Source organism: Buchananella sp. 103232 (genome assembly GCF_058725725.1).
Window position 1 is genome coordinate 1 of sequence record NZ_JBZXJM010000018.1, and the last position, 48,085, is coordinate 48,085.

Sequence of the window (48,085 nt, forward strand, 5' to 3'; positions counted from 1 at the left end):
TGTGACGCCTCGACGTACCCGCTTTGCCAGCCGATATTCACAAGCGCCCACGTAAGTCTACCGTGACAACGAGTCTCTTGGGACCCATAGACGTTTTTCGTGCGCCGCTTCATCCAGCGGGGAGGGCAGCACGGCCGTTGCCCGTGGCGTACGGGAGGGCGGCCAGCGTGCCACCCTGCGCTGCGGGCACGGCCTGCCCGGGCCCGCTCAGGGGCGCCTGGCCCCGCTGGCCCCGCTCGCCCTGCGCCGGCCCGCCCGGGCCGGGGACCATCGGGTCGGTGGAGTCCAGCAGCCCCTCCGGTCCGGCAGGTACCGGCGCGGTGAGGAGGGCGGCCAGCGGGGCAACGTCGTGCCCCCTGACCAGGTGTTCCAACACCTCCACGCAGGCGCCGGCGCTCGCATCGAGCGGCACGAAGGCATCGGCTAGGTCTGCGGCCCGGGCCTCATCCCCCGGCGCGCAGGCCAGCGCCACCTTCACGCCGGCCCGGTGCAGGGCGGTGACGGTGGCGCGGTCAACATTCTCCATCTCCAGACTGATCAGGGCGAGCTCGCCCAGGCCGGCCGACGAGCAGGCCAGCAGCTCCACCAGGTCGGCGCAGCGGCGCTCGACGTAGATGGGGCCGCTAGCTAGCTTGCGGACCAGTTCCTCCTCCAGCGCGCCCTCCAGGCACAGGAGCACCCCGAAGCTCTCAGTCACGGCGCCTACTCTCCCACCCCGGTCGGGACCAGGGTCAGGCCGCCGGGGGCGGAGATCGCGGCCAGCACGGTCTGCAGGCTTGCCTCGGGCACCACCAGTTCCACACTGTTTGCCGAGGGCAGGCGTCCCAGCCCGCCGCTGGCCTCCGGCAGGCGGGCGATCACTAGGCCGTCGGCCACCTTCTCCGGCTCCGTCTGCCGCTCGCGCAGGCTCGAGGTGCCCGTATCGGGCAGCTTCCACAGCTCCACCTGGCTACCCACCACTGCGGTCTGGGGCAGCTCGCCGCGCACCGGCACCATGACGCGGCGCAGCTGCAACTCCCCTGCGGCCGCGATCGCGTTGACGGAAAGGAGCTCACCGGCCTTGATGGAACGGCTGGCGATGGTGCCCTCCTCGAGGGTGCGCACGTAGCTGTCCTCGGCCTCGCCCAGGTTGACCGGGACGGACCTGACCATGTCCTGCGTGATCACCTTGCCCTGCTCCACGGTCTGGGTGAGCATCAGGAAGGAGGTCTTGCTGGTGGCCTTACCCACCACCACCGCCCCGAGCGCCACGGACGCGCACACCAGGAGGATCCCGATGATCAGGCGGGGGTCGGTCAGACGGGAGCGCCGCAAGCGGGCCGGGTTAGCTTTGTTCCGCACCCACACATATTGCCCTCTTTTGCGGGCAAAACGGGGCCAATCCACAGTGTCGTGTTTATCCACATTGCCTTGCGCGTGTGTGCACCAACTGGCACGAAATGACATGATTGGGGCATGACACGCAGGTTCTTCACGGTAGCTGACGTAGCCGAGCAGCTGGGGGTTTCCGTCTCCGCAGTACGCGCCATGCTCCACAGCGGGGAACTCCTTGGCATCCAGGTGGGTGGCAAGAACGTTTGGCGCATCGAGGACTCCGAGCTCGACGCCTACATCGAACGCGCCTACGCGGCAAACAAGGAGCGCATCGCCGCAGAGGGCTTCCGGGTGGGCTAGGCAAAACGCCCGCCCATGAGAAAGCGGCGCCTCGCGGCCGGGTTCGTCCCGGGGCGGGGCGCTACTTCTTGCCCACTCCTGCCGGGGCGGGGCGCTACTTCTTGCCCACGAACCACCGGCGCAGCTGCTCTATTCGCGCCTCGATCTGCTCGGTGGTCGCCTTGGCCACCTCCGGCCCGCCGCAGCGGCGGCGCAGGTCGGCGTGCACGTTGGCGTGCGGCTCCCCGGAGCGTTGCGCCCACGCGCTGACCAGGCGCTGCAGCTCCTTGCGGCGCTGGGCGCGCTGGCGGTGGTCGCTCACCCCGGCGTTGGAGTCGCGCAGCGCCGCGGCGGCGCGCTCGCGCTCCTGCTGGGCCAGCTGGGAGGCCTGGCGGTCGCGCAGCGCGGAGGTGAACTCGTCCATCTCCATGAAGCCAGGCAGCTCCAGGTAGGACTGCTCGGCCACCGATCCCACGGCCGCCTCGGTGCCGAACTCGCCGCCGGCAAAGAGCACGCGGTCAAAGGAGGCGTCGGCGTCCAGGGCCTCGAACTGGCCGAACAGGTCGTCGCTGGCGTTTTCCACCCGGTTGGCCTGGGCGATCAGCGCCTCCTCGGGGTGGAAGTCGCCCTCTTCCGCGCTCCCGGCGGGCTTGCCGAGCGCGTGGTCGCGTTCCACCTCCAGTTCGCCGGCCAGCTCCAGCAGCGGCGCCACGGAGGGCAGGAAGATGGAGGCGGTCTCGCCGCGCCGGCGGGCGCGCACGAACCGGCCCACGGCCTGCGCGAAGAACAGGGGGGTGGCGGTGTTGGTGGCGTACACGCCCACCGCCAGGCGCGGGATGTCCACGCCCTCGCTGACCATGCGCACTGCCACCAGCCAGCGGCTGCGGGAGGCGGAGTACTTGTCGATCTGCTCGGAGGCGCCGGAGTCGTCTGAGAGCACCACGGTGGGCGCCTCACCGCTGATCTGGCGCAGCAGGGCGGCGTAGGCGCGCGCGGCCTTCTGGTCGGTGGCGATCACCAGGGCGCCGGCGTCGGGCACGGAGCGGCGCACCTCGGTCAGGCGCTTGTCTGCGGCCTCCAGCACGGCGGTGATCCACTCGCCGCTGGGGTCCAGGGCGGTGCGCCAGGCCTGCTTGGTGAGGTCCTTGGTGAGGGGTTCGGCCCAGGCGGGCGGCGTATTCCTCCCCGGCGCGGGTACGCCAGGCCATCGTGCCGGAGTAGGCCAGGAAGAGCACTGGGCGCACCACGCCGTCGCGCAGCGCGTCGCCGTAGCCGTAGGAGTGGTCCGCCCGCGAGCGCAGCACGCCGTGCTCGTCCTCGACGTAGCGCACGAAGGGGATCTTGGACTCGTCCGAACGGAAGGGGGTGCCGGTCAGGGACAGGCGGCGGGTGGCCTTGCCGAAGGCCTCGCCGATGCCGTCTCCCCAGGAGCGGGCGTCGCCGCCGTGGTGGATCTCGTCCAGGATCACCATGGTGGGGGCGGAGGCGGTGCGGCGGCGGTGGACGGCGGGGTTGGAGGCCACCTGGGCGTAGGTGACGGCCACGCCGTGGTAGTGGCTGCCCTCTTCCTCTTGCGCGTTGGCGAAGGCGGGGTCCAGGCGGATGCCCACGCGGGCGGCGGCGTCGGCCCACTGCACCTTCAGGTGCTCGGTGGGGCAGACCACCACGACGCGCTTGACGGTGCCGCGCGCCAGCTGCTCCACGGCCACGCGCAGCGCGAAGGTGGTCTTGCCCGCGCCCGGGGTGGCCACGGCCAGGAAGTCCTGCGGGTCGGCGGCCAGGTATCTTCTCTAGGGCGGCGGCCTGCCAGGCGCGCAGGGAGCCGGCCGTTCCCCACGCGGCGCGCGCCGGGAAGGACGGGGAGAGTTGGGAGGCGGCGTGCACCGAGGCGCTGGCCGGGTTGGGGGCGCCGCTGCGGGAGGCGGGCGTGCGTGCCGGCGCCCCGCCTGGGGTGGCGCCCGCCGCGTTGCTGCTGGAGGTGGCCGACGTTGCCGCCGCGCCGCCCCGATCAGCGGACGGGTGCGTTTCCTCGCCCGGGGAGGTGGTGGGGCGCGGCCAGGCGGGTTGGGCTGTTGGCGGGGCGGTTGCGGGCAGCGCGGACCCCGGCCCGAACAAAGCGAGCTGGTCCTCGGCCCCGGCGGGGGCGGTGCTCACTAGCGCTTGCCGCCCCAGTTGAAGGGCCAGCGCGCTCCCCCACCGCCACCGGTGAGCTCCTGCATGATCTGCTTGCAGGTGGGGCAGACCGGGTAGTTCTTGGGGTCGCGACCGGGCACCCACACCTTGCCGCACAGGGCGACTACGGGGGCGCCGCTGATCGCGGAGGCGGCCACCTTGTCCTTGCGGACGTAGTGGGCAAAGCGGTCGCCGTCGCCGTCTGAGGACTCCGGCTGGGTGGCCGTCTCCTCGCGCTCGAGCACGCCTACAGAGGTCTCGCCCTCGGTCTCGGTTGCTAGCACAGGAGTTCGCATGCCCACCAGTCTATGCCGCGCTGGAAGCGGCGGCGCGGCGGGCGGGCGTGAGATTCTTCCCGCGCCGGGAACGGGTGTGCCCCCGCTGGGGAGATTCCCTAGCGGGGGCACAACACCGGCCTGCTTAGTCCCCGCGCGCTGGGGGACGGCGCTAAGCGGCCTGGATCAGACCAGCCCGGAGGCCTTGGCGACCTCGCGGTAGTAGTCGGCCAGCTCCAGCTTGGAGCCGGCGGCCTCGTCCACGATGACCAGGGCGTCGGGGTGGTGCTGCATGATCGTGGCCGGCCACTTGGCGCTCACGCCGCCCTCGACCAGCTGACGGATCGCCTCCGCCTTGCCGGCACCCTGGGCGACCAGCACGAGCTTCTTGGCGCTCATGATGGTGGCCAGGCCTTGGGTGAGGCAGTGGGTGGGCACCTTGTCCAGGTCGCCGTCGAAGAAGCGGGCGTTGTCCTGGCGGGTCTGGGCGGTCAGCACACCCAGGTGGGTGCGGGAGGCCAGGGAGCCGCCGGGCTCGTTGAAGGCGATGTGGCCGTCGGAGCCGATGCCCAGGATCTGCAGGTCCACGCCGCCGGCGGCCGCGATCTTGGCCTCGTAGTCTGCGCAGGCCGCCTCCAGGTCCTCGGCGTTGCCGTCCGGGCCGTGCACGGCCTCCGGGCGCAGGTCCACCTTGGAGGCGATCTCGTTGTGGATCACGTTGCGGTAGCGCTCCGGGTGGTCCGGGTCGATTCCCACGTACTCGTCCAGCATGAACGCGGTGGCCTGGGCGAAGGAGATCTGGCCGGCCTGGTAGCGCTTGATCAGCTCCGCGTAGGTGGACAGCGGGCTAGAGCCCGTGGCCAGGCCGATCACTGCGTTGGGCTTGGCCTCCAGCAGCTTCTGGTACTGGTCCGCAGCCAGCGCACCGATCGTTGCATCGTCGGGAACAATTACGACGTCCATGGCGTACTCCTCCTTGCGACCTCCGTGGTCGCCCCAGTCAACTTTAGGCCATTGCGGGCCCGATTCGGCCCGACCAGGGTCCCGCTCCTGTCCCCGGTCGGGCCTGCGCGGCGCCGCCTAGTGCTTGGGCCAGGAGCGCATCTTGGTCAGGAAGGCGACCTGGTTCTTGGCCAGGCCGGCGGCGCCGATGGCCGCGCCGGCCAGCGCCACCAGGATCCCGTAGACCACGGTCCCGGCGCCCAGCAGGCTCTGCCCCACCAGTGTGTCTGGGGTGAACAGGGAGGCGATCACGATGGGGATGGACAAGACGCCCATCAGGGCAAAGACCACCAGTTGCACCACCAGGGTCAGGCCGCCCGCGCCCATGCCGGCGTTGTTGAAGGGTGAGGCCCCGGGCGGCGGGACGGGGTAGATGAAGTGGCCGGCCACGCCGTATGCCATGCCCATCATGGCCAGCGAGATCCCGACGTTTCCGCCCACGAATGCGGCTCCGTCCACCCCGAGGCCCAGCCGCCACGCCCCCAGCAGGGAGATGACCAGGACCAGCGGCAGGTAGCCGATGACGGAGGCCAGGAAGCGGCCCCGGATCTCCGCGCGCGGGCTGACTCCCGCAGAGATGTGGCTCCAGTAGGCGGTGGAGTCGTAGGCGATGTCTGCATGCACGGACTGCAGCACGAACGCGATGAAGAAGGTCAGGAAGGTGGGCAACGAGCTGAAGGCGAGGCCCACTCCCCCGCCGTCCCCAAAGGACTTCGATCCGCTCTCGATGATCACGGGGGCGGCCGCGATCATGAGGGCGCTGAATCCGACCATCAGGACCGGCAGGGAGAGCCAGCGCGGGTCGCGGTACTTGTAGCGCAGGGAGCGTTCGGCGATGACGGCGGTGACGGGGTCGATGCCGGGCAGCTTGGCCAGCGCGTCGGCTAGCGCCCAGCTCCGCTTGGCCGTGCTGGACGACGCTCCACCCACCGCAGCGTTCTGACCGGCCTGCGGCGTGGCGGGCGCCTGGTCCACCGGGGTGTCCAGGTGGCGCTGGACTGCGGCGAGGTCCGCCTGTGCGCGCCCGAGCGGGGCACCGAGCATGGCGGAGGGCAGCAGGCGCAGCCAGGCCCACCACAGCAGCGCGGTGGTGACCGCAGCGATGGCCACCTGGGCCACGGCCGCGCCTATGGCGCCCGTGGCCAGGGAGCCGGGAGCGGCCAAGCCGGCCCCGAAGGGGGTCCAGGCCAGGACTGTGGCGACCTTGATCAGCAGCCCGCCAGAGATGTTCTCCATCAGCCCGGGCAGCACGAAGCCGATGCCCATGAGCGGGACCAGCAGGACCATTAGCACCATCGTGTTGCGGTCGCGTCCCTTGCGGGAGCGCCCGGCCCCGGCGAAGAAGGTCGTGCTGACGCGGGCCAGCAGCCAGCTGGTCAGCGTCGCCAGTGGCCAAATGACTGCCGCCAGGGCGATCGCCTCCGGCTGAGCGGCCCGGGCCCAGGTCAGGATGGGCAGGCCCAGGATCAGAGCGGTGATCAGGCCGGGGATGCCCATGCCGCCGGCCAGCAGGAGCCCCAGGGCGAACCTGGGGGTGGCGGAGGTGTAGGGGGCAAAGTTTCGCGGGTCAAGCGTGTTGTCCACGCCCGAAGCCAGCAGCGGGACGGTGGCCCAGCCAAACACGATCGCCCCGCCCACCAACGTCAGCGCGGTGTGGGCAACGTGGACGGACTCATCGCCGACGAAGAACGCCGCCATGAACATTAATACGAGCCAGAACAGCCCGTACAGCCCGCCCAGGATCGCCAGGACCATGCGCATGGTGCTCTGGGAGAGCATGCCTGCCAGCAGGCGGAACCTCAGTTTGACGAGGGTCGCAACCACGTCAGCTCCTCCTGCTTGCCGTTTCCGCCCACCAAGGAGGCGAAGCGGTCATCTAGGGACATGCCGGCGGCAACGTCGGCCGTGGTACCGGCGGCCATGATCTGGCCGCGGTGGACGATTGCCACGTGGGTGCACAGCGCCTCCACGGTGGCCATGACGTGGCTGGAGAGCACGACGGTGCCGCCCTGGGCGGTGAAGTGCTGCAGCATGGTGCGAATGCCGGCGGCGGAGACGGGGTCTACCGCCTCGAAGGGCTCGTCGAGCACCAGCACGTCGGGCGAGTGCACCAGGGCGCAGGCCAGGGAGACCTTCTTGGTCATGCCGGCGCTGTAGTCGCCCACCTGCTTGCCGGCGGCCTCCTCCAGCCCGAGCACGCGCAGCAGCTGCTCGGTGCGCTCAGCGATGAGGTGAGGCGGCATGCCGCGCAGGCGCCCCACGTAGGTGATCAGGTCGCGACCGCTCAGGCGGTCGAACAGGCGCATGCCGTCGGGCAGCACGCCCAGCTTGCGCTTGGCCTCCTCGGGGCGGCCCCACACGTCCACGCCGTGCACGGTCACCACGCCACCGTCGGGCTGCAGCAGCCCGGTGGCCATGTTCAGGGTGGTGGTCTTGCCGGCGCCGTTGGGGCCAACCACGCCGTAGAAGGAGCCGGCGGGGATGTCCAGGCTCAGGCCCGCCACGGCGACGTTCTGCCCAAAGATCTTCACCAGGCCCCGCATGCTCAGCGCAGCCTGCGGGTCCACCGGGGGCAGCTGGCTCGGGGGCACCGCCTGGGCGGGGATGGCCACCGGGGGCGGCAGCTGCGGGGAACCCGGAGCGGCCTGCGGGGCGAACTGCGGGGCGAACTGAGCGCCACCTTGCGTCGCCATCGCCTGGGCGGGCGCTCCTTGCGGGGCGAACTGCGGGGCCGCCTGGCCAGGCGCGTTCTGAGCCGCCTGCGGGTAGCCCTGCGGCGCACCCGCAAAAGCGGGCGCTCCTTGCGGCGCGACTGGGGGCTGGTTGGAGGGCTGAGGGATACCAGAACTCATGCTCAAAACCATATGGTTAGCCGCGCTAGCCGCGCTTCCTTCCAGGGGCGGAAACGCCAGCGGCGGCCCGGTCCTCCCCGCGGACGAATAGAGCAGGTGGGCACCGGGTTGAACCCGGTGCCCACCTGCTCTTCCTGCTTCAGCGCTACCTCAGTGTCGCGCCCCTGCAGATGCTCCCCTTGCGGGGAGAGGTCACTTGGCGATGGCCTTCTTCAGGGTGGAGCCAGCGGAGACCTTCACGCCGAAGCCAGCGGGGATCTTGATCTCCTCGCCGGTGCGCGGGTTGCGGCCGGTGCGGGCGGCGCGGGCCACGCGCTCGATGGACAGCAGACCGGTGATCTTGACCGGCTCGCCCTTGGACAGGGACTCGATGACGACCTCCTGGAAGGCGGCGATGGCGGCGTCAGCCTGGGCCTTGGTCAGGTCGGTGCGCTCGGCGATGGCGGCAATCAGCTCAGTGCGGTTGACGGACATGTCAATCCTCTCGTCTGTGGTTCGGTAATTACCGCGAAGCGTCGCGGCCCGTTGTGGCTTGACACTACGCAATGAAGCGCGTGGAGACCACGATTTGAGGGGAATTTCCGGCATCTAAGCGGGAAAAGTAACACCCCCAAGCCCTCATTCTGACACCGCACACCTCAGACGTCAGAACGATGTGGGTATTGCGTCCCTGGCGCTCGGACTTTTCCGCACCCTGCCAGCGAAAAGACAGGGCACCCTTGCCTCACCGCTCGGGGCGGAAGATCTCCGTGGACGTGCCCAGCTCCGGGCCCACCCCGCCGGCGCGACGCCACGCCTCCCGGTCGTCGCGCGGCTGGTTCGGGTCCCGCCCGGTCACCACCTCGTCAGCCCCGAAGGGAGCAACGCCCTGCTGGTCGCCCACCTCGTCCAGGTCCGTGCGCAGCAGGTGCATGGCGGCGTCGGCGCGCACCAGCGCCTCGCACATCGCCTCCGCGCCCTCCTGCATGCCCTCGGTGGGGACAAAAACGCCGTCGTGCAGATGGGTGGGAGCGAAGGGAATCATCACCTGCTCGCGCACCACCATCATCTGCATGGCCACCAGCACCGGTGTGAGGGACTCGGCCGCCCGCACGCCCCCGGACATGGTGGCGCCGTAGGAGACCACACTGACCGGCTTGAACGCCCACTCCCGTGCCAGGTAGTCGATGGCGTTCTTCAGGATCGCCGGGTAGCCGCGGTTGTACTCCGGCATGACCACGATGAAGGCGTCCAGCGCGTCGATCCGCTTGGACCACTCCACGGTGTGCGGGTTGACGTAGCGGCGCAGGCGGGGCAGCTCCGGCTCGTCGAACAGCGGGAGGTTAACCTCCTTCAGGTTGATCCGCTCCACCTGGAAGGCGCCACAGCGCCTAGCCACCGCCTCGATCCAGTCAGCGATCGGGTCGCCGTGCCTGCGCGCCGACGCCGCCGCGTTAATGATCCCGAGCCTGATCATTGAGGGTCCTTTCCCTGGGAAGCGGCCTGCCGGGCCGGGCTGCACTGCCCGGCCTCTCTGTAGCGACCGACGATCTGCGCCTAGCCTACGCTGCCAACAGCCCGCCCCCAATGAGGCGTTAATTCTTGGCGGCCCAGTACTCGCGCTCCAGGATGCCCATCAGCACCTGGTCGTGGTAGGCGCCGGCGTGGAACACCGCCTCGCGACGCACGCCCTCGCGCACGAAGCCGCAGCGCTCGTAGGCGCGCAGCGCGGAATCGTTGTACGCCCACACAGTCAACTCGATCTTGTGCAGGCCCAGCTCCTCAAACCCGTAGGCCAGCATCAGGCGCGTGGCCGCCGAGCCGTAGCCCAGCCCCACGTGCTCCGGGCCAATGATGATCGCAAACGTGCCCGTGCGCGTCACCGGCCCGATCCCCCACATGGTCACGTGCCCCACCAGGGTGTCGCCCACCATCACCGAAAAGCCGACGCTCGAGGTAGTGGCATTCGAGCTCCACTGCCGAAACTGCTCCACGATCGCGGACAGCGGGCGCGGCTTGACCACGTCCTGCTGCAACACCGCCCAATCCGGGCGCTGCCACCACTGCGCCAAGGTCACGAAGTGCTCCTCCGTGCTGGGCACCAGTCGCACGTGGCCCGCCTGCATCAGGGCGCTCCCGTAGGCGCGAGCGGACTGGCCGTCGCGGATCTCGACACTCTCCATGTGGGTCTTCCCTTCTGGGCTTGCCGCCGGCGGTGGGCGGACGCTGATGGGCGGGCGGGCGGCGGTGGGCGGACGGTGATGGGCGGGCGGTGGCCGTGTGCCTCTAAAAGTAGCGGTAGGCGCGGTCATATGCGGCGAAGAACTCCCCCGCGCCCTTATACGGGTCCGGGTGCGCACCGCGCTCGAAGGCGTAAGAGTCCAGGCCCCGAGCCGGGATCCCGTGCACCGTGAAGCGCAGCGCCTTCCAGGCGCGCACGTACTCGCGCGTCCCCCGGGCCGAAGACAGGCGCTCCAGCAGCGCCGGATCAAAGCGCAGCTTGTGCCGGGCCGCCACCTCGAACCAGGCGGTGGCGGCCGCGAGCGCGTCGGCCCGATTCAGCATCGCGCGGACCGGAAGCCAGGCCATCGGGGCGACTCCTTCCTGCGGCAGGGGCTCGGACAGTGGGCGGATTGCGGGGCGGGCGCGCTGCTGGGGCGGCGGGCGGGGCGTCGTCCCTCGCAACAGGCGCCTAGCCGGGCGACCCACCGCTCGGGGCGGCGGGCTGGGCGTCGTCCCTCGCAACAGGCGCCTAGCCGGGCGACCCACCGCTCGGGGCGGCGGGCGGGGCTTCGTCCCTAATTGTGGCGGATCGGCAGGCGTAGCACGGTCCTGAGGCGATCGGGCCCCGCGCTCCTGGCGTCGCTCAGGTAAATCTCGTGGTGCAGGCGGGTGGGCGAGTAGTCAAGCGCGAAACCCTGCTCGAGCGCGAAGGCGCGCATGGCGGCGACCGTGGCGGGCTCGTCGTCGAAGGCGCCGGTGTGCATGCACTGGACACACAGGCCCTCGTCGTAGCGGAAGAACTCCACGGTGGAGAAGTCCCGGTCCTTCTTGCTCGCGGCCTCCCGGACCGCCCAGTCGAAGTCCGCGTCGGTGACAAAGTCCGGCAGGCGGATCGCCAGGATCCACTTGAGGGCGTCCTTGCGGGTCAGGTCCAGCTCCGCCACGCCGTCCTGCCACCAAAACCCCTCCAGCGGAGGGACCACGAAGTCGAAGAACCAATCAATCTGGCGCGGGCCCTGCCTCGACATCTTGATCGCGAAAACCACGTGGTAGAGCAGCTCGATCGCCAACTGAAAGCGTCCGCTCGGGTCCATCGGGGCGCCGTGCCCGCGCACCGCCGCGAAGTTCATGGGCGGCACGGTGACGACGCCGGGCGTGGTCTTGGGCGAATAGAGCTCCGGGAATTCCTGCTTGAAATCGAAGGCCACGGCTCCCCCCTCTCTCCTATGTGCGCAGCCTATCGGGTGTCGAGGGGGCGGGGGCGGGGAATCGACCGTTGGCCCGGGAGCGGGAGCGGGAGGGAGCGCTAACGGGAGCGGGAGGGCGTGCTAGCGGGGCCGGTGGGAGCGGCGCGCGGACCGGGTGGGGCGGGTGCTAGCGGACCTGGCGGGGCGGGTGCTAGTGGACCGGGCGGGGCAGTGCGCGGAATGGAGCGGCGCGAGGTGCGCTAACGCGCGCGCTTACTCATGCGCGCGGGCGCGCGGTCTTCTTGGGGGAGGGAAGATCGTCGTGCACCGCGGCCACCAGCCTGGCCACCACGGCTGAATCCTCGACGTCCACCAAGATCATCGGCTTTCCGCCCTCGTAGGGCAGCTCCATTCGCGCATCCGGCAGCAACTCCAGGGCGGTTTTCGTGGGCTTGAGCATAAAGCGGTCGTCGTAGATGCCACCGACCACCTTCCCGCGCAGGTAGATGACGTACTCCCCCATCATCCTGCGGTGAGCGACGCCGTCCAGACCCCTGAGTAGGTCCAGCACGTAGTCCAGGTATTCCTTGGTAGACGACACTTTGGGCCTCCCTGGGTCGGTCGCCTTGGAGGAGCGACACCGTTTAGGGACCATTGTGCGCTTCGAGCGGGGACTCCCGTGGGAAAACCGGGCGGGCCGGAGTGGCACCGAGCGTACAAGCGTACGGCCGGGGTACATCCGACCGATCGGGAGCGCGACACCAAGCGGTCGGATGTACCCCGTTGCAGCATTTGCGAGCTTGGGGGCGCGAGGATGGGCTCGGGATAGCGCCGCAAGCCCCGTTGGTGTTCAGCCGCCCCTACGGGGCGACTTTCAAGGAAAAGACAAGCACTCCCACATCGCGCATTTTGAGGGAGCGTGTTTTCCGCTTGATTCTGCGCAATTTCCGACCGCCGGACGCTGCTTCCCCCCGAACCTATCTCCGCGACTCCCTTGCCGCGCTGACGCCGCAGGACGACAAAAAGATGGATGACGAGCCAGACTCTCCGCTCCCCCGCCGTTCGCGCATGAAGAGTTCTTCGCGCCCCAACACCGGCACCGGCACCGGCACCGGCAGTCAGCCATAGCGTGATTGAAGCTCAGCTCGGAGATCGCGGAAATAGCGAGCTTGATAGGTCACCAGGAATCGTTTAGCAACCCACCTCGGAAATAGCCTGCGGCGAAGCTGCACGGTTTCTACGAAGGTGACATGACATCCGCCTTTTCCCTTTGATTCAAAGGTTCCACGCCATACACCAGTCAGAGTTGGCGAATCCATTTGAAACTCCCAGAGTAGAGGCTCTTCGAGGCGCGTGGTACAAAACCGTATGGGCTTCCCCTTCTTGGGGGTCTCAATAAATCGCTGTTTGTCAACAACCTTGCATGCTGATAGATCACTGCGCCATTGCCAACGCTTCAGGTTGGTAACCACCTGCCAAACCTGCTTCGGAGTATAGGGAAGCTCTTCTTCCCAAACGACGATTACTTCACCCATTTTCTCCGCCAAGGTTCGTCACCATTCTCGTACAAAAGATGATAGTTGTTATGGCAAAGGACGGCAGCAACCACAATGAGCACCTAGTCCACGTCGACCCCGAAGCCAATCGCGACCTTCAAAGTGCCCAGCCCCCGAGCAGGGGCCAGCACCTCCGGTTTGGTGCGGCGAATGATCGGGGCGAACTCAACAGACACGGACGCATTCTATTGGGGGTGCAGTAGGGCTGCGCTGGCCGGCAAGGCGCGCGGCGGGGAGGGACGCCAGGCGGGGCGTCGTCTCCCTTAATCGTGGCGGACCGGCAGGCGCAGCCTATTGTCGGGCGAAACTCGCCTCCCACAGGGCGTTAATAGGCATCGCCCACAAGCGCTCCCCGAAAGGCATGACCTCGCTACCCGTGTAGAGCACGATCCCGGCGATGAAGCGCTTGCCGGCAAGACTGCGCAACTGTTTGAGTCCCTTGAAGTGCTTTGCGCCAAGAGTGGCCTGTGCTTTGACTTCTACGCCGACGATCTCACGAGCGCGATTTTCTAGAACGATGTCAACCTCGTGGTCCCCGTTGCCGCTGTCGCGCCAGTGGTTCACCGTGAAGTCCACCTCTGACCAGCCCCGCTGCTTAAGCAGTTCCCCTACAACGAATGCCTCGACAAGCCCTCCGGTGAGTGAACTCGAAATGTCATGCTCAAGGCCGCGCAGGTCTACGCCCGCCAGATGGGCAGCAACACCCGGGTCGGCTACATAAACCTTCGGCTTTGCCACCGCCCGTTTGGAAAGGTTGTGCCCCCAGGCAGGAATCCGATGGATCAGGAACACGTCTTCCAACGCCTGAACGTACGACGGGACACTGCGAGCAGGCAGGTCCAGCGCCTGGCCATACCTCTGATTGACGAACTCCGAGGCGTTCTCGGCAGCAATCAAACTCATCAACGGTCGCAGCCTGTCATGGAAGCGAATCCCACTGACGTCGCCGACGTCCTTGGAAAGTACCCTCTCTAGGTAGGCGTCAATCCAACGTCGCCCAGCTCGCGGCTGCATGCCCTGCAACTCGGGATAGCAGCTCGACATTGCCAACTCTAGGTATTCGGCACGGGACAACTCCTCTGCGTGGAGCGAGGGCCCCAGAGCGGGCAATGCCCAAGCGAACGCAGCGAAGTCCTCCACTCGCCCTCTGAGCTCGCCCTGGCTCAGGCCATGCAACAGAATCGTCTGCGCTCGTCCAGCCAAGCTCTCCTGGCTTCCGCTGGCGGTGAGCAGATTCGCCGAGCCTGTGAGGATGAACCTCCCCGCGCTCCGCTTGCGGTCTACGGACAGCTTGATCGAAAGGAGCAGGTCCGGTGCCCGCTGGGCCTCATCGATAGCGAGCACACCCTCAGGGAACTGATCGACGAAACCTTCCGGATCAGAAATCGCAGATTCGCGAGCAACCATACTGTCCAGATTCACCAGTCTGTGTTGCTGGTGCTCGAGCAGCATCTGCATCAAGGTGCTCTTTCCAACCTGTCTCGCACCACTGATGACCACGACGGGAGCATGCTCGATCACTTCCTGCGCCACAGGAAGCAGATTCCGCTTGATCAAGCCATTTTCCACACCGCCATGTTAGTACGAGTTGCCGTTCTACGACAGTTGACTTGCCGTTCTACGAGGGTCGAGTTGCCGTTCTGCGTGGGTCCCGCTCATCTCTCGGGAACGGATGGACCACCAGTGGAGTGCACCGAGGCTCACCCCGCCCCGCCTGCCTCCTGCGCCAGCTATGGGACGAAGCCCTGATTGCCGACACTTCGAGCCAATGCAGAGAGCAGATTCCTTAGCTTCACCGGGTCGGGTAGGCGCCCGATCAAACGGGGCAGATCAGCTTCAACGATCTGATCCACGTACCCCTGGTTGACGACCTCAGCGGCCTCATCGGCTAGTTCCAGCGAACCCGGCCAGCCACCAACCGCAATCACGCTCGCAAGCTCCGGAACCGGCAAAGCCGCGCCCACGCCCGCAACTTCCTGGCCAGACATGAGAGACGCAAAAGAAACTGCCCCGAGGAGCGCTCCAGCTCAAAGACCGAAAGCGGGCGCATCCTCAAACGCACAAAACGCCCAGGCCCGGAATGGCGACGAGGATCGTCGTCCGGAGTGGAGCTTCCCGTCAGAATGAACTGACCCTTTCCCGGGGAACGATTGTCCACCTGGAACCGGACCTCGTTCCAAAGCTGGGGAGCAAGCTACCACTCGTCCAGCAACTTGCGGAGATTCGATCCAGTAACTTTCGCCAGTTTGATCCCTCAGCTTTCGGATAAGGGGTTGCGGAGGCCGGGATAAGACGCCCGCGTTGGACGGCGACGCGCAGGCCTGCAGGCACACGACGGCTCTGGCGCCCGCCCGCTCTGGCCAACCCGAATCCTGCACTGCACATCCGGCACCGTGCATCTCAGACTGGGCGACGGTACGGGCCGGCGGGCGACTCCTCGTTCTGCGAGAGTCGAGTTGCCGTTTCGCAAGCGGCGTGAAAAAGCGGTGGCCTAGGGTGCGACACCCGCGCGGAGCCCGCTATCGAGGCACGACGCCCTTGAGTGCCTGCCGTTCCTGATCATCCCTGGCGAAGTCGATCTATGAAGCCGCCGATATCCTCCACCAGGCCAGGGCGAGCTCCCGACAATGGAACTTCGGCGTTGATCGCCTCGGACAGTGCGGCGAGCACCACCTCGACAAGCACAGCCGCGTTGGGGATCCCCCACCGCTCACCCTCAGCTATCAGGTCAGAGCCCGTCACCGACTCATGCCGGTACACGCCGTTCACCGCCAACGCCAGTTCCCCATCGGTGGGCAGGTGAGCCTGAGGGACCATATCGTAGGCGGGAGCCAGCCGACAGGTGCCGTCCGGCGGATGAAGGACTGACACGTTCTTGGCATGCATATCAAGGTTCCCGACGGCAACCGCCACCACAAGCTGCCTGTATAGGGTCTCCACCATCTGGATGCCACCCGCACCGCGAAAGGCTCGAGCCAGACGCTCCAGGGAAACCACCCCACCCTCTCGCTGGTACTTCTGCACGCCGGAAGCCCCCAGCACCTGGTTGCCGTCCTCCTGGTGCACACGACCTTGAGGGGCCAGCGGGTCGCGGTCGTAACGTTCGATCACCACGGCCGGGATCCCCTCGAATTCCTCGACCCATGTGGCGTAACTAGTCAATCCAACGGCTCGCGCCAGCCTGGCTCCATATTCCTCGTCGTAGATGAGCGTCGGATAGCGGGCGTGGAAGGGCTTTAGAATATGGGTTGACGGCGCCCCGTCGACCACTCGACTCCACCCGCCATCATTCCTGCGAGCCAAGACGATCTTGTCCTGGACGCCGGCCAGCGACGTCTTTCCTCCGATGGGTTTGTTCCCTAGCGGCTCCTCCGATACTGCTGCCAGCATGCGAGCCACACCGCCTTGATCCACGGGCTCATACCGAGGACTCTTGGGCTCGCCGGGCACCTGCGGGTCCCAGATCTGTAAAGCTCCTGCCACGTCGCGCCCGAACTGGCGGAGCAGGCCAATAACGTCGTGCTCCTGCACACCGCTGATCTGCGCCAGTCGCGTTCGCATCCGCCCCTCGGGCAGCAACTCAGCGAAGAAGTTGCGACGGATGGATGCCCGCGAACGAGTCGACCGAACCTGCAGGGGAACGGACAGCGACATCACCGTCGAATCAAGCCCGAAGCGGGAGGCAGCGGCAGGATCAGGAACCAAGTCGAAGGTGCGCCAGTCTCCGCGCAGCACACCGATCCGCTGACCATAAAGCTCAACGACTAGGTCACCCACGATGGTCAACCTCGCCTTGAACAGCTCCCTCATCAGAGGGGACGTTGATGGTGGCAGTCAGTTCCATGCCGGTTGCCTGCATGGCCGCAAACAAACGGTCCATGATGATAGACGGCTTGCCAGCCTCCAGCTCCCAGACGTACTTCTGAGTAGTACCCAGCTGGTTTGCCAGCTCGCGCTGCGTCAGCCCAGCCACCAAACGAGCCTGCTGCAACATGCGCCCAAGCGACTCCGGCCCCGTGACCTTGCCCTGGTACTGCATCCAGCCCCCCATCTCGCTGTTGTTAACCACACGAGGCTTGACGTCGATATTGAAGTCATCGTAGGCGACTTCAATATCGACGTCAAAGGACTCGGTGCCCCCGCCACACGTATCGCCCCTCATCCATCAGCGCACAACAGGGTTAATGCTCAAAAAGTGTGTATGAAGTGGGGACTTTTCCTTACTGGCCGTAGGTAAAAGTCGGGGTGCACAAGCTCTGAGAGCATGTGCGGTGTCTGGTGTTAGCAATCGTCCTCGTTGTGGTGTATGCGATCGCAAGTGCGTGAAGAACGGTCGGTCCAAGACCGGCAAGATGCGTTAGCGCTGCCTGGGCTGTAACGCCTCGCTGAGCGTCAAGCGTGTGGACAAGACGGCCTTGATGGAATTCGGCCTCTTCCTGCAGTGGGTATGGGGCAAGCAAGACGCCCGCAGCCTGGCTGCCGCCAGGGGCTGGTCTCTAGCCACATTTCGCCGTCGTTTGGCATGGTGCTGGCAGGTTGAAGTACTACCTCCCAAGCCCACCGGGCAGGTCCATGACTGAGGGTGTCAGATTGTTTGTGTAAGTGGTCGATCTTCGAAAGGTTGATTGACTATGACTGTGACCGAGACTGACGAGCGGGGTCAGGGTCCTGGTAAGACCACTGGTAGTGGGATCCCTGATGGGCTGGTTGACCAGCTCATGGCAGCGGCTGGTGAGCGTGGTACTGAACTGACCGGGCCGGGCGGGTTCCTGCCCGAGTTGATCAAGGCAGTACTAGAGCGTGGCATGCAGGCCGAGCTTAGTGAGCACCTGGGCTATGACAAACACGACCCCATCGGGCGCGGTAGCGGCAACTCGCGTAACGGGACTTCGAAGAAGACCGTAAAGAACCGAGATCGGCCCCATCACGCTGGACAAGCCACGGGATCGGGCAGGCAGTTTCGTCTCCCGCCTGGTGCCTACCGGACAGCGCCGCCTGGGCGGACTGGATGACATGATCATCTCCCTGTACGCCGGGGGCATGACCATCCGCGAGCATCTATCACCACCTGGCTGAACCGTCCTGGGTTTGGTTCCGGTGGTCAGCCTGAAAGGATTGACCTATGCCGAAGCGTTTCTCCCCAGAGTTCAAGTCGCGTGCTGTTCGTCTTGTCAGCGACCGTCTGGCATCGGAGCAGACAGTCTCCCTCACCAGTGTTCTACGCGAGGTAGCCGTCAATCTCGGGGTGGGGTATGAGACGATGCGCCGCTGGTATCGCGATCCCAGCCTGAGACAGGATCTTGAACATGCCCCACTAGAAGCCGAGGTGGCCCGCCTGCGGCGAGAAAACGCTCAGCTCCGCCAGGTCAACGAGATCCTGAAGGCAGCCTCGGCTTTTTTCGCCAAAGAACTCGACCCCCGGTACCCGAAATGATCGCTTTCATCGACGCGGGCCGGGCCAGGTTCGGCGTTGAACGCATCTGCAAAGTTCTATCCGAACACCGCCAAGGCGGCTTCATCACTGCCCGAGGGTATCGCAAGGCCAAGAACCGTACGCCCTCTCGGCGCTGCTTGCGAGATGCCGCTTTGATCCCCGTCATCGAGCGCATCCACCGAGAGAACTACTCGGTGTACGGGGTGCGCAAGATGTGGCATGCCCTCAAACGCGAAGGCTACGACGTAGGGCGCGATCAAGTAGCCAGGCTGATGAGACTTGCCGGGCTCAGGGGCGTTGTACGTGGACGCAAGGCAGTAACAACCAGGAGCGCTCCTGGGACCGATACACGCCCAGATCTGGTTGAACGCCACTTCGCACGCAGTGCCCCTAACCAGTTGTGGGTGGCCGACATTACGTACGTTCGCACCCGCAGCGGGTTCGTTTACACCGCCTTCGTAACAGATGCCTTCAGCCGCAAGATCGCTGGCTGGGCAGTGAGTAACACACTCAACGCCCAGGCTCTACCCCTGCAAGCCCTGGAACAAGCTATCGCTACTGCCAAGGGCAGTGTCGAGGGATTGGTCCACCACAGCGATCACGGCAGCCAGTACGTCTGTGTCGCCTACCATGAACGCCTGGTCGAAGCAGGAATTGATGCCTCTACCACCACGGAAGGAGAATGCTTGCGACAACGCACTGGCCGAAACTGTCAACGGCTTGTACAAGAGCGAGTTGATCTACTCCCAGCACTGGGCCGGACTGACCGAAGTCGAATGGGCGACCCTATGCTGGGTGAACTGGTGGAACAACACCCGCCTGCACAGCGAACTGGGCTATGCCACACCCCAAGAAACCGAAGACCGCTACTACCAACACCACACCCACCAAATGAGCACCGCCTAGGAACCAAACCCAGGACGGTTCACTCAACGCGCAGGGCGTGCGCACCACTCGCGGGTACCGCTTCACGCCGAAGAATCTGAACAAGATCCTGAAGAACCGCGCCTACATCGGCGAGTACTCCTATGGCGGCTATGTCATTGAGGACGGTATGCCTCGCCTCGTCGAGGACGACGTGTTTGAGGAAGTGCAACGCAGGTTCGCGATCAACAAGCGTCGCGGCGCGAAGACGAAGGCTGAGCTCGCGGCGCAAGGCGACGACGCTCCCGACTACTGGCTCACTGGCCACGCCTACTGCCTCACGTGCGGCGGGCCGATGGAAGGCGTCTCGGGCACCTCGAAGACCGGGCGGAAGTACCGCTACTACTACTGCCTCAATCAGAGGAAGAAGCAGTGCACGGCGAAGACGGTGCGCAAGGACGAGATCGAGGCACGCGTCGAGGAGATCGTGGAATCTTTCCTCGCCGAGCCCGATATGCTCGCCTCACTCGCTGTGGACCTCGCCGACCACTACAAGCAGACACACGGGCGCGGCGACGAGATCCTCAAGGCACTTGAAGCCCGTCGGACAGACGTGGAGGCCAAGCTCGCCAACTTCGTCAAGGCGATCTCCCAGGGCATCTTCAACTCGATAACCGCCGACGCCATGAACGCGCTAGAGGCCCAGAAGACCGATCGGGAGCGCGACACCAAGCGGTCGCATGTACCCCGTTGCAGCATTTGCGAGCTTGGGGGGCGGGGATGCTCTCGGGATAGCGCCGGAAGCCCCGCTGGTGTTCAGCCGCCCCTACGGGGCGACTTTCAACAAGCTGCAATTGCCTCGGGTGAGCGCAGCTTGTGTTTAGGCGCCCTGACGGTCGCCTTTCAACCAACTGCCTAGGCTCGGGATAGCGCGCCATGGTGTTTAGCCGCCCCTGCGGGGCGACTATCAACAAGCTGCAATTGCCTCGGGTGAGCACAGCTCACCCGAGAGTTTGTGTGCGCTCCCCCGCGCCGCCGCGTGCCAGCACGCGCGGCCGGAGAGCGCACACAAACGCCGAGTGGGGAGCATTTCTGCTCCCCACTCGGCGCAATTGCTTGTGGAGCTGCGGGGAATCGAACCCCGGTCCGACGGTGCGCGCCCAGGACTTCTCCGGGTGCAGTTCGCTAGCGAGTTTCTCAGCCCCGGTGTCTCACGCGAACAAGGACACCGACGGGCTCAGTTACCTAAAAGTCCCGCCCGCCCCAGTAACGAGGGTGGGCAGCAGTGGCTCCCTAGACGACGCCAGGATCCGGGACGGGAGCACGCCCGGACTGACGGACTTCGAGGCTCGCTCAGGCGGCGAGGGCGAAGTCGGTGCGAGTGTTATCGGCACCTATTGGTTTACACGGAGCGTTGAAGAGATGACCGTGCATCCTCTACCCGCTTCCCCTGGTACGACAACCGTCGTCGAAACCGATCAGCCCCTATGTAGTTTTTCCCGACCAAAGCCGGACAAACCATTCTACCGACCGGGCCGCCGCGCGTCCAGAGCACCAATTTGGCCGACGCCCCGCCAGCCGCCCGGCTGGAATGCCGTTCACGCGGCCCGCCTTCAGTTCCGGGGCCAGACAGAACGGCCCACCCATCTGCCCAGGCGACCCGCTCGCCGGCCCTCAGCGCTTGCGGAACTGGGCCATCGCGCGCCGGGCCTCGCGCTCGTCCTGCTTCTCCCGCAGGGCTTGGCGCTTGTCCCAGTCCTGCTTACCGCGGGCAAGGGCGATCTCAACCTTGGCGCGGCCGCCAATGAAGTAGAGCTCTAGTGGCACCACGGTGTACCCCTTGGCCTGCACGGCCTGGCCCAGCTTGCGGATCTCGTCCTTGTGCAGCAGTAGCTTGCGCTTGCGGCGCGGTGCGTGGTTGGTCCAGGTGCCCTGGGCGTACTCGGAGATGTGGGCGCCCTGCAGCCAGGCTTCGCCCCGGTCGATCTCCACCCAGCCGTCCACCAGTGAGGCCCTACCTTGCCGCAGGGCCTTGACTTCGGTCCCGGTCAAGCTCAGGCCCGCCTCGTAGCGGCCCTCGATGTGGTACTCGTGGCTGGCTTTCTTGTTACGCGCGATCACCTTTTTGGCCACGGCCTCGGCCTTCGCGCGCTCAGCGGCCGTCATCTTCTTGCTGTTCACGTCTCTTCTCCTAAATCGACCTCCCAGCATATCGGCCCGGGCGGCGCGATTCCACGGGGACGGTTCGCTTGCGGCGGCGCCCCGGCCCCCGGCGACCTAGCCCCAGCCCCGGCCCAACCCCCGGCCCTCACCCCAGGCGCCCCGGCCCGGGCGCCCGGTCTCCGGCCCGGCAGCCGCCGCGCAGGCTCAGTAGTAGCCCAGCGGGTCGGTGGTGGCGCCGTTCTTCCAGATCTCGAAGTGCAGGTGGCAGCCGCTGGAGCGGCCGGTGGTGCCGACGTAGCCGATCAGGTCGCCCCGGTTGACGTACTGCCCGCCGCCCACGGTGGAGGACTCCAGGTGCAGGTAGCCGGAGTTGTAGTTGTTGCCGCCGATATTGCCGTGGTGGATGTAGACCATGTTGCCGCCACCGGCGTCGTAGTAAACGTCGAAGGTGACTCCGGCCTCGATGGCGTACACGGGCTGGCCGCATGGAGAGCCCAGGTCCACGCCGTCGTGGAACTTCGGGTAGCCCAGGATGGGGTGGATGCGCCAGCCGTATCCGGAGGTGACCTCGGGGTTGCCGTCTACCGGGTAGCGGAACAGTCCGCTCCCACCGTAACCGCCGGTGCCCCCGGACCCTCCGGTGCCTGCGCCGCCGGAGGCGGGCGGGGCGGCGTTGTTCTGCGCCGCCGCAGCGGCTGCTGCAGCTGCGGCTTCTTCCGCGTCTAGCTGGGCGATGCGGGCGGCGCGCTGCTCGTAGGCTTGGTCGGCCTCGGCTAGCTGGGCCTCGATGGTGGATTTTTGCCCATTGAGCTGAGTGGTCAGGGCGGCCTGTTCGGCCTGTGCCGTTTCCACCTCCTGGAGCTTCTGGGCGGCCACGGCTTCCTTGTCCTCGGCGTCGGCCAGGGCGGCCGCCGCCTGCTGCTCCAGGTCGGCCACTTGGCCGCTGACCAGTTCCTGCCGGTTTTCGCGGCTCTCGTTCTGGGTGACTTCAGCGGACATCGCGTCCACGCTGCGCAACCGGGAGCGGGTGATCACGTCGGCCGCCACGGCCTTGTCGGCGAATTCCTGCGGGGTGGTGGCGGTCAGGGCGATCTCCAGCGGGCTGGTGCTGAGCTCGCCCCGGTAGGCACGCTTGGCCAGGTCGGCCAGCACCGCACGGTCCTGCTCAATCCGTTCCTCGCCCGCCGCGATCTCTTGGGTGATCGAGTCCTTTTCCGCCCGCGCCTGGGTGAGGCGGTCGGTGAGCTGGGCGTGGTCGCGCCGGGCGGCCTCCGCCGCGTCCTGCGCGTCCTCTAGTTCCTTGCGCAGCACCGGCAGCTGGGCGTTCAGGTCGCTGAGGCGCACGATCGCGTCGGCGATCTCCGCGTCGATGCCGCTCAGGGAGTTGCGCAGGGCGGCGCGGTCCTTGTCCGCTTGCTCCTGGGCGGCGGCCAGGTCGTCGCGCTCGTCGGACACGGCCGGCCAGGCGACGGTGAACAGGGCACCGAGGGCCAGGACCAGCACCGCGATCAGTGCCGCCCACCGCTTAGGTCCCCAGCTGCGCACGGCTTAGGCCTTCACTTCCCGGTTGAGGGAGATCATGGACACCCCGACGGCCAGCAGCAGCGCCCCGCCCAGCAGCCAGGGGGCCATCATGGCCACGTCGCGGGCGTCCACGAACCGCATGGTGGTGAAGGAGCCGCCCAGCCAGGAGTTGATGTAGAAGCGCACCGTCACCCAGAGGGTGCCTACCGATACGGCGGCGCCTACCAGCACGGAGAAGGCGACCTCCAGGAGGAAGGGCACCTGGATGAACCAGCGGGAGGCGCCCACCAGGCGCAGGATCTCCACGTCCTTTTGGCGGGAGATGGAGGAGAGCTTGATGGTGGTGGCGATCAGGATGGCGGCGGCCAGCCCCATCGCGGCGGCCAGGGCGATGGAGACGCCCTGGGCGCGGGAGAGCACGTTGAGGAGGGGGTCAACCACGGCCTTTTGGTCGCGCACCTGGAACACGCCGTCGCGCCCCACCAGCTCCTCTGCCACCACGCGGTATTCGCGCGGGTCGATCAGGGAGATGCGGAAGCTGACGGGCAGGGCCTCCTTGTCGCCGAACTGGGCCAGGTCGGTGCCCTTGAACATGCGCTGGAAGTTCGCGAAGGCCTCGTCCTTGTCCTCGAATTCCACGTTCGCCACGTAGGGCTTCATCGCGTCGGAGGCCAGGAAGGCGGCCACGGCGTCGATCTGTTCCTGGGTGGCCTCGCCGTGGGTGCAGGTGTCGGCCTGATCGCCCGGGGCGCACATGAACGCGGTGATCTCCACCTTGTCGAACCAGGAGTCGCGCATGTAGCCGGTCTGCAGGTTGAGCAGCAGGGCGGCGCCGGCGAAGAGCGAGGAGACCAGGGTGACCAGCATGAGGCCAACGGCCATGGCCTTGTTGGCCCACAGGCCCTGGAAGGTGTGGGCGATGATTACGCGCAGTCGCATATCGGTTCCTCCTAGTGCTTCGAGCCGAAGACGCCGCGGGCCTGGTCGCGCACAACCTTGCCCTGCTCCAACTCGATGACGCGCTTGCGGAACTGGTCCACCATCTTGCCGTCGTGGGTCGCCATCACCACCGTTGTGTTGGCGCGGTTGATTTTGTCTAGCAGGCGCATGATCCCAACGGAGGTGGCGTGGTCCAGGTTGCCAGTGGGCTCGTCTGCCAGGAGCACTGCCGGGCGGTTGATGATGGCACGCGCGATGGCAACGCGCTGCTGCTCACCACCGGAGAGCTCGTGGGGAAGGCGGTTTTGTTTGCCCTCCAGGCCCACGGTTTCCAGCACCTCGGGCACGCGCGTCAGCACCTCGTGGCGCGGCGCACCGACCACCTGTAGTGCGATAGCTACGTTGTCGAAGACGCTCTTCTTCTCCAGCAGCTTGAAGTCCTGGAACACGGTGCCCACGGTGCGGCGCAGATGGGGCAGCCGCCAAACGGACAAGCTGGCCACGTCCTTGCCCTGCACGTATACCTTGCCCGCGCTGGCCAGTTCGTCGCGCAGCACCAAACGCATGAAGGTGGACTTGCCGGAGCCGGAGGCACCGACCAGGAAGACGAAGTCCCCGCGCTCGATCTCGATGTTCACGCCGTTGAGCGCCGGGGCGGCCCCCGGTTTATAGACCTTGGTTACGTTCTCAAAACGGATCACGGGATCCCCTCCTGCCTGGCTGTGGCCACTCTAGGCAGGCTTGGGGGTCACCGCAGTTTCAACACGCGCAACGCGGCCCTTTGGCCGGGTGGGATCAATTACTCCTGCTCGGTTTCCTGGTTCTTGCGCCAGCGGATGCCGGCCTCGATGAAGCCGTCGATGTCGCCGTCGAACACGCCGGAGGTGTTTCCAACTTCGTGCTCGGTGCGCAGGTCCTTGACCATCTGGTAGGGGTGCAGCACGTAGGAGCGCATCTGGTCTCCCCAGGAGGCCTTGATCTCGCCGGCGAGTTCCTTCTTCTTGGCGTCCTCTTCTGCCTTGCGCAGCAGCAGCAGGCGGGACTGCAGCACTCGCAGCGCCGCCGCCCGGTTCTGGATCTGGGACTTTTCGTCCTGCATTGAGACGACGATGCCGGTGGGGATGTGCGTCATGCGAACCGCGGAGTCCGTCGTGTTAACGGACTGGCCGCCCGGCCCGGAGGACCGGAACACGTCTACCTTCAGCTCGGACTCGGGGATCTCGATGTGGTCGGTGGACTCGATCAGCGGGATCACCTCGACCGCCGCGAAGGAGGTCTGGCGGCGGCCCTGATTGTCGAAGGGGCTGATGCGCACCAGGCGGTGCGTGCCGCCCTCCACGGAAAGGGTGCCGTAGGCGTAGGGGGCGGTGACCTCGAAGGTGACGGACTTCAGGCCGGCCTCTTCGGCGTAGGAGGTGTCGAGCACCTTGACCGGGTAGTCGTGGCGCTCGCACCAGCGCAGGTACATGCGCAGCAGCATCTCGGCGAAGTCGGCGGCGTCCACGCCGCCGGCGCCGGCGCGGATGGTGACCACGGCGTTGCGCTCGTCGTACTCGCCGCTCAGGAGCGTGCGCACCTCCAGCTCCTCCAGGGCCTTGGAGACGACGCCGAGCATCGACTCGGCCTCGGCCAGGACGTCGGCGTCTCCCCCGGCTTCCTCTGCCAGCTCCACCATCGCCTCGACGTCGTCGATCTGGGCGGCCAGGTTGTTCAGGCGCTCCAGCTCGCTCTGGGCGTGGGAGAGCTTGGAGGTGACGGCCTGCGCCGCTGCGGCGTCGTCCCACAGGTCGGGGGCGGCCGCCTTCTCGGAGAGCTCGGCGATTTGGGCGCGCAGAGCGTCGGGGTCAACCACGGCACTGATGGAGGCGTGGGTGCGGCGCAGTTGCGCGATTTCAGCAGGAAAGTCGATAGCCACGGCCCTAACCTTACGGCAGGACGGCGCGGGGCGGGCAACGCCGCACCCCCAGCAGGACCACCGCGAGCGCCAGCCCGAAGGAGGCGGCCATTACCAGGGCCATGGCCCGGCTGTCTCCGCCCAGGAAGCCCACGGAGGCCGAGATCGGGGCGGCCACGAGCGCCTGCAGGGAGTGGATGAGGGCCGCGCCGCGCCCGGCGCGCTCGCCGTGGTTGGCCAGCGCGAGCGTGGTGGCGTTGGGGCCGATGAAGGCGAAGCCGGCCAGCACTAGCCAGATGCACGCCCCCAGCACCCACAGGTTGCGGTTGCCGCTGAGCACCACGGTGAGCAGCACGAGGCTGGAGGCGAAGGCGAAGGTGGTGCCGCCGCGCAGCAGGTTGAGGGAGTCCACGCGCCGCACCAGGTAGGCGTTGAACTGGGCGAAGAGGATCATGCCGGTGCCCATGGCGGCGAAGAAGATGGAGAACTGGGCCTTGTCCAGTCCGAGTTCCACCTGGACCACGAAGGTGGAGGCCACCACGTAGGCCAGCATGGCGCCGAAGGACAGGCCGGGCAGCAGCGCGAGCAGCCTGAATTGGGAGTCGCGCAGCAGGATGCGGTACCCGTCCCAGGTTTCCTTCACGTTGCGGGAGCGGTGCTCGGGCGCCAGGGTTTCGGGCAGCACGAAGCCGACCGCGACCAGCAGGAGCGCGCCGTAGGCTGCGATGAAGAAGAAGACCAGGCGCCAGCCCCCGGCGGCGGCGATGATGGCGCCGAGCGAGGGCGCCAGCAGCGGCACCACGCCGATTACCAGCATGAGGCGGCTCAGCACGGCTGCGGCGGCGGCGCCGGTGAAGCGGTCGCGCACGATGGCCATGGCGGAGACGTTGGCGGTGGCGTTGCCGAATCCCTGCAGGAAGCGCAGCGCCAGCAGCATCTCGATGGAGCCGGCGAATCCGGCGCCGATCGAGGCGAGCACGTGGAGGCTGATTCCCATCAGGGCGGCGCGTCGCCTGCCGAGCCGGTCGCTCAGCGCGCCGACCAGCAGAGTGCCCACTGCGGCCCCCATGAGGACGACGGAGATGGTGGAGCCGGCCAGCGCCTCGGTGGTGTGCAGGTCTGCGGCGACCTCGGGCAGGCTGGGCAGGTAGATGTCCGTTGTGATCGCGCCCAGTGCCGTCAGGACGCCCACGAAGGTGACGAACTTCCAGCCGGGTCGGGCGGTGGAGCTCGGCGAGTGGGACGGGGAGGGTGGGCTACTTGTCACCAAGCAATTGTGCCCCCGCGCCGGGTTGTGCGCGCGGCGGACGTGGCGTAGTACCCGCCACCCTCCGGGTTTTTCTGCTGGCCGACGTTCCTCCCGCCGCCCGGTTTAGCGACGCCCCCGCGCGCCTCACCGCCGCTGGCCGACGTCCCTCCCGCCGCCCGGACGTAGCGGCCCAGCGGTGGGCGGCCGCTGCCTGCGGCGGGCCGGCGGAACGTCGTCCATCCTCCTACTGCGCGTCCTCCGCGCGGCCGCCACTTAAGGAAGCGGCGCGGGCGATAAGTAGCTCCAGCAGCGCGGACTGGGCCGGGGTCAAACCTCCGGCGGTGGAGCGGTAGCGGGCGGCCAGGCGACGTACCCCCAGGCCGGGCAGGTGGGTGGCCAGCACGGAGGGCGGCAGCTGCGCGGGCAGGGCCAGGCCCGGCAGGAGGGCGCTGCCCAGGCCCGCGCTCACCATCGCCAGGGCGACGTCGTAATCGAAGAAACCGTGGGTGTGCGCCACGCTCATCTCCAGGGACGCCTGCAGGCGCTGCATGGCCCGCCCGGCCGCCGTGCCTGTGCCGGCCGCCAGCCAGCGATGGTCGGCCAGGTCGGCCAGGGAGGTGGGTTCGCCGACCACGCGCGGACTGACCACGTACCAGGGCTCGTCCATGAGCGGCACGTCCACCGCGCCGGAGGGGGTGGGCGGGGGCGCCAGCGAGTCGCGCTCCAGGATCAGCAGGTCCAGGGCACCGCGCCGCAGGTCCTTGCGCCCCTGGTCCTCCCACACCTCCCGGATCACCATCTTTACGCCAGGCAGGGCCGTGGGCAGTTGGGCGAGCAGCGGCAGTAGCAGGGCGCGGATCGCGGACTGGAAGGCACCGACCACCACCGTGCCGACCACCTGGCCCTCGTGGCGCAGCAGCTCCAGGTGGGCGGCCTCGAGTTCCGCCTCGATGCGCTCGGCGGCCCGGGCCAGGGTCTGCCCGGCGGGCGTGAGCACCGCCCCGCCGGGATTGCGGTCCAGCACGCGCTGGCCCACCTCGCTCTCCAGGCGGGCGATCTGCTGTGAGATTGCCGACGCGGTGATTCCCAGGAGGTCGGCGGCCAACACCACCCCGCCCGCGCGCTGCACGGCCAGGAGAACGGAAAGGCGCCTCGGATCAATAGCCATCCAGCAACTCTAAACCATCAATGTATAGTTGTTAACTTGCACTAACTGCCGGGGTGGGGGCAAGGTGCCGCCATGAGCCAAGCAGTCACCTCCGTGATCGCCGCCCTGGGCTGGGTGGGAGCAGCCGCCACCATGGGCGCCTACTTCCTGGTCGCCTCCAAGCGGATCGCGCCGGACTCGCTGCGCTACCACGCCCTCAACATCTCCGGGGCCTTCCTGCTGGCCGCCGCCTGCACCGTCACCGGCGCCTGGCCCTCCATGGTCGCCAACGCCGTCTTCATCGGCATCGGGCTCCACCTGGTGTTCACCACCAAGCGCGCCTACCTGCGCGCCAAGCTCGCCCGCGCCACCCGCAAGGTCACCGCCGCCGCGCTCCCCCAGGACTCCGGCGCCCGCGCCTAGCCCACAAACAACTCACTCCCACAAACAACTAACTCCCGGCAGCAAAAGGCCCGGGGGCCCGGTTCGCCTAGACGAACCGAGCCCCCGGGTTTAGCGCCTTGCGCCCCTAGCCGAGCAGGGCGCGCAGGGTGCGCTCCACCGCGACCGACACCGACGAGGTGCCGCCCACGATGGCCACGCGGCGCATGTCCTGCTTGCGCAGGTACTGCTCCATGGCCGGCGGTATCAGGCTCGAGCTGGTCAGCAGCAGCACGCCACCACGGTGAGCCGCCAGGGCCCCGGCGGGCAGGGCGTCGGCGAAGCTCGCACCGCTAGCAACCACGAACTCGCGGGTGTTCGGGGCGAACGTCTTGGCCACGGCCAGGGCGGTGGCGTAGCGGTCCGCGCCCGTCACGGCGGTCGCGCTGACACCGGTGGTCCAACCGGAGGAGTTCAGCGCGGTGACCGCAGCGCCACCCACACCGTAGATCTCCTTGTCCTGCATCCGCTGGAGGAACACGCGGGTCTCGCCCGGCATGTTCTTGCCGTTGGAGTAGACCACCACGGCACCGGCCTGCGGGGCCACCGCGCCGGCGGTCAGACCGTCGGCGAAGTTGGTGCCGTCCACCACCATGACGGAACGGGTGGCGGTCAGCTTGCCCACCTCGGTCGCCAGGCTGATCGCGGTGGCGAAGCGGCTGGTTCCACCCAGGCGCTGCACCGCGATGCCCTGGTTGCGCAGGGAGCGCTCCACCTGAGCGGAGACCGAGTTCTCGCCACCAACCAGGATCACCTTGGTGATGCTGGCCGCCTTCAGCGCCTGAACCGTCTTGGGCTCGAGCACCTTGCCGCCCGTGAGGACAACCGGGGCCTTCAGCGCACCAGCCAGCGGACCGGCGGCCACGGCGTCAGCGAAGTTGGTCGCGTTGGCCAGCAGCACGGTCTTGGAGGTGAAGCCGCCGCGCTGCCACACGTCCACGGAGGTGGCGACACGGTCAGCGCCGGAGTAGCGGTCCAGCTTCTTGGCTTCCTTCACGGTCAGGTTGACGTCCTTGGTGGTGCGAGCCCCCAGGGCGTCGGTGGCCACGACGGTGAAGCGCAGCTCACCGGCGCTCAGCTCCGGAGCGGTGCCGCTCACCTTGCCGTCCTTCAGGGACAGCCAGGAAGGCGCACCCTGCAGGGCGAAGGTGACGGCGTCGTTCTCAGCGTCGGTGGCGGAGACGGTAAAGGAGACGTCCTTGCCCTCAATGACCGTGGCCGAGGCCGGCGTCACGGTGAGGACCGGGGCGTCGTTGGCGTCCACGCTGATCTGCACCTGGGCGGTGGCGTGTGCGCCGCGAGTGTCGGTGGCCTTGACGGTGACAGTGTGGTTGCCGCCGCCCGCCGGGGCCGTGCCGACCAGCTTGGTGCCCTGCAGCTTCAGCCACGCCGGAGCGCCCTGCATGCTGAGGGTGACGGTGTCGCGGGCGTCGGCGTCTGCGGCCGTGATAGCCACCTCCACCTTGCCCTTCTCGCGAATCTCAACCTTGGCCGGGTTGACGCTGATCGTGGGCGGCGTGTTCGGCTCCAGGGTCACGCGCACCGTGAGGGTGGCGGTACCCGTGGCGCCGGCCTTGTCGGTGCCCTTGACGGTGACAACGAAGTTGCCGTTCGTGCCGGCGGGCACGTCACCCGAGATCTTGTTGCCGGTCAGCTTCAGCCATGCCGGGGCGTTCTCCAGCGTCAGCGTCACCTGGTCGCCCTGGTCGGGGTCGGCCGTGGTGACGGTGACGTCCGGCACCTTGTGCGCGTCCATGACGTTCACGGTGTTGGTGGAGAGCGTCACGGTCGGGGCGGTGTTGGGGGCCTGGGCCACCTTCACCGTCACCTGCTTCGTGGCGGTGGCGCCGTGGGCGTCCGTGGCGGTGATTGTCACCGCGTGGTCACCGACGGCGTCCGCCGGGGCGGTACCGGTCAGCTTGCCCTCGTTGATGCGCAGCCAGGCGGGAGCGCCCTCAGCCAGGGTCAGCGTCACGGTGTCGTTGTCCGCGTCGGTGACGGGCAGGGCCAGGTCAACGGCGCCGCCAACGGTGGCGTTCACCTCGGCAGCGATGTCGCCGAAGACCGGGGCCCGGTTGGGGCCAAAGAACTTCAGCTCGTTGATCAGGGTGAAGCCGCTGGAGTAGTGGGCGCCAGTGATCTGGACGCGCACGAACTTGGCGTTGACCGCGTTGGGCAGGGTCATCGTGACCACCGGGTTGTCGGAGGTCTTGACGTCCGGCAGCGTGAAGCAGCCGGCGCTGGTGAAGGCGGCCCCGTCCACGGAGGTCAGCAGCTCCACGTTCTTCGGCTGGCCGGCGTAACCCACGCGCGCCTCGTCGGTCTTGACGCGGTGCGTCAGCTCAACTGCGCCCAGGTTACGGGCCTGGCCGAGGTCGATCGTGACGTGGTGCGGGAAGCGCAGGCTGGAGGCCGGCAGCGTGTTGTGTGCACGCCACGGCGTGTGCCAGAAGGTGGCGGTGTTGCCGTCCACCACGTGGCGGGCGTAGCCGGCGCTCTCACCGCCGATGCCGTTGATGGACTGCGTGTCGAAGTCCACCACGCTGCCGGAGGTGTAGAGCTCGCCGCGACCGCCGTTGACGCCACCTGCCACGCAGGCGGTGCCGACGAAGGCGTAGGTCCACTCGCTGGTACCTTCGGCCAGGGTGAAGCCGTCCTTGGCGACCACGGTGACAACGACGTTGCCGTCGGCCACAGTGTTTTCGCCGGCCTCCACGTTCTGGCCGCCGATCTTGTACTGGACGCCCTCGACGGCCGGGATGATCACCTTGCCGCCCTCACCGGCCAGGTCCACGAACACGGGGGCCTGGGCGGTGGCGGGCACGGATGCGGTGGTGATGGTGACGGGCAGGTCAACGGTGGTGACCTTGCCCAGCGCGTCGGTGGCCTTCACGCGCACCGTGTGGGTGCCGAGCACTGCCGTACCGGTGATCTTCTTGGTAGCGGCCGAGTAGGTCAGCCAGGACGGCGCGTCCTGCAGCTCGACGGTGACGGCGTGGCCGTCCTCGTCACCGGTGGTGACGGTGACGGAGACCTGCGCACCCACGTTGGCGTTGACCGCGGTGGGCTCCAGCGTGACGGTCGGGGCGTGGTTCTCCTTGACCGTGATGGTCAGGGTCGCGGTGCCGGTGGCGCCGTCGTTGTCGGTGACCTGGACGGTCACGGTGACCGGGCCGGCGGCCTGGTCAGCCGGAACAGTACCGGTGACCTTGCCACCAGCGATGCTCAGCCAGTTGGGGGCACCGGTGAGAAGCACCGGGTCGCCCACCACGTTGCCGTCGCTGTCAGCCGAGGTGATGGTGGACTCAACCACCGCACCCTGGAACGCATCCACCGCAGCCGGAGCAAGCGTCACGGTCGGGGCGGCGTTGCCGACCACGGTCAGCGTGATCTGCTTGGTGCCCACCTTGCCGTACTGGTCGGTAGCCCGAATGGTCACCTCGTGCTGACCAGCATTAGCCGGAGCCGTACCAGAAATCTTGTTCGCCCCGTAGGTCAAACCAGCCGGCAGCCCCTCAACAACCACATCGAAGGTGTGGCCATCAGCATCGGTCACCTGAACCGGAACGTTAACCTCGGAACCAAAACGAACCGAAGCACTCGCAGCCTCAACAACCGGAGCCCGGTTTGCGTTGACCGTGATCGTCAGCGTCTTGACCGCCTCGCCGCCACGGCCATCAGAGGCCTTGACCTTGACCACAACCGGGGAAGACAAAGCCGCAGTAGGCGTACCAGTAACGGTCTTGTCGTTCAGGCTCAACCACGTCGGGTTGTCCTCCAGCGACAAGGTCACCTCATCACCATCAGTGTCACCAACCGTGGCCAACACAGACACCGGCTGCCCCTCAACCACAGTCACAGACTCCACAGCCAAAGACAGAGTCGGCGCAGCGTTGGCGCGGACCTCGACGTTGATCTGCTTCTCTGCGGCCAGGCCGAGCTCGTCGGTGGCGATGAGGGAGACCGGGATGGTGCCGGCGCTGCCGACGGGGGCGGTGCCGACCAGGTGGCCCTGCTCGTTGATGCTCAACCAGTCCGGCGCGCCCGTCTTGAGGGTGACCTTCACGGTGTGGTTGTCAACGTCCAGGACCGGGACCGTGACGTCCAGCGAGTCGCCCTCGCGGATCGGGTTCAGGCCGGTGAGCTGCCCGAAGGACGGGGCGTGGTTCTCCTTGACCGTGATGGTCAGGACGGCCGTACCAATGCCGCCGTCGTTGTCGGTGACCTGGACGGTCACCTCCACCTGACCTGCGGGCTCGCCAGCCGGGACGGTACCGGTGACCTTGTCACCATCGATGTTCAACCAGGTGGGCGCGCCCTCGACCAGCATGGGCTCGCCGTCGATCTGACCGTCGGTGTCGTTGGCGGCGATGGTCGCCTCCACCTTGGCGCCCTGGAATACCTCCAGGGTGCTCGGGGTGACAGTCACGGTCGGGTTCGCGTTGGCGGCGACGGTGAGGGTGATCAGCTTGGTGGTCACCTTGCCCAGCTCGTCACGCGCCGTGATGGTGAGCTGGTAGGCGCGCGCCTCGGCCGGCACAGGGCCGGTCACGGCGTTGTTTGCCCAGGTCAGGCCCTCAGCACCGGTCACGGTCACGTCGAACGTGTGGGAGTCCGCGTCGGTGACGGTCACCGGGATGTCGAGCTGTCCGCCCAGGCGGGCCGAGGCGTCCTGTGCCTCGATCACCGGGGCGTGGTTCTCCTTGACCGTGATGGTCAGCTCTGCGGTGCCGGTGGCGCCGTCGTTGTCGGTGACCTGGACGGTCACGGTGACCGGGCCGGCGGCCTGGTCGGCCGGAACAGTACCGGTGACCTTGCCACCAGCGATGCTCAGCCAGTTGGGGGCACCGGTGAGAAGCACCGGGTCGCCCACCACGTTGCCGTCGCTGTCAGCGGAGGTGATAGTGGACTCAACCACCGCACCCTGGAACGCATCCACTGCGGCCGGGGCAAGGGTCACGGTCGGGTTGACGTTGGCAACCACCGTGATGGTGAGCTCCTTGGTGGTCACCTTGCCCAGCTCGTCCTCGGCACGGATCGTGAACTGGACGGTGGGCTGACCGGCCGGGACGGTACCGGTGATGGCACGGTCGGCGTACTCGAAGCCGGAGGGTGCCCCCACCAGGGTGACGGTCACGTTGTGCTGGTCCTGGTCGGTAACGACGACCGGGATGTTCACGGCTGCGCCCTGGCGGGCGGAGAGGTCAGCGGCCTCGATCACCGGGGCGTGGTTCTCCTTGACCGTGATGGTCAGGGTGGCGGTGCCGGTAGCGCCGTCGTTGTCAACGGCCTTCACCGTGACCTGGATCGGGCCGGCCTGGGTCTCGGCCGGGACCGTACCAGTGATCTGCTCACCTGCGATGCTCAGCCAGTCGGGGGAACCGTCAGCCAGCTGCGCGCCAGCGGCAACAGTGCCATCGGTGTCGGCTGCAACAGCGCGAACCTGCACCGCGCCGCCCTGGAAGACCTCGACCTCGGCCGGGGTCAGCGTCACGGTCGGGGCGGCGTTGCCGACCACGGTCAGCGTGATCTGCTTGGTGCCCACCTTGCCGTACTGGTCGGTAGCCCGAATGGTCACCTCGTGCTGACCAGCATTAGCCGGAGCCGTACCAGAAATCTTGTTCGCCCCGTAGGTCAAACCAGCCGGCAGCCCCTCAACAACCACCTCGAAGGTGTGGCCATCAGCATCGGTCACCTGAACCGGAACGTTAACCTCGGAACCAAAACGAACCGAAGCACTCTCCGCCGCAACAACCGGAGCCCGGTTTGCGTTGACCGTGATCGTCAGCGTCTTGACCGCCTCGCCGCCACGGCCATCAGAGGCCTTGACCTTGACCACAACCGGGGAAGACAAAGCCGCAGTAGGCGTACCAGTAACGGTCTTGTCGTTCAGCCTCAACCACGTCGGGTTGTCCTCCAGCGACAAGGTCACCTCATCACCATCAGTGTCACCAACCGTGGCCAACACAGACACCGGCTGCCCCTCAACCACAGTCACAGACTCCACAGCCAAAGACAGAGTCGGCGCAGCGTTCGGGGTGACGGTCAGGGTGATCTGCTTGGAGGTCTCCTTGCCGTGCTGGTCGCGCGCGACCACGGTGAAGGGGTACTCGCGGGCCTCGAGCGGGGCCTTACCGGTGATGGCGCCGTTGGCGTACTGCAGGCCCTGCGGGGCGTCCTGCAGGGTCACGGTGACGGTGTGCTGCTCGGGGTCGCTGGTGACCACCGGGATGTTCACGTCGCCACCGGCACGCACGGAGGTGCCGTCCACCGTGAGCTCCGGGGCGCGGTTGGGGCCAAAGAACTTCAGCTCGTTGATGAGCGTGTAGGAGTCAGAGGCGTGGGCGCTGGAGACCTGCACGCGGACGTACTTGGCGTTCACCGCGTTGGCCAGGGTCATCGTGACCACCGGGTTATCGGAGGTCTTGACGTCCGGCAGCGTAAAGCAGCCGGCGCTGGAGAACACGGCACCGTCGGTGGAGGTAAGCAGCTCGACCTGCTTGGGCTGGCCGGCGTAACCGATCGTGGCGTTGGAGTCCTTCACCCGGTGGGTCAGCTCCACGGCACCCAGGTTGCGGGCCTGGCCCAGGTCCACGGTCACGAAGTGCGGGAACTGCCTGGCGGAGGCCGGCAGGCTGTTGTGCGCCTTCCAGGGGGTGTGCCAGTAGGTGGCAGGGTCGCCGTCCACCACGTTGCTGGCGTTTCCACGTTGCTCGCCGCCGATGCCGTTGATGGACTCGGTGTCGAATGCGACCACGGTGCCAGAGGTGTAGGCCTCGCCGCGGCCGCCGTTAATGCTACCGGCCACGCAGGCGGTGCTGACGAAGGTGTGGCTCCACTGGGCGGTGCCGGGCGAGAGCACGAAGCCCTGCTTGGCTTCCACGGTGACCACGGCCTCCCCGTCCTGGACGGTGTTCTCACCGGCCTGGACGTTGCTCCCGCCGATCTTGTACTGCAGGCCCTCGACGGCCGGGATGGTCACCTTGCCGCCCGCACCGGCCAGGTCGGCGAAGACGGGGGCCACCGGTGCCACCGGGGTCGGGGGCGGGGTGATGGTGACGGGCAGGTCAACGGTGGTGGAGGTGCCCAGGGCGTCGGTGGCCTTCACCCGCACGGTGTGGGTGCCGGCCTCTGCGGTACCGGTGATCTTCTTGGTGGTGTCCGAGTAAGTCAGCCAGGTGGGCGCGCCCTCCAGCTCGACGGTGACGGTGTGCCCGTCCTCGTCGGCGGTGGTGACGGTCACGGATACTTCCTCGCCTACTTGACCGGTCACGGAGGTGGGGGCGAGCGTCACGGTCGGGGCGCGGTTAGCGGTGACCGTGAGCGTGATCTGCTTGGTGGTCTCCTTGCCGTGCTGGTCGCGCGCCACGATGGTGAACGTGTAAGCGCGCGCTTCCACCGGTGCGCGACCGGTGATGGCACCGTCGGCGTACTGCAGACCCTCCGGGGCACCCTGCAGGGTCACCGTGACAGTGTGCTGTTCGGGGTCAGTGACGGTCACAGGGATGTTCACGTCACCGCCGGCGCCCACAGAGACGCCGTCGGCAACGATTGCAGGTGCCTGGTTCTCGCCAAAGAACTCCAGCTCGTTGATGGTGACGTAGTTGGTTCCGGTGGCGGGGGCGGTGCTTCCCACCCACGCCTCGGTGATGTGCAGACGCAGGTAACGGTCGGTGAGGTTCTGCGGCAGGTTCAGCATCACCTTGGCGGGGTGTGCCACGTTGCGCACGTCCGGCACCGAGTAGCAGGCGATGGAGTTGAAGTTCTGTCCGTCAGTGGAGGACAGCAGCTCCACGGTCTTCATCTGGCCGTTGTAGCCATCTCGGTTGGCGGGCTGGACTCCGCGGTGAACGTAGTTAATCGCGCGAACGGCCTCGTGTCCCTCGCCCAGGTCTATCTCCAGGGCGTGGGGCATGTTCATTTCGGCGCTCGTGACACCACCGTCTCTGCTCCACGGGGTGTGCCACAGGGTGTTGTAGTTACCGTCCAGGGCGTAGATGGCCTTGGAGTCGGTCTCGCCACCGCGACCACCGAAGGACTCGGTGTCCCAGTCCCGCACGGTCGCGCTCAGGTTGAGCTTGGCTCCGGTTCCCTGCTGGGTCTGGCCCACCGTGCAGGTAGTTGCATTGGTGAACTGAGGAGTCCAGCTGGCCGGTGCTCCAGCAGCCAGCTGACGGTTGGGCTTGGCCGCTGCGGTGACGACAGGGTTACCGGTGACAGTGTGCAGGCCGGGTGCCTTCACCTCGCTGCCGATGCTGTATACGACGCCGGGAGTGTTGGGAATGTGGACAGAATTGCTGCCGGCCAGGTTGCTGAACTTCGGAATACCCGGAGTCACGGTAGTGGTGACCTTGGCTCCGAAACGCATCTCCGCAACGTTCACGTGGTTCCTGTTTGAGTACGTGCTGTGCACCACCATTCCGAGGTACCGCGTGTTTGTTTGCGGAATCTCGATTGTGGCTACTTTCTGCTCCGTACGGCTTCCGTCGGGCAGCACCGCATCGGCAATTGCCTCGAACTGTTGCCCGTCGTCGGAAGAAAAGATCGTCACCTGCTTGGGGTGGCCAACCGTAGTTTGACGGGCCGTGACCTCGATGAAGTCGACCTGCTTTACTGCTCCCAGGTCCGCAGTGATCCAGTGCGGCAGGCGGCGGTCACGGTCGGTCAGGCCGCTATAGGGCGTGTGCCAGAAAGTCGCGACCCTCCCATCAAACATGTGAGCGGAATTACCACGGTCACTGCCTCCGGAGCCGGGGGTGACGTGGCTGGAGTAGTCGTGACGACTGATTCCGTCGAGGATCGTTCCGGTCTGCTCCTCGAGGCCACTCGGGGTGACCGTCGCGGCACTGGGGCAGTCCCCGGCGTCGTTGGTGAAGGACCAGTTGCGGGAGCCGTCGGAAATGTTCACCGTGACGCCCTCGGCCACGTCGTGCAGCCCGGCAGCGATCGCCTGGCTGTCCTTTGTGAAGCTGCCCTGCGCGGGAATCTTCAGCTGTGCCGGGCCTCGGCAGGTGTCATAGAAGGTGGGGGCTGGCCCACCTGTTCCATTGGCATACGCGGTAGCAGCGCCCGTCACTGCGGGGGCAAGCACTATGGCTGCCGTTGCTGTCACCGCCGTCAAGGTTCGGGATAACAGTGTCTTCATCGACTTCGTCTCCGTGCTTCGTCGCAGGAATGTAAGCCGGCGGGCCGGCGGGCCCAATCTAGTTGCTACTTTGCGCTCGATCCAGCGGCTGACCGAACCGAAATGGTCACTTTGGCGGGTAGGGCGGATAAATCGCCCCCAACCCAACGCAACCCAACTTCCGTTCGGAGAGTCACAACAACCGAATCGTTCACTACTTGGACATCTACAAGTTCCACTGCCCGTTCGCCCATATACCCGGCGGCGTTGACGGTCAGGTAGTTCTTGGCCGCAGCCTCCACCTTGGTGGGGTCCAGGCAGAGGCGCGGGCTGGCCCCACTGGGAATGGTGTGGCTATCTGGGCAGATTCCCACGGTGGCGGCATGCCCGGCGGTCAGGTCCGCCAGGGTGAGCAGACGCTTACGTTCCAGGTGCAGGTTGGTGAGCACCGTCGTCCCCAACACCAGCACCAGCACCAGGCCGGCCAGGGCGACCGACAGCAACCCAATCCGACCGTGCTCACCACTCGCGGCAGACCCCAGTCCGCCGTGCTCGCGACCCGCGTCGGGGCGGCACATCCAACGGCTCACGGCGCCACCAGCTCACCGAGCGTGACCTCGTAGGTGGCCTCGAATGGTACGTCGGCACGCGGCGGCAGGAAGGCGCCGATACCCGGCAGGTCCAACCGGTAGCGCACCTGCACCTGCACCCGCTCCCCCAGCTGTCCGCACCGCTCCAGGCACCGCAGAGCCAGTTCGGCGCGGCTCGGGTCCAATCCCTGGTCGGCAAAAGCGAGCTCGACGGCAAAGGGGGCGACCGCCTGGGCAGCGTCGGCCCCGCCCACCGCCAGGCGCGTGACCTCACGGGCGGCGGCCTCCGTAGCAAAGGCGGCGGCCTCCATGCGCGCCAGTGCGACGATCAACTGGGCCAGGAGGGCGACCACCACCATCGTCACCGCAATGAATTCGATGATCGCCTCGCCACGCTCGCCGCCCTCACGCAGGCGGGTACGGACGACGTCGACCCACCGGCCGCGGCGCCTCGCCTGGCCGCCCGGCCCCTTATCCGCCAAAAACACGCCGCGCGGCTGGCTAGTCACCGATCTCCTTCACCGCCCGGCCCACTACCACCAGCGACCCCGAGGGGCCCCACGGCCCCAGGATCGGCAGCGAGGTGGTCACGGTCATCGTCACCACGTCCCGCCCGGCATAGTTGCCAACGCCCGGGGTCACCCGACCGTTGATCCCGGACTGCTGCAGCAGGTCGGTCGTGCGGGCCACGCCGTCGGCCTCGGAGGCGCCAAAAAGCGCCGCCCGCCTGGCCCCCTCGCCGGCGGCGTCGGTGGCCAGGTTACGAACGTGCAGGGCAAAGCCGAGCTGCAGCAGCGCCAAAATCGCCGCCACCACCAGCCCGGACACGAGCGCGAAACCGGCCGGCGCGTTACCCGCCTCCCGGTCCGCCTCCTCGCGCCTGCGGCTACCCCCCACTCGGAGGCCGCGCAGGCTCACGTTGGTCACGGCCCGGCGGGACCGGTGACGGAGTCGACAGCGTTCTGGAACAGCGCCACCAGCTTCGGGCCGGCCGCAGCCCAGATCAGCACCACCAGGCCGGCGGTCATCAGCGTGATGAGAACCCAGCCTGGCACGTCCCCGCGCTCCTGCGACGCCCAGTTGGCGACGCGACCAACCAGGTTGCGCATGGCGATATGTGCTCGAGCTAGATGACGCATTGCGAATCCTTCCTAGAGCCCCAGGCTCATCACCGATAGGCCCGGGAACAGAACAAAAATTACCGTAACAGGCAAAATCAGGAAGACAACAGGGACCATCATCGCGATTTCCCTCTTTCCACCGGATTCCATTAAGGCTCGCCTTGATTCCTCGCGGGAGTCCTGCGCCTGGGCCCGTAAAACCTCCGCCAGCGGGGTGCCGCGTTCCATCGCCACCAGGGCCGTCTCGATGAACCTCGTTAGGGACGGCAGGTTGATGCGGTCAGAGAATTCGCGCATGGTCGTGGCCAGAGGCACGCCCGCGCGGGCCTGACTCACCACGTCACGCAACTCCTCCGCCAGGGGGCCGCTGCCCACCATCGCCACCCGGTTGAGGGCCCCCGGCAGCGACTCGCCCGCAGCCACGGCCAGGGCCACCAGCTCGGCGAAGTCGGGCAGCTCGGCGCCGATCTGCTCCAGGCGGGCCTTGGCCTCTCGGGTGAGCCAGGCGTCGCGGGCCAGCGCGCCACCAATACCGGCCAACACCACCGCAATCGCTGCGGCCACCCACGAAAACCCGGACCACAACACCGCGCCCAGGGCCACGAGCGTGCCCACCAGCAGGGCAACGGATGCCCAGATCACCTGCTCGATACGGAACTGGTCCACGCTGCGCTTGCCACCCAACTGGCGCAGGCGCGCGTTCACGGACTGGCGCGTGGAGCCCAGGTGCTCCATCAGGCTGGCGCTGCGATCCAGCACCGGCGAACCCAGCGCGCGCACCGCGCTCCCCCACGGCCCGGAGGCCACCACCGGTCGGGTGGGACCGCCCACGTACGGGGCCACGCGCTGCTCCAGGGTGGGGCGCCGCGACGACCAGAACAGGCCCAGCAGCCCCACCCCGACCGCGAACATCGCCCCCAGGCCGGCGCCCAGCCAGGACCACTGCCAGCTCAAACCCGCCAGGCTCATCGCAGCACCCGCTCTTCCTCCGGCAGGCGGCCCAGGCGGTTCATCAGGAAGTAGGCGAGCACGGTGGCAACAGCCCCGCCCAGCAGCACCATCGCGCCCTCCGAGGTGCGAAACGCCTCGGTGGCCTCGGGGCGGGAGGAGAGCAACAGCAGCACCGCCCAGGGGGCCACGGCGGCCACGCGGGCGCCGTTGACGGTCCAGGACTGGCGCGCCTGCAGCTCGCCACGCGTGCGCATGTCGTCTCGCAGCATCTGCGCCACCGCCCGCAACAGGTTGCCCAGGTCCGCGCCACCCACCGAGCGGGCCAGGCGCAGGGCCTCCACGATCCGGTCAGCCACCGGGTCTGCCACGGCCTCCTTGAGCACGTCCAGGGAGGCGTCGAACTTGCCGGTGGCGCGGTAGTGCGCCGAGTACTGGGCGAACGCGGGGCGCAGCACCGACGGGGCGCGCTCCGCCTGCTCCAGCAGCGTCTCCGGCAGGCCGTTTCCTGCGCGCACCGAGCTGAGCAGGTCGTCAACCACGTCCGGCCACAGGGAGCGCAGCTCCTCGCGCCGCTTGCGTGCCCGCCCGCTGATCACGATGCCGGGCAGCAGGCTGGCCAGCGCCCCAAAGGCCACGCCGATGGGCAGGGCGGCGGTGAGGATCCACCCGGCCAGCAGGCCGATCAGCCCGGCCAGCGCGCTCAGGGCCACCGCGTGCCCCAGCCGTACCTGCGGCAGCCCGGCCTGGATCATGACGTCTTGGACCTTGCGCCCCAACGCCGAGGTGCTGGTGCGCTTGGGCTGCTCCGGCTCCACCACCCACCAGAAGATGAGCAGCAGGCCAACTCCGCCCAGCAGGCCGATCACTACGCCCAAGCCTGCCCCCTGCGCTCGCGCCGGGAGACCACCGGGGATACCACGTTGATGGGGGCGGTGGCGTGTTCCCCGGACAGGTCGGGAGACTCGGCATCGGCCAGCAGGAAGGCCGGGTCTATGCCGGCGCGCTCGAACTTGTGCAGCGCCGGCGGGAAGCCGTTGCCGCGCACCAGCTCGCCGTCGCGGCGGATGAATAGTTCTGCCGTCTCCACCACGCCGTTCTCGGTGCGGCCCGACACCCCCACGATCTCCCGCACCTCGCGCTTGCCGCTGGCGTTGAGGTCAAGGTGAACCACGATGTCGATCGCGCTGGCCACGGTGGGAACCACGAAGGCGGCTGAGACGTTCTCTCCCGCCAGGAGCGGCAGCGTGCACATCTTGGTGATGGCCTCGCGGGCGCTGTTGGCGTGGATGGTGCAGGCGCCTGGTACGCCGGCGTTCAGGCCGATCAGCATGTCGAATGACTCCGCCTCGCGGACCTCTCCGATGATGATGCGGTCCGGGCGCATGCGCAGCGCCTCTTTCACCAGACGGCGCAGGTCCACCTCCCCGGCGCCCTCGTAGTTGGCCTGCCTAGATTGCAGGGCCACCACGTCGCGGTTGGCCAGGGCCAGCTCGAAGACTTCCTCTACCGTGATGACGCGCGCCGAGGGCGGGATGGCACCGGCCAGGGCCCGCACCATCGTGGTCTTGCCGGCCTGGGTGGCCCCGGAGACCAGGATGTTGAGCCCGGCCACCACGCAGGCGTCCAGGAAGCGCGCGGCGGCGGGCGTGAGCGAGCCCAGCGGCACCAGGTCTGCGGTGCGACGCGCCTTGACCACGTACTTGCGGATGTTGATGGACCAGTGCTTCTGCGTGATCGGCGGGATGACCACGTGGAGGCGCTCGCCCCCGGCCAGGGTGGCGTCCACGAAGGGGTTGGAGAGGTCCAGGCGCCGCCCAGAGACCCGCAGCATCCGCTCCACCAGATCCCGCACGTCGGTATCGGTGAGCACCACATTGGTGAGCTCTGACCTGCCTCCGCGCGCGATGAACACTTTGGAGGGGCTGTTGAGCCAGACTTCCTCCACCTCAGGGTCGTCCAGGAATCGCTGCAGGGGCCCGAGCCCGGCGGTCCTGTCGATGAGGTGGCGGGCCATCGCCTCCATGTCTGCCAGCGGCGGGCGCACGCCTCGGTCCACCTCCTGGGTGTATTGCTCCAGGATCTCGTCCACCAGGCGCTCCAGGGCGCGCGGCTCGTGTAGCGGGTCGATGCCGCGAGCGCGGATCTCCTCTCGCAGTCGCGTCTCCAGCACGGCAGTGGGCTCCACCTGGCCCCCTCTCGATGTGCACGGACTCACAGCCAAAGAACAAGATAGTGCGCGCCTTGGTGCTTGGGAAACGCGTGCGCACGTTTCTGTGGGAATCGCCGCCGCATTTCGGCCTGGCCGGCCCACTCACCGGTATTCGGGGCGCGTTTTCCTTGCCAAGATTGCCCTGTTTCGGCGCGTGTTCTGCGGCGCGGCTGCCGGGCCGTTTACGGTGGAGGGGTGGATGCCCTGAAGCTGATGTCTGTGGCGGCGCGCGCCGTGGCGGCCGTGCCCGGTTTGGTTGTGCACGCGCTCGTGGAGCCTCAGTACTCCGACGAGGACGTTTCGTTCACCGGTATCGAGACGGACCGGGGCGACCTGACTGTCTATACCTCCTGGACCTCGGTGGGGGCGACGGACCTGGCCCGGCGCTGCAGCGAGGTGGATCTGTTTTCCTCGCTGCCCTCCACGGCCTTGCCGTATGCAGTGCCGTCTTTGCTGGGCACTCACACCGGCTACGACACGCTGACCGCCGTGTTTTCGCAGACCCCGGGCGAGACCGTGGAGGAGTTCGAGGCGGGCACGGTGGAGTGGGCTCGCAAGCTGGGCCGGGCCGTGGCGGCGATTCACGCGCTGGACCCGGCGTGGGTGGCTTCGAATGTGCCTAGCTATTCCTCCCTGCAGATGCGCGAGCGCCGCCTGGCCGAGCTCGACGCTGCGGCGCAGACCGGCCGGATCCCGTCGGTGCTGCTGGAGCGGTGGGAGAAGGCCCTGGAGAACGTTGCCCTGTGGCAGTTCAGCCCGTCCGTGGTGCATGGCGCGCTCAGCCCCGCCGCGTTCAGGCAGGTCGATTCGCGCATCGTGGCCCTGGACGAGTTTGGTGGTCTGCACATCGGTGACCCGGCTGAGGACGTGCGCCCGTTTACCGCCGGGGTGGCCGATTCGGTGGAGGACGCCTTCTTGGTGGCCTACGCCTCCGGGCTGCCCACCGGCCTGCCGTCGAACCTGGCTGAGCGCGCGGGCCTGTTGAGCGAGTTGGAGCTGGCGCGCTGGCTGATGCAGGGCCTGCACTCCGGGGACGGCGACCTGATGGCAGAGGCTCAGGACATGCTGCAGGAGTTCGCCGACGAGGTCTCTCCCCCGCCTGCCGTAGCGCCTGCCCAGATGTCGTTCCTGGCTGACGAGGATTCTGCCGAGGGTGCTGCGCTGGATGGGGATTTTGTGGACGACGTTGCCGCCGGCCCCGCCGATGAGGAACCGACCTTTACCGGCATCATTTTCGGTAGGGACGACGCTGCCGCCCTGCCCGCCGAGGATTGGCAGGACGACGCCGACTGAGACGGGCAGGAGTGGGACGGCTCCGAGGAGTGGCCGGGCGGTTCCCGCCCGGACGGCGCGGCTTCCTGACACGGGGCGGTCTCGTATCACGTTGCCTGCCCCCGCCTCCTACCGGGCCGGTGTGTGCAGGCGACGTGAGGGGTGATGACAGGGGCAGTCTTGGCTCCTACCGAGAGAGGCTTTCCTTGATCTGGCTGGCCAGGTGCTCGGTGGTGGCGCCCGGGGCGAGGTCCTGGAGCCGGATGCACTGCTGGGCCGAGACGTACACGAAGATGGCCTCCACCTGCTGCGGGTCCAGGGAGTTGGTCGCCGCGTAGGCGTCGCGGTAGACGGCCAGCTGGTATGCCTTGCGCAACCTGTCCTGCGGGTCCTTGGGCACCCGCCCGGTCTTCCAGTCGACCACCAGGTAGCGCTCCCCGTCCGGGGTGGTGTGCTTGAACACGGCGTCGATGCGGCCGACCAGCTGGACTGGCCCCACGGGAAGCTGGATTTCTTCTTCCACGCAGACCACCTGGTTTTCCTGCACGATCGGCTGTGCCATCGCCCACTCCAGCCAGGCGTCGACTCGCTTCTGGGCGGCTTGGTCTAGCGCTGCGGGCGGTGGGGCGTCGTCCAGGTCCAACAGGTTTGCCTTTTTCAGTTCCTGCTCGATGCGCTGGTGGAAGGCGGTGCCAACGTTGGCCGCCGTGTGCGGTGGGCGCGGCAGGGGCCGGCGCAGTTGGCGCGCGAATGCCTGCGGGTCCTCCAAAAGGCTGGCCGTGGCGGTGGCGGCCAGGCGGGCGGGCAAGCGCACGGTGGTGCGCTCGCCCGCCCGGGCCTGCTCTAGGAGCACGGCCACGTCCTGGGCGCCTGGGCCCACGTGTGGATCGTCGGCCAGCTCCCGCAGCACCTGGGCCGGGCGGGTACCGCGCTGCGCTTGGCGCACCGCCTGGGCCAGCAACTGGTTGGCCTCCAGTTCAGTGTCTACGTACAGGTGATCCGGCCACAGCACCCGGCCGGCCAGGTCGTGAGGCAGTGCCTGGCCCAGCCAGAGCGGGTCGCCGGGCCCCAGCACCGGGGCGTCCGCCCCGCCCGCCCCGCTGTCCGGGGCCGGCGCGCCATCGGAGCCCGACCCGCCGCCAGAGTCCGCCCCGCTGTCCGGGGCCAGCGCGCCACCGGAGCCCTGCTCTGGGTTGGCGGGGACGGGCCGGCAGCGGGCAGCGAAACCGGCCGAGTCCTCCCACACAGCCACGCGGGCGATGCCCTGGCCCACCTCCGCACCGCTGCCCGAGTCGGTCGGTACGTCGGTGTTTTGCAGCGTCTCCCCTTGCGCCTGCCGCTCCAGTTCGGTGGGGAGGATCCCAGCCAGGAACGGCGAGGGTTCGTAGCCCTTACCCTCCCCGGCGGCCGCGTAGCTGGTCAGGATGAGCAGGTGGCGGGCCCGGGTGAAGGCCACGTAGGCGATGCGGCGCTCCTCGGCCCACGCCTGGGTGATCTCCTCCTCGGTGTACTGGGCAAAGAGCCCTGCAGCGATGTCAGCGTCCATGCCCTGGCTGAGGGACAGCTTGGGCAGGTAGTCGCTGTCCGGCCGCAGGGGGTAGGGCAGGCAGTCGACCTGGCTGGTCCAGCGTCCCATCTTGCACTTCGACTCGGCCTTGGGGAAGCGGTCGGCGGCCAGGCCGCAGACGGCCACCACGTCCCACTCGAGCCCCTTGGAGGCGTGCATGGTCAGGATCTGCACCACGCCGGGCTGGGCCGGGGGCGCCTCGATCCTAAGGCCGGAGTCCGCCTGGTCCACCTGCTCCAACCAGGTGAGGAATCCACCCAGGCTGGTGCGCGGGGAGGCCACCGAGTAGTCGTGGGCCGTGGCGATGAAGGTGCGTTGGATACCCCGGGCGCGCTCGCGGGCCTGCTGGGGTCGCGCCGCGATGTCCGTCTCCAGCCCCATCACGCCGAAGGCGGCGCGCACCAGCTCCGGCAAGGCCAGGTGGGTCAGTTCCCGCAGCCTGGCTAGGCGCTCGCCCAGGTCAGCGACCACGGCCCTGGCCTGGTCGCTGAGTCGGCCCAGAGCGGACTGCGCGCGGGCACCAGCCCCACCGGCCGCGTCAGCCGCGTCAGCCGCGCCGACCGCGCCGGTCGCGCCCGGGGCGCGCACGTACTCGATGGCCTCCGCCAGGCTGACGGGCAGCGGCTCACCGCCCTGGACCTCGGCCAGCGCCCGCCCGATCTGCTGCACGGCGTCCATGTCCTGGGCGCTGAGCCGGGCCGCGCTGAGCAGGCGCACCGCGGCCGGCCCGTGGAGCGGGTCCGCCACCAGCTGCAGGGCCGCCCGAACGTCGGCCACGTCCTGGGTGTTGATCAGCCCGTCCTCGCCCGCGATCTGGGCGGGGATGCCTAGCTTTTCCAGCTCGTCGCGGATGGGGCCCAGGGGCGCGCGGGCGCGGGAGAGCACCGCCATGGTGCGGTCCTTCTTCCAGTGCTTCGCGATGAGGCTCGCCACCAGCGCCGGCTCGTCGTCCTCGTGGCCGGCGCGGGCCACCAGCACCTCGCCTTGCTCCGCCGCAGGGCTGGGGGTGAGCTCTCTCAACCGCACGGCGGCAGCGGCGCTCGCCTTGACGCCCTGCTGACCAGAATCGTCACTCTGACCGGAGTTATTGGACTGGGCGGCGTCGTTGAGGGGTTGGGCCACCCGGTTGGCGGCGGCCAGGATGGACAGCCCGTTTCGCCAGGCGGTGGAGAGCGTGCGCACGCCGCGCGGGCGCCCGTCCTCCAAGGTGAGGTCGACGCCGAATTGGACCACGAACTGTTCCAGGGTGCCGGTGGAGGCCCCGCGCCAGCCGTAGATGGCCTGGTTCGGGTCTCCCACTGCGGTCACTCCCCTGCCGGCAAAGAGCTGGGCGAAGGTGCGCACCTGGGTGGCGGAGGTGTCCTGGAACTCGTCCAACAGCACCAGGTCGTACCGGGAGCTGATCTGGGCGCGGGCGTGCTCCAGCTCGGTCACGATGCGCAGCGCGGCGGCGGAGAGCTGGGAGAAGCTGACCAACCCGGCCTTGGCCTTGGCTTGCCTGAACTGCTCCACGAGGTCCAGCAGAGCATCGCGCCTGGCGATCAGCTGCCGCGCCTTCAAGATGTCCGCCACCTTGGTCTTCTTCTTTTCGCTGGAGACATCGAAGTCTTCCTCGAGGTCCTGGTAGCCCCGCGCACCTCCTCCAGGCTCAGACCGTTGCTGTCGATCTCGTTGGAGAGCGCCACCACCGCCAGCGCCCTGCTACTCAGCGCGTTGGCGTCTATGTCCTCCGGCCAGTTGTTGACGATCTCGAAGGCGAGTTCGATCTCGGTGGCGTTGGCCACCAGCGTCGAGTCACCCGGGATGCCCAGACTGAGGCCGAATTCCCGCACCACCCGCTGCGCGAAGGAGTCGTAGGTGGCCACGTCCACGCGGGCCATTTGTGGCTTGCCGGCGGGCGCGCCAGCCGCAGCGGCCCCAGCGGTCGGGGCCAGCGTGTCGAGCGGAGCAGCGGCACCGGGGTCCAGCTTCGGCGTCAGTCCCAGCATCTCCTTGGCTTCCGCCGAGAGCAGGCCGCTTTGGACCAGCTGGCCTAGCCGGTTGGTCATGCGCTCGCGCAGCTCCCCGGCGGCCTTCCTGGTGAAGGTCAGGCCCAGCACCCGCTCGGGGCGCACCAGCCCGTTGGCGAGCAGGTAGAGCACCCGGAAGGCCATGGTCTCCGTCTTGCCAGAGCCGGCGCCGGCCACCACCAGCAGGGGGCTGCCCATGGGGGCGGTGATGACGGCCTCCTGCTCCGGGGTGGGCGGGTGGGTGTCGATGGCTTGGGCGATCTGCGCCGGCGTGATAGTGCTCATCGCGTGCGCTTTCCCTTTCGTTGGGCCGGGCAGGAGGTCTGCACCGGGCAGGAGTTGCAATGCGTACCGGGCAGGGCGGCGAAGGACTGGCCGCGCTGCATCGCCTCCGCTTGGTCCAAGATGGCCTCCACCCAGGCGTGGCCCCCGCGCAGCTCGGCTTGTTCCTGGACCAGCGGCTCGCCCCGGGTGACCTTCTTCAGGTTGACCAGGCGGCCGGTCTGGGCGCCTGCCACGCCGCGCTCGCGCAGCTCGCCTCGCTCCAGCAGGTACTGGTAGATACCGAGCTGGGGGTGACCGGCCAGCTGAAGCGGCGCACGAAAAACGTCTATGGGTCCCAAGAGACTCGTTGTCACGGTAGGCCAGGTTCGCCAGATCGGGCTGGATAATCCGTAACCAGTAAATA

Annotated in this window: 39 protein-coding genes, 1 other RNA gene and 4 pseudogenes; 7 read left to right on the top strand and 37 right to left on the bottom strand. The window is 67.7% G+C overall.

The annotated features are described in order from the left end of the window. Positions 1-109: 109 nt before the first annotated feature. Positions 110-697 (bottom strand): hypothetical protein, encoded by a 588-nt coding sequence (locus AC4PWQ_RS02815; RefSeq protein WP_492089723.1) that lies wholly within the window; start codon positions 695-697, stop codon positions 110-112. 5 nt (positions 698-702) lie between these two features. Then, the gene (locus AC4PWQ_RS02820) at positions 703-1,341 is read right to left on the bottom strand and encodes a hypothetical protein (protein ID WP_371152554.1); all 639 of its coding nucleotides are present in this window, start codon (positions 1,339-1,341) and stop codon (positions 703-705) included. A gap of 114 nt (positions 1,342-1,455) precedes the next feature. Between AC4PWQ_RS02820 and AC4PWQ_RS02825 the strand changes: the two genes are divergently transcribed. Further along, on the top strand, positions 1,456-1,674 hold the full coding sequence (locus tag AC4PWQ_RS02825; RefSeq protein ID WP_371152555.1) for a helix-turn-helix domain-containing protein: 219 nt from the start codon (positions 1,456-1,458) through the stop codon (positions 1,672-1,674). Positions 1,675-1,768: 94 nt separating this feature from the next. Here AC4PWQ_RS02825 and AC4PWQ_RS02830 read toward each other — a convergent pair. From AC4PWQ_RS02830 to AC4PWQ_RS02905, 16 genes and pseudogenes are all read right to left on the bottom strand, one after another. Continuing rightward, a pseudogene (locus AC4PWQ_RS02830) lies at positions 1,769-3,537 on the bottom strand (DEAD/DEAH box helicase). Between the two features lie 269 nt (positions 3,538-3,806). Further along, positions 3,807-4,121, bottom strand: a complete 315-nt coding sequence (locus tag AC4PWQ_RS02835) for a DUF3039 domain-containing protein (RefSeq protein ID WP_371152556.1) — start codon at positions 4,119-4,121, stop codon at positions 3,807-3,809. Positions 4,122-4,286: 165 nt separating this feature from the next. Continuing rightward, complete coding sequence (gene nagB, locus AC4PWQ_RS02840) at positions 4,287-5,063, bottom strand: glucosamine-6-phosphate deaminase (protein WP_371152557.1); 777 nt, start codon at positions 5,061-5,063, stop codon at positions 4,287-4,289. Positions 5,064-5,180: 117 nt separating this feature from the next. Further along, complete coding sequence (locus AC4PWQ_RS02845; RefSeq protein WP_492089724.1) at positions 5,181-6,926, bottom strand: hypothetical protein; 1,746 nt, start codon at positions 6,924-6,926, stop codon at positions 5,181-5,183. Then, a complete protein-coding gene (locus tag AC4PWQ_RS02850) occupies positions 6,902-7,645 on the bottom strand; it encodes an ABC transporter ATP-binding protein (protein ID WP_371152981.1) in 744 nt (247 codons plus the stop codon). Before AC4PWQ_RS02850 ends, AC4PWQ_RS02845 begins: the two co-directional genes overlap by 25 nt. Positions 7,646-8,146: 501 nt before the next feature. After that, positions 8,147-8,428 carry an HU family DNA-binding protein gene (locus tag AC4PWQ_RS02855; RefSeq protein WP_371152559.1) on the bottom strand — a complete coding sequence of 94 codons (282 nt, stop codon included), beginning with the start codon at positions 8,426-8,428 and terminating at the stop codon, positions 8,147-8,149. A gap of 250 nt (positions 8,429-8,678) precedes the next feature. Further along, the gene (locus AC4PWQ_RS02860; protein WP_371152560.1) at positions 8,679-9,410 is read right to left on the bottom strand and encodes an NADPH-dependent FMN reductase; all 732 of its coding nucleotides are present in this window, start codon (positions 9,408-9,410) and stop codon (positions 8,679-8,681) included. 118 nt (positions 9,411-9,528) lie between these two features. Beyond that, a complete protein-coding gene (locus tag AC4PWQ_RS02865) occupies positions 9,529-10,116 on the bottom strand; it encodes a GNAT family N-acetyltransferase (RefSeq protein WP_492089725.1) in 588 nt (195 codons plus the stop codon). A 103-nt stretch (positions 10,117-10,219) separates the two neighbouring features. After that, complete coding sequence (locus AC4PWQ_RS02870) at positions 10,220-10,522, bottom strand: hypothetical protein (protein ID WP_371163753.1); 303 nt, start codon at positions 10,520-10,522, stop codon at positions 10,220-10,222. A 209-nt stretch (positions 10,523-10,731) separates the two neighbouring features. After that, positions 10,732-11,364, bottom strand: coding sequence for a GyrI-like domain-containing protein (locus AC4PWQ_RS02875; RefSeq protein WP_371152563.1), 633 nt, complete (start codon positions 11,362-11,364; stop codon positions 10,732-10,734). Between the two features lie 256 nt (positions 11,365-11,620). Further along, positions 11,621-11,944, bottom strand: a complete 324-nt coding sequence (locus AC4PWQ_RS02880) for a TfoX/Sxy family protein (RefSeq protein ID WP_371152564.1) — start codon at positions 11,942-11,944, stop codon at positions 11,621-11,623. A gap of 517 nt (positions 11,945-12,461) precedes the next feature. Next, complete coding sequence (locus AC4PWQ_RS02885; RefSeq protein WP_492089726.1) at positions 12,462-12,878, bottom strand: SRPBCC family protein; 417 nt, start codon at positions 12,876-12,878, stop codon at positions 12,462-12,464. A 312-nt stretch (positions 12,879-13,190) separates the two neighbouring features. Next, positions 13,191-14,468: an ATP-binding protein gene (locus AC4PWQ_RS02890; protein ID WP_492089727.1), complete on the bottom strand. Its 1,278-nt coding sequence runs from the start codon at positions 14,466-14,468 to the stop codon at positions 13,191-13,193. Positions 14,469-14,629: 161 nt separating this feature from the next. Beyond that, positions 14,630-14,887 carry a DUF8612 domain-containing protein gene (locus tag AC4PWQ_RS02895; protein ID WP_492089728.1) on the bottom strand — a complete coding sequence of 86 codons (258 nt, stop codon included), beginning with the start codon at positions 14,885-14,887 and terminating at the stop codon, positions 14,630-14,632. 571 nt (positions 14,888-15,458) lie between these two features. Beyond that, positions 15,459-16,709 carry a type II toxin-antitoxin system HipA family toxin gene (locus AC4PWQ_RS02900; RefSeq protein WP_492089729.1) on the bottom strand — a complete coding sequence of 417 codons (1,251 nt, stop codon included), beginning with the start codon at positions 16,707-16,709 and terminating at the stop codon, positions 15,459-15,461. Then, a complete protein-coding gene (locus AC4PWQ_RS02905) occupies positions 16,669-17,061 on the bottom strand; it encodes a helix-turn-helix domain-containing protein (RefSeq protein ID WP_492089730.1) in 393 nt (130 codons plus the stop codon). Before AC4PWQ_RS02905 ends, AC4PWQ_RS02900 begins: the two co-directional genes overlap by 41 nt. Before the next feature lie 469 nt (positions 17,062-17,530). Between AC4PWQ_RS02905 and AC4PWQ_RS02910 the strand changes: the two are divergent. The 4 genes and pseudogenes from AC4PWQ_RS02910 to AC4PWQ_RS02925 form a co-directional block, all read left to right on the top strand. After that, positions 17,531-17,954 (top strand): annotated as a pseudogene (locus AC4PWQ_RS02910) (transposase); the annotation flags it as partial. Between the two features lie 67 nt (positions 17,955-18,021). Next, positions 18,022-19,239 (top strand): annotated as a pseudogene (locus AC4PWQ_RS02915) (IS3 family transposase). Between the two features lie 34 nt (positions 19,240-19,273). Next, positions 19,274-19,426 (top strand): annotated as a pseudogene (locus AC4PWQ_RS02920) (recombinase family protein); the annotation flags it as partial. After that, positions 19,424-20,116, top strand: coding sequence for a recombinase zinc ribbon domain-containing protein (locus AC4PWQ_RS02925; RefSeq protein ID WP_492089741.1), 693 nt, complete (start codon positions 19,424-19,426; stop codon positions 20,114-20,116). The pseudogene AC4PWQ_RS02920 and the gene AC4PWQ_RS02925, both read left to right, overlap by 3 nt. Before the next feature lie 197 nt (positions 20,117-20,313). Here AC4PWQ_RS02925 and ssrA read toward each other — a convergent pair. From ssrA to AC4PWQ_RS02965, 8 genes are all read right to left on the bottom strand, one after another. After that, positions 20,314-20,683: a transfer-messenger RNA gene (gene ssrA / locus AC4PWQ_RS02930) on the bottom strand. A gap of 188 nt (positions 20,684-20,871) precedes the next feature. Continuing rightward, entirely contained in the window at positions 20,872-21,363 is a 492-nt protein-coding gene (gene smpB / locus AC4PWQ_RS02935) for an SsrA-binding protein SmpB (RefSeq protein ID WP_492089742.1), read from the bottom strand. A gap of 201 nt (positions 21,364-21,564) precedes the next feature. Further along, positions 21,565-22,905 (bottom strand): peptidoglycan DD-metalloendopeptidase family protein, encoded by a 1,341-nt coding sequence (locus tag AC4PWQ_RS02940; RefSeq protein ID WP_492089731.1) that lies wholly within the window; start codon positions 22,903-22,905, stop codon positions 21,565-21,567. A 3-nt stretch (positions 22,906-22,908) separates the two neighbouring features. Beyond that, on the bottom strand, positions 22,909-23,823 hold the full coding sequence (gene ftsX, locus AC4PWQ_RS02945) for a permease-like cell division protein FtsX (RefSeq protein ID WP_371173897.1): 915 nt from the start codon (positions 23,821-23,823) through the stop codon (positions 22,909-22,911). A gap of 11 nt (positions 23,824-23,834) precedes the next feature. Next, positions 23,835-24,524 carry a cell division ATP-binding protein FtsE gene (gene ftsE / locus AC4PWQ_RS02950; protein WP_371152575.1) on the bottom strand — a complete coding sequence of 230 codons (690 nt, stop codon included), beginning with the start codon at positions 24,522-24,524 and terminating at the stop codon, positions 23,835-23,837. A 98-nt stretch (positions 24,525-24,622) separates the two neighbouring features. Continuing rightward, positions 24,623-25,738: a peptide chain release factor 2 gene (prfB, locus tag AC4PWQ_RS02955; protein WP_371152576.1), complete on the bottom strand. Its 1,116-nt coding sequence runs from the start codon at positions 25,736-25,738 to the stop codon at positions 24,623-24,625. Between the two features lie 10 nt (positions 25,739-25,748). Further along, the gene (locus AC4PWQ_RS02960) at positions 25,749-26,984 is read right to left on the bottom strand and encodes a multidrug effflux MFS transporter (RefSeq protein WP_492089732.1); all 1,236 of its coding nucleotides are present in this window, start codon (positions 26,982-26,984) and stop codon (positions 25,749-25,751) included. 226 nt (positions 26,985-27,210) lie between these two features. Continuing rightward, positions 27,211-28,134 carry a LysR family transcriptional regulator gene (locus AC4PWQ_RS02965; protein WP_371152578.1) on the bottom strand — a complete coding sequence of 308 codons (924 nt, stop codon included), beginning with the start codon at positions 28,132-28,134 and terminating at the stop codon, positions 27,211-27,213. A gap of 72 nt (positions 28,135-28,206) precedes the next feature. Between AC4PWQ_RS02965 and AC4PWQ_RS02970 the strand changes: the two genes are divergently transcribed. Further along, on the top strand, positions 28,207-28,536 hold the full coding sequence (locus AC4PWQ_RS02970; RefSeq protein WP_371152579.1) for a CBU_0592 family membrane protein: 330 nt from the start codon (positions 28,207-28,209) through the stop codon (positions 28,534-28,536). Between the two features lie 106 nt (positions 28,537-28,642). Here AC4PWQ_RS02970 and AC4PWQ_RS02975 read toward each other — a convergent pair whose 3' ends face one another. From AC4PWQ_RS02975 to AC4PWQ_RS03010, 8 genes are all read right to left on the bottom strand, one after another. After that, positions 28,643-37,666 (bottom strand): putative Ig domain-containing protein, encoded by a 9,024-nt coding sequence (locus AC4PWQ_RS02975; RefSeq protein WP_492089733.1) that lies wholly within the window; start codon positions 37,664-37,666, stop codon positions 28,643-28,645. 98 nt (positions 37,667-37,764) lie between these two features. Beyond that, positions 37,765-38,181 carry a hypothetical protein gene (locus tag AC4PWQ_RS02980; RefSeq protein ID WP_492089734.1) on the bottom strand — a complete coding sequence of 139 codons (417 nt, stop codon included), beginning with the start codon at positions 38,179-38,181 and terminating at the stop codon, positions 37,765-37,767. 83 nt (positions 38,182-38,264) lie between these two features. Next, positions 38,265-38,777, bottom strand: a complete 513-nt coding sequence (locus AC4PWQ_RS02985; protein ID WP_492089735.1) for a hypothetical protein — start codon at positions 38,775-38,777, stop codon at positions 38,265-38,267. Then, positions 38,770-39,165, bottom strand: a complete 396-nt coding sequence (locus tag AC4PWQ_RS02990) for a TadE/TadG family type IV pilus assembly protein (RefSeq protein ID WP_371173893.1) — start codon at positions 39,163-39,165, stop codon at positions 38,770-38,772. The genes AC4PWQ_RS02985 and AC4PWQ_RS02990 overlap by 8 nt, the downstream gene beginning before the upstream one ends. 26 nt (positions 39,166-39,191) lie before the next feature. Further along, a complete protein-coding gene (locus AC4PWQ_RS02995; RefSeq protein WP_371164822.1) occupies positions 39,192-39,377 on the bottom strand; it encodes a hypothetical protein in 186 nt (61 codons plus the stop codon). Between the two features lie 42 nt (positions 39,378-39,419). Further along, on the bottom strand, positions 39,420-40,358 hold the full coding sequence (locus AC4PWQ_RS03000; protein WP_492089736.1) for a type II secretion system F family protein: 939 nt from the start codon (positions 40,356-40,358) through the stop codon (positions 39,420-39,422). After that, positions 40,355-41,206, bottom strand: a complete 852-nt coding sequence (locus AC4PWQ_RS03005) for a type II secretion system F family protein (protein WP_371164823.1) — start codon at positions 41,204-41,206, stop codon at positions 40,355-40,357. The genes AC4PWQ_RS03000 and AC4PWQ_RS03005 overlap by 4 nt, the downstream gene beginning before the upstream one ends. After that, positions 41,206-42,525 (bottom strand): TadA family conjugal transfer-associated ATPase, encoded by a 1,320-nt coding sequence (locus AC4PWQ_RS03010; protein WP_371152587.1) that lies wholly within the window; start codon positions 42,523-42,525, stop codon positions 41,206-41,208. The genes AC4PWQ_RS03005 and AC4PWQ_RS03010 overlap by 1 nt, the downstream gene beginning before the upstream one ends. A 219-nt stretch (positions 42,526-42,744) precedes the next feature. Here AC4PWQ_RS03010 and AC4PWQ_RS03015 point away from each other — a divergent pair, with 219 nt between their 5' ends. Continuing rightward, complete coding sequence (locus AC4PWQ_RS03015) at positions 42,745-43,842, top strand: phosphotransferase (RefSeq protein ID WP_492089737.1); 1,098 nt, start codon at positions 42,745-42,747, stop codon at positions 43,840-43,842. A gap of 166 nt (positions 43,843-44,008) precedes the next feature. Here AC4PWQ_RS03015 and AC4PWQ_RS03020 read toward each other — a convergent pair whose 3' ends face one another. From AC4PWQ_RS03020 to AC4PWQ_RS03030, 3 genes are all read right to left on the bottom strand, one after another. Next, positions 44,009-46,960: an ATP-dependent helicase gene (locus AC4PWQ_RS03020; protein ID WP_492089738.1), complete on the bottom strand. Its 2,952-nt coding sequence runs from the start codon at positions 46,958-46,960 to the stop codon at positions 44,009-44,011. Beyond that, on the bottom strand, positions 46,945-47,682 hold the full coding sequence (locus tag AC4PWQ_RS03025; RefSeq protein ID WP_492089739.1) for a UvrD-helicase domain-containing protein: 738 nt from the start codon (positions 47,680-47,682) through the stop codon (positions 46,945-46,947). The genes AC4PWQ_RS03020 and AC4PWQ_RS03025 overlap by 16 nt, the downstream gene beginning before the upstream one ends. After that, a partial coding sequence (locus AC4PWQ_RS03030; RefSeq protein ID WP_492089740.1) for a PD-(D/E)XK nuclease family protein occupies positions 47,679-48,085 on the bottom strand: 407 nt, incomplete at its 5' end. The genes AC4PWQ_RS03030 and AC4PWQ_RS03025, both read right to left, overlap by 4 nt.

Excerpts from the sequence above, each read along its gene's own strand:
- AC4PWQ_RS02825 (WP_371152555.1), top strand. The coding sequence starts at position 1,456 with ATGACACGCAGGTTCTTCACGGTAGCTGACGTAGCCGAGCAGCTGGGG.
- AC4PWQ_RS02835 (WP_371152556.1), bottom strand. The coding sequence starts at position 4,121 with ATGCGAACTCCTGTGCTAGCAACCGAGACCGAGGGCGAGACCTCTGTA.
- nagB (WP_371152557.1), bottom strand. The coding sequence starts at position 5,063 with ATGGACGTCGTAATTGTTCCCGACGATGCAACGATCGGTGCGCTGGCT.
- AC4PWQ_RS02850 (WP_371152981.1), bottom strand. The coding sequence starts at position 7,645 with ATGCGGGGCCTGGTGAAGATCTTTGGGCAGAACGTCGCCGTGGCGGGC.
- AC4PWQ_RS02855 (WP_371152559.1), bottom strand. The coding sequence starts at position 8,428 with ATGTCCGTCAACCGCACTGAGCTGATTGCCGCCATCGCCGAGCGCACC.
- AC4PWQ_RS02860 (WP_371152560.1), bottom strand. The coding sequence starts at position 9,410 with ATGATCAGGCTCGGGATCATTAACGCGGCGGCGTCGGCGCGCAGGCAC.
- AC4PWQ_RS02865 (WP_492089725.1), bottom strand. The coding sequence starts at position 10,116 with ATGGAGAGTGTCGAGATCCGCGACGGCCAGTCCGCTCGCGCCTACGGG.
- AC4PWQ_RS02870 (WP_371163753.1), bottom strand. The coding sequence starts at position 10,522 with ATGGCCTGGCTTCCGGTCCGCGCGATGCTGAATCGGGCCGACGCGCTC.
- AC4PWQ_RS02885 (WP_492089726.1), bottom strand. The coding sequence starts at position 12,878 with ATGGGTGAAGTAATCGTCGTTTGGGAAGAAGAGCTTCCCTATACTCCG.
- AC4PWQ_RS02895 (WP_492089728.1), bottom strand. The coding sequence starts at position 14,887 with ATGTCTGGCCAGGAAGTTGCGGGCGTGGGCGCGGCTTTGCCGGTTCCG.
- AC4PWQ_RS02900 (WP_492089729.1), bottom strand. The coding sequence starts at position 16,709 with ATGAGGGAGCTGTTCAAGGCGAGGTTGACCATCGTGGGTGACCTAGTC.
- AC4PWQ_RS02905 (WP_492089730.1), bottom strand. The coding sequence starts at position 17,061 with ATGAGGGGCGATACGTGTGGCGGGGGCACCGAGTCCTTTGACGTCGAT.
- smpB (WP_492089742.1), bottom strand. The coding sequence starts at position 21,363 with ATGACGGCCGCTGAGCGCGCGAAGGCCGAGGCCGTGGCCAAAAAGGTG.
- ftsX (WP_371173897.1), bottom strand. The coding sequence starts at position 23,823 with ATGCGACTGCGCGTAATCATCGCCCACACCTTCCAGGGCCTGTGGGCC.
- AC4PWQ_RS02965 (WP_371152578.1), bottom strand. The coding sequence starts at position 28,134 with ATGGCTATTGATCCGAGGCGCCTTTCCGTTCTCCTGGCCGTGCAGCGC.
- AC4PWQ_RS02970 (WP_371152579.1), top strand. The coding sequence starts at position 28,207 with ATGAGCCAAGCAGTCACCTCCGTGATCGCCGCCCTGGGCTGGGTGGGA.
- AC4PWQ_RS02995 (WP_371164822.1), bottom strand. The coding sequence starts at position 39,377 with ATGCGCAACCTGGTTGGTCGCGTCGCCAACTGGGCGTCGCAGGAGCGC.
- AC4PWQ_RS03000 (WP_492089736.1), bottom strand. The coding sequence starts at position 40,358 with ATGAGCCTGGCGGGTTTGAGCTGGCAGTGGTCCTGGCTGGGCGCCGGC.
- AC4PWQ_RS03025 (WP_492089739.1), bottom strand. The coding sequence starts at position 47,682 with ATGAGCACTATCACGCCGGCGCAGATCGCCCAAGCCATCGACACCCAC.